The organism is Micromonospora sp. CPCC 206061, assembly GCF_036906915.1.
Lineage (GTDB): Bacteria > Actinomycetota > Actinomycetes > Mycobacteriales > Micromonosporaceae > Phytohabitans.
The window spans coordinates 1-52,061 of the sequence record NZ_JBAKHX010000059.1; the positions used below are offsets into that span (position 1 = coordinate 1).

General features: G+C 70.6%; 43 protein-coding genes. 16 read left to right on the forward strand and 27 right to left on the reverse strand.

From position 1 onward, the window contains the following. Window positions 1–77 precede the first annotated feature (77 nt). Together V6V89_RS29500 and V6V89_RS29505 are read right to left on the reverse strand one after the other, a co-directional pair. Window positions 78–899, reverse strand: a complete 822-nt coding sequence (locus V6V89_RS29500; protein ID WP_334622750.1) for a hypothetical protein — start codon at window positions 897–899, stop codon at window positions 78–80. Window positions 900–911: 12 nt separating this feature from the next. Further along, the gene (locus tag V6V89_RS29505) at window positions 912–2,351 is read right to left on the reverse strand and encodes an aldehyde dehydrogenase family protein (RefSeq protein ID WP_334622751.1); all 1,440 of its coding nucleotides are present in this window, start codon (window positions 2,349–2,351) and stop codon (window positions 912–914) included. 113 nt (window positions 2,352–2,464) lie between these two features. Between V6V89_RS29505 and V6V89_RS29510 the strand changes: the two genes are divergently transcribed. Together V6V89_RS29510 and gabT are read left to right on the forward strand one after the other, a co-directional pair. Then, the gene (locus V6V89_RS29510; RefSeq protein WP_334622752.1) at window positions 2,465–3,898 is read left to right on the forward strand and encodes a gamma-aminobutyraldehyde dehydrogenase; all 1,434 of its coding nucleotides are present in this window, start codon (window positions 2,465–2,467) and stop codon (window positions 3,896–3,898) included. A gap of 2 nt (window positions 3,899–3,900) precedes the next feature. Then, window positions 3,901–5,178, forward strand: a complete 1,278-nt coding sequence (gene gabT / locus V6V89_RS29515; protein ID WP_334622753.1) for a 4-aminobutyrate--2-oxoglutarate transaminase — start codon at window positions 3,901–3,903, stop codon at window positions 5,176–5,178. Here gabT and V6V89_RS29520 read toward each other — a convergent pair. Genes V6V89_RS29520 through V6V89_RS29535 form a run of 4 tightly spaced genes read right to left on the reverse strand, consistent with a single transcriptional unit; the run spans window position 5,175 to window position 9,711 of the window. Continuing rightward, a complete protein-coding gene (locus V6V89_RS29520) occupies window positions 5,175–5,546 on the reverse strand; it encodes a DUF742 domain-containing protein (RefSeq protein WP_334622754.1) in 372 nt (123 codons plus the stop codon). The two genes, gabT and V6V89_RS29520, sit on opposite strands and share 4 nt — an antisense overlap. Further along, window positions 5,543–5,953, reverse strand: coding sequence for a roadblock/LC7 domain-containing protein (locus V6V89_RS29525; RefSeq protein ID WP_334622755.1), 411 nt, complete (start codon window positions 5,951–5,953; stop codon window positions 5,543–5,545). Before V6V89_RS29525 ends, V6V89_RS29520 begins: the two co-directional genes overlap by 4 nt. 27 nt (window positions 5,954–5,980) lie before the next feature. After that, window positions 5,981–8,431, reverse strand: a complete 2,451-nt coding sequence (locus tag V6V89_RS29530; RefSeq protein ID WP_334622756.1) for a helix-turn-helix transcriptional regulator — start codon at window positions 8,429–8,431, stop codon at window positions 5,981–5,983. Next, window positions 8,428–9,711 (reverse strand): Hsp70 family protein, encoded by a 1,284-nt coding sequence (locus V6V89_RS29535; RefSeq protein WP_334622757.1) that lies wholly within the window; start codon window positions 9,709–9,711, stop codon window positions 8,428–8,430. Before V6V89_RS29535 ends, V6V89_RS29530 begins: the two co-directional genes overlap by 4 nt. A 189-nt stretch (window positions 9,712–9,900) precedes the next feature. Here V6V89_RS29535 and V6V89_RS29540 point away from each other — a divergent pair, with 189 nt between their 5' ends. From V6V89_RS29540 to V6V89_RS29550, 3 genes are all read left to right on the forward strand, one after another. Then, window positions 9,901–10,743, forward strand: a complete 843-nt coding sequence (locus V6V89_RS29540; protein WP_334622759.1) for an IniB N-terminal domain-containing protein — start codon at window positions 9,901–9,903, stop codon at window positions 10,741–10,743. A 99-nt stretch (window positions 10,744–10,842) separates the two neighbouring features. Beyond that, window positions 10,843–12,642 (forward strand): dynamin family protein, encoded by a 1,800-nt coding sequence (locus tag V6V89_RS29545; protein WP_334622760.1) that lies wholly within the window; start codon window positions 10,843–10,845, stop codon window positions 12,640–12,642. Beyond that, on the forward strand, window positions 12,639–14,060 hold the full coding sequence (locus tag V6V89_RS29550) for a hypothetical protein (protein ID WP_334622761.1): 1,422 nt from the start codon (window positions 12,639–12,641) through the stop codon (window positions 14,058–14,060). Before V6V89_RS29545 ends, V6V89_RS29550 begins: the two co-directional genes overlap by 4 nt. Here the strand turns inward: V6V89_RS29550 and V6V89_RS29555 are convergent. The 10 genes from V6V89_RS29555 to V6V89_RS29600 form a co-directional block, all read right to left on the reverse strand. Further along, the gene (locus V6V89_RS29555; RefSeq protein ID WP_334622762.1) at window positions 14,045–18,949 is read right to left on the reverse strand and encodes a DNA repair ATPase; all 4,905 of its coding nucleotides are present in this window, start codon (window positions 18,947–18,949) and stop codon (window positions 14,045–14,047) included. The two genes, V6V89_RS29550 and V6V89_RS29555, sit on opposite strands and share 16 nt — an antisense overlap. Continuing rightward, window positions 18,946–21,081 carry a flotillin family protein gene (locus tag V6V89_RS29560; RefSeq protein WP_334622763.1) on the reverse strand — a complete coding sequence of 712 codons (2,136 nt, stop codon included), beginning with the start codon at window positions 21,079–21,081 and terminating at the stop codon, window positions 18,946–18,948. Before V6V89_RS29560 ends, V6V89_RS29555 begins: the two co-directional genes overlap by 4 nt. Before the next feature lie 13 nt (window positions 21,082–21,094). Continuing rightward, complete coding sequence (locus tag V6V89_RS29565) at window positions 21,095–21,694, reverse strand: hypothetical protein (RefSeq protein WP_334622764.1); 600 nt, start codon at window positions 21,692–21,694, stop codon at window positions 21,095–21,097. A gap of 114 nt (window positions 21,695–21,808) precedes the next feature. Beyond that, window positions 21,809–22,762, reverse strand: coding sequence for an endonuclease domain-containing protein (locus V6V89_RS29570; protein ID WP_334622765.1), 954 nt, complete (start codon window positions 22,760–22,762; stop codon window positions 21,809–21,811). Window positions 22,763–22,802: 40 nt separating this feature from the next. After that, window positions 22,803–23,804, reverse strand: a complete 1,002-nt coding sequence (gene speB, locus V6V89_RS29575) for an agmatinase (RefSeq protein WP_334622766.1) — start codon at window positions 23,802–23,804, stop codon at window positions 22,803–22,805. Next, window positions 23,801–25,003, reverse strand: coding sequence for a saccharopine dehydrogenase family protein (locus tag V6V89_RS29580; RefSeq protein WP_334622767.1), 1,203 nt, complete (start codon window positions 25,001–25,003; stop codon window positions 23,801–23,803). The genes speB and V6V89_RS29580 overlap by 4 nt, the downstream gene beginning before the upstream one ends. Continuing rightward, entirely contained in the window at window positions 25,003–25,800 is a 798-nt protein-coding gene (locus V6V89_RS29585) for an ABC transporter permease (RefSeq protein ID WP_334622768.1), read from the reverse strand. Before V6V89_RS29585 ends, V6V89_RS29580 begins: the two co-directional genes overlap by 1 nt. Continuing rightward, window positions 25,800–26,702: an ABC transporter permease gene (locus V6V89_RS29590; RefSeq protein ID WP_334622769.1), complete on the reverse strand. Its 903-nt coding sequence runs from the start codon at window positions 26,700–26,702 to the stop codon at window positions 25,800–25,802. The genes V6V89_RS29585 and V6V89_RS29590 overlap by 1 nt, the downstream gene beginning before the upstream one ends. After that, window positions 26,699–27,820, reverse strand: a complete 1,122-nt coding sequence (locus V6V89_RS29595) for an ABC transporter ATP-binding protein (RefSeq protein WP_334622770.1) — start codon at window positions 27,818–27,820, stop codon at window positions 26,699–26,701. The genes V6V89_RS29590 and V6V89_RS29595 overlap by 4 nt, the downstream gene beginning before the upstream one ends. A gap of 2 nt (window positions 27,821–27,822) precedes the next feature. After that, the gene (locus tag V6V89_RS29600; RefSeq protein WP_334622771.1) at window positions 27,823–29,040 is read right to left on the reverse strand and encodes a polyamine ABC transporter substrate-binding protein; all 1,218 of its coding nucleotides are present in this window, start codon (window positions 29,038–29,040) and stop codon (window positions 27,823–27,825) included. 134 nt (window positions 29,041–29,174) lie between these two features. Here V6V89_RS29600 and V6V89_RS29605 point away from each other — a divergent pair, with 134 nt between their 5' ends. The 3 genes from V6V89_RS29605 to V6V89_RS29615 all read left to right on the forward strand — a co-directional run bounded on the left by V6V89_RS29605 (window position 29,175) and on the right by V6V89_RS29615 (window position 32,346). Next, a complete protein-coding gene (locus V6V89_RS29605; RefSeq protein ID WP_334622772.1) occupies window positions 29,175–29,642 on the forward strand; it encodes an Lrp/AsnC family transcriptional regulator in 468 nt (155 codons plus the stop codon). Window positions 29,643–29,722: 80 nt separating this feature from the next. Continuing rightward, the gene (locus tag V6V89_RS29610; protein WP_334622773.1) at window positions 29,723–31,069 is read left to right on the forward strand and encodes an aspartate aminotransferase family protein; all 1,347 of its coding nucleotides are present in this window, start codon (window positions 29,723–29,725) and stop codon (window positions 31,067–31,069) included. Between the two features lie 8 nt (window positions 31,070–31,077). Continuing rightward, the gene (locus V6V89_RS29615) at window positions 31,078–32,346 is read left to right on the forward strand and encodes an NAD(P)/FAD-dependent oxidoreductase (protein WP_334622791.1); all 1,269 of its coding nucleotides are present in this window, start codon (window positions 31,078–31,080) and stop codon (window positions 32,344–32,346) included. Between the two features lie 11 nt (window positions 32,347–32,357). Here V6V89_RS29615 and V6V89_RS29620 read toward each other — a convergent pair whose 3' ends face one another. Continuing rightward, the gene (locus V6V89_RS29620; RefSeq protein ID WP_334622774.1) at window positions 32,358–32,726 is read right to left on the reverse strand and encodes a DUF3499 domain-containing protein; all 369 of its coding nucleotides are present in this window, start codon (window positions 32,724–32,726) and stop codon (window positions 32,358–32,360) included. Window positions 32,727–32,827: 101 nt separating this feature from the next. On the opposite strand from V6V89_RS29620, the gene V6V89_RS29625 reads away from it, so the two are divergent. Beyond that, a complete protein-coding gene (locus V6V89_RS29625; protein ID WP_334622775.1) occupies window positions 32,828–33,277 on the forward strand; it encodes a metallopeptidase family protein in 450 nt (149 codons plus the stop codon). Window positions 33,278–33,367: 90 nt separating this feature from the next. Here the strand turns inward: V6V89_RS29625 and V6V89_RS29630 are convergent, their stop codons facing one another. The 3 genes from V6V89_RS29630 to V6V89_RS29640 form a co-directional block, all read right to left on the reverse strand. Next, window positions 33,368–33,625, reverse strand: a complete 258-nt coding sequence (locus tag V6V89_RS29630; RefSeq protein ID WP_265248766.1) for a WhiB family transcriptional regulator — start codon at window positions 33,623–33,625, stop codon at window positions 33,368–33,370. 249 nt (window positions 33,626–33,874) lie between these two features. Beyond that, entirely contained in the window at window positions 33,875–36,352 is a 2,478-nt protein-coding gene (locus V6V89_RS29635) for a bifunctional FO biosynthesis protein CofGH (RefSeq protein ID WP_334622776.1), read from the reverse strand. 66 nt (window positions 36,353–36,418) lie between these two features. After that, a complete protein-coding gene (locus V6V89_RS29640; RefSeq protein WP_334622777.1) occupies window positions 36,419–37,309 on the reverse strand; it encodes a hypothetical protein in 891 nt (296 codons plus the stop codon). Between the two features lie 105 nt (window positions 37,310–37,414). Here V6V89_RS29640 and cofD point away from each other — a divergent pair, with 105 nt between their 5' ends. Together cofD and V6V89_RS29650 are read left to right on the forward strand one after the other, a co-directional pair. Then, window positions 37,415–38,362 (forward strand): 2-phospho-L-lactate transferase, encoded by a 948-nt coding sequence (gene cofD / locus V6V89_RS29645; RefSeq protein WP_334622778.1) that lies wholly within the window; start codon window positions 37,415–37,417, stop codon window positions 38,360–38,362. After that, complete coding sequence (locus V6V89_RS29650; protein ID WP_334622779.1) at window positions 38,359–39,351, forward strand: coenzyme F420-0:L-glutamate ligase; 993 nt, start codon at window positions 38,359–38,361, stop codon at window positions 39,349–39,351. Before cofD ends, V6V89_RS29650 begins: the two co-directional genes overlap by 4 nt. Here the strand turns inward: V6V89_RS29650 and V6V89_RS29655 are convergent. The 4 genes from V6V89_RS29655 to V6V89_RS29670 form a co-directional block, all read right to left on the reverse strand. Continuing rightward, window positions 39,338–40,285, reverse strand: coding sequence for an ArsR/SmtB family transcription factor (locus V6V89_RS29655; protein WP_334622780.1), 948 nt, complete (start codon window positions 40,283–40,285; stop codon window positions 39,338–39,340). The genes V6V89_RS29650 and V6V89_RS29655 overlap by 14 nt on opposite strands. 346 nt (window positions 40,286–40,631) lie before the next feature. Continuing rightward, window positions 40,632–41,636, reverse strand: coding sequence for a hypothetical protein (locus V6V89_RS29660; protein WP_334622792.1), 1,005 nt, complete (start codon window positions 41,634–41,636; stop codon window positions 40,632–40,634). Between the two features lie 56 nt (window positions 41,637–41,692). Continuing rightward, window positions 41,693–42,781: a mannose-1-phosphate guanylyltransferase gene (locus V6V89_RS29665; RefSeq protein WP_334622781.1), complete on the reverse strand. Its 1,089-nt coding sequence runs from the start codon at window positions 42,779–42,781 to the stop codon at window positions 41,693–41,695. Window positions 42,782–42,830: 49 nt separating this feature from the next. Then, window positions 42,831–43,976: a glycosyltransferase family 4 protein gene (locus V6V89_RS29670; protein ID WP_334622782.1), complete on the reverse strand. Its 1,146-nt coding sequence runs from the start codon at window positions 43,974–43,976 to the stop codon at window positions 42,831–42,833. 134 nt (window positions 43,977–44,110) lie between these two features. Between V6V89_RS29670 and V6V89_RS29675 the strand changes: the two genes are divergently transcribed. Next, complete coding sequence (locus V6V89_RS29675) at window positions 44,111–44,749, forward strand: TIGR03089 family protein (protein WP_334622783.1); 639 nt, start codon at window positions 44,111–44,113, stop codon at window positions 44,747–44,749. On the opposite strand, the gene V6V89_RS29680 is transcribed toward V6V89_RS29675, so the two are convergent. Together V6V89_RS29680 and V6V89_RS29685 are read right to left on the reverse strand one after the other, a co-directional pair. Then, the gene (locus V6V89_RS29680; RefSeq protein ID WP_334622784.1) at window positions 44,730–45,086 is read right to left on the reverse strand and encodes a hypothetical protein; all 357 of its coding nucleotides are present in this window, start codon (window positions 45,084–45,086) and stop codon (window positions 44,730–44,732) included. The two genes, V6V89_RS29675 and V6V89_RS29680, sit on opposite strands and share 20 nt — an antisense overlap. 46 nt (window positions 45,087–45,132) lie before the next feature. Beyond that, complete coding sequence (locus V6V89_RS29685; RefSeq protein ID WP_334622785.1) at window positions 45,133–47,061, reverse strand: acetoacetate--CoA ligase; 1,929 nt, start codon at window positions 47,059–47,061, stop codon at window positions 45,133–45,135. A 53-nt stretch (window positions 47,062–47,114) separates the two neighbouring features. Between V6V89_RS29685 and V6V89_RS29690 the strand changes: the two genes are divergently transcribed. Both V6V89_RS29690 and V6V89_RS29695 read left to right on the forward strand, forming a co-directional pair. Then, window positions 47,115–47,720 (forward strand): hypothetical protein, encoded by a 606-nt coding sequence (locus tag V6V89_RS29690; protein WP_334622786.1) that lies wholly within the window; start codon window positions 47,115–47,117, stop codon window positions 47,718–47,720. Window positions 47,721–47,782: 62 nt separating this feature from the next. Beyond that, entirely contained in the window at window positions 47,783–48,742 is a 960-nt protein-coding gene (locus V6V89_RS29695) for a hypothetical protein (protein ID WP_334622787.1), read from the forward strand. Window positions 48,743–48,748: 6 nt separating this feature from the next. Here V6V89_RS29695 and V6V89_RS29700 read toward each other — a convergent pair whose 3' ends face one another. Further along, the gene (locus V6V89_RS29700; RefSeq protein WP_334622788.1) at window positions 48,749–49,909 is read right to left on the reverse strand and encodes an acyl-CoA dehydrogenase family protein; all 1,161 of its coding nucleotides are present in this window, start codon (window positions 49,907–49,909) and stop codon (window positions 48,749–48,751) included. A 225-nt stretch (window positions 49,910–50,134) separates the two neighbouring features. Here V6V89_RS29700 and V6V89_RS29705 point away from each other — a divergent pair, with 225 nt between their 5' ends. Next, complete coding sequence (locus V6V89_RS29705; RefSeq protein WP_334622789.1) at window positions 50,135–51,580, forward strand: UDP-glucose dehydrogenase family protein; 1,446 nt, start codon at window positions 50,135–50,137, stop codon at window positions 51,578–51,580. 76 nt (window positions 51,581–51,656) lie between these two features. Then, window positions 51,657–52,061: hypothetical protein (locus V6V89_RS29710; RefSeq protein ID WP_334622790.1), on the forward strand; the 405-nt coding region annotated here is incomplete at its 3' end.

The following is a 52,061-nucleotide window of genomic DNA, read 5'->3' on the forward strand; positions in this document are numbered from 1 at the left end:
GGCGGGCCGGGCGGGCCGGGCGGGGCCGGCGGGCCGGGCGGGCCGGGCGGGGCCGGCGGGCGAGGGAGGGGCGAGGGCTAGGCCGATGATGGGCGGGAGCGGCGGAGGACCGCTACTAGTAAGGCGCTGCCTACACCGACCATGGCCAGACCCGCCAGCATGAACGCCGTACCGATGCCGGCCGAGCCGTCATCGCCCGAGCCGGCCGCCGGTGCTGGCGCCGGCGCTGTCGTGGGGTCCGTGCTGGGCACCTCGGTCGGTGAGGCCGACGGTGACTGCGTGGTCGGCGACGGTGACGGCGACGGCGACTTGGACGGCGATCGGGACGGCGATGGTGACGGGGAAGGTGTGGTGCCCGTCACGCGCAGCGCTCCGGTCGACTGCCCAATGGCCAGACCGGCCGCGCTCGTCGCGGTACCTGTCACGTTGGCCGTACCGCCCGCCACGCCAGCCCGGAAAGCGACCCGGTAGCGGACCGTGACGTTCTCGTCGCGACACAGGGTGGGGTCGTCGGGCGAGGTGCGCGCGGTGGTGACCAGGCCACCGCTGCCAGAGCCGGACACCGACCGCCACGCTCCAGCGCTGAAGACCTCGACGGCCACCTGGTCGGCGGTCAGGCCGGGCAGGCTGATGGCGAGGGCGGTACGCACGATCAGGCAGCCCCGGCTGCGCTTGACCACCGCGACGCTCACCGCCCCCGGCGACCCGCCGGCCCGTACGCTCGCCGGCAGCCGCATCGTGACGCTGTCGTCCTTGGCCGGCGCCGCGAGGACTGAACCCGGCGCCGCTAGGACTGAACCCGGCGCCGCGAGGACTGAACCCGGCGCCGCGAGGGCCACGCCCGGCGCCCCCACCAGGGCGGCAACGAGTACCGCGGGAGCGAGTCGCAGGAACCTCATTACTCCCACACGCTACAAGTCCAGGCCGGTCAAGACCATGACTCGCGGCTCCGTGTAGTCGTCCATCGCGCTGCGTAGCCCTTCGCGACCGACCCCGCTCCCCTTCACGCCGCCGTAGGGCATCTGGTCGGCCCGGTACGACGGCACGTCCCCGATGATCACGCCGCCGACCTGCAGTGTGCGGTGCGCGGTGAACGCCGTCTGGAGGTTTCGGGTGAAGACGCCGGCCTGCAGCCCGTACGCCGAGTCGTTGATTGCCGCGAACCCAGCCGCGTCGTCGCTGACCCGCTGGACCACCAGCACCGGCCCGAACACCTCCTCGGCAAGCACCTTCGCGCCGGCCGGTACGCCGGTCAGCACGGTCGGCGGGTAGGTGGCGCCCTCGCGCCGGCCGCCCGTCACGATGGTGGCGCCGCCCGCCACCGCCTCGTCGACCCAGCTCTCCACCCGCCGCGCGGCGTCTTCGCTGATCAGCGGCCCGACGTCGACGCCCTCGTCGGCAGGGTCGCCCGTCTTGAGCCCTTCGACGGCCGCGATGAGCCGCGGCACGAACGCGTCTTCGAGCCACTCGTGCACGTACACCCGCTGCACCGCGATGCAGCTCTGCCCCGCCTGATAGTTCGAGAACGTGGCGATCCGCTGGGCCGCCCAGTCCAGGTCCTCCAGCGCCGACCAGTCCGAACACAGCAGTGCAGCCGCGTTGCCGCCGAGTTCGAGCGTGACGTGCTTGTGCGGCACCGCCTCGCGGATCGCGAGCCCGACCGGGCCCGACCCGGTGAACGACACCACCGGCAGCCGCGGGTCGGCCACCAGCGCGGGGGCGCGGTCGTTGGGCACCGGCAGTACCGAGAACATCCCCGGGGGCAGATCGGTCTCGGCCAGGATCGAGCCGAGCAGCAGCGCGCTCAGCGGGGTGGCCGGCGCCGGCTTGACCACGATCGGCGCGCCCACGGCGAGCGCCGGCGCGACCTTGTGCGCGACCAGGTTCAGCGGGAAGTTGAACGGGCTGATGCCCAGCACCGGACCGCGCGGAAAGCGCCGCACCACCGCCATCCGCCCGGTCGCCGCCAGATCCGTGTCCAGGCGCTGCAACTCGCCGGAGAAGCGCCGCGCCTCTTCGGCGGCCCAGCGAAACGTCGATACCGCGCGAGCCGCTTCCGCGCGGGCCCATTTGAGCGGTTTGCCATTTTCTGCGGTGATCAACCGTGCGACCTCGTCGGCCCGCTCGGCCAGCGTCCGCGAGACATGGTCGAGCGCCGCCGCCCGCGCGGCGGCGGGCAGAGCCGCCGCTTCGGCGGCCACGGACGACGCGGCAGCGACGGCCCGTTCCACCTGGTCGGGAGTGGCAAATGAGGTACGCCCAACCACCGCTCCATCAAAGGGATGGCGGATGTCCACCACCTGATCGCTCGCGTCCTGCCGACCGGCCACGTAGAACGGCGTTGGCTCCATAGTCGGCAACTGTAAACCACACGAAAACAGTGGCCTAATACCTTGTATGCCTCGGATTTAGTAGCGAAGATGGCGAGTGGGATGCGATTACCGCCGTCAACCGGGAGCCTTCGATGACTGACAAGCCCGTGCTGCGCAACTTCGTCAACGGCGAGTACACCGAGCCCATCGACGGTCAGTACAGCGACCTCGTCGACCCCTGTACCGGAGAGGTCTTCGCGCAGGCCCCGCTGTCGTCGCAGCGCGACATCGACGCGGCCATGGACGCCGCCGCGACCGCGTTCGAGTCGTGGCGCGACTCGACGCCGGCCGAGCGCCAGCGTGCGCTGCTCAAGTTCGCCGACGCGGTGGAGTCCCGGGCAGCCGACCTGGTCGACGCGGAGGTACGCAACACCGGCAAGCCCCGGCAGCTCACCACCGACGAGGAGCTCCCGCCGTCCGTCGACGAGCTGCGCTTCTTCGCCGGGGCCGCCCGCATCCTGGAGGGCCGGTCGGCCGGCGAGTACCTGGCGGGGCACACCTCATACGTCCGGCGCGAGCCGATCGGGGTCTGTGCCCAGGTCACACCGTGGAACTACCCCTTGATGATGGCCATCTGGAAGATCGCTCCCGCGCTCGCGGCCGGCAACACCGTCGTACTCAAGCCGTCCGACACCACACCGGTCTCCACGCTGCTGCTCGCGGAGATCGCCTCGCAGTGCCTACCGCCCGGCGTCTTCAACGTGGTCTGCGGCGACCGCGATACCGGCCGGGCGCTCGTGTCCCACCCGACGCCACAGCTCGTGTCGATCACCGGCTCCACCCGGGCTGGCAAGGAGGTGGCCGCCGCGGCGGCGCCCGATCTGAAGCGCACCCACCTGGAGCTGGGCGGCAAGGCACCCGTTGTGGTGTTCGACGACGCCGACCTGGCCGCCGCCGCGGAGGCGATCGCGGTAGGCGGCTACTTCAACGCCGGCCAGGACTGCACGGCCGCGACCCGGGTGCTCGCCGGCCCGGGCGTGTACGACGACGTGGTGGCCGCCCTGGTCGAGCAGGCGCGTGCGACTAAGACGGGCGCGCCCGACGACGAGGACGTGCTCTACGGCCCGCTCAACAACGCCAACCAGATGACCCGGGTCAGCGGCTTCGTCGACCGGCTGCCCAACCACGCGTCGCTCGGCGCCGGCGGCTCGCGGGTGGGCGAGCGCGGCTTCTTCTACGCCCCTACCGTCGTCTCCGGGGTCCGGCAGCAGGACGAGATCATCCAGGACGAGGTGTTCGGCCCGGTCATCACGGTGCAGCGGTTCACCGACGAGGACGAGGCGGTGCGCTGGGCGAACGGCGTCGAGTACGGCCTCTCCGCCTCGGTCTGGACTTCAGACCACGGTCGCGCGATGCGGATGACCCGGCGGCTCGACTTCGGCTGCGTCTGGGTCAACACGCACATCCCGTTCGTGTCGGAGATGCCACACGGCGGCTTCAAGCACTCCGGCCACGGCAAGGACCTGTCCATGTACAGCCTGGAGGACTACACGCGGGTCAAGCACGTCATGCACAACTGGGGCTGACCGTGGCCTCCTCGGAAGAGCTGCACAAGCGGCGCACCGCGGCGGTTGCCCGGGGCGTCGGCAGCGTCATCGCCTCCTATGTGGACCACGCCGGTGGCGGCACGCTGACCGACGTGGACGGTCGAGAGTGGATCGATTTCGCGTCGGGTATCGCGGTCACGTCGGTCGGCAACGCCGCACCCCGCGTCGTCGAGGCCGTCCAACGACAGGCAGAACGCTTCACCCACACCTGCTTCATGGTCGCCCCATACGAGTCCTACATCGCCGTCTGCGAAACCCTCAACACCCTCACCCCAGGCGACAACGAAAAACGCTCCGCCCTATTCAACTCCGGCGCCGAAGCCGTCGAAAACGCCATCAAAATCGCCCGCCACGCCACCGGCCGACCCGCCATCATCACCTTCGACCACGCCTACCACGGCCGCACCAACCTCACGATGGCGCTCACCGCCAAGAACATGCCCTACAAACACCGCTTCGGCCCATTCGCCGGCGAAATCTACCGAGTACCGGTGTCCTACCCATTCCGCGACGGCGGCCTCGCTGGCGGGCAGGCCGCCGCCCACGCCGTCGACCTGATCGAAAAGCAAGTCGGCGCCGACAACGTCGCCGCCATCATCATCGAACCCATCCAAGGCGAGGGCGGCTTCATCGTCCCCGCCGACGGATTCCTACCCACCCTCGTCACCTGGACGCGCGCCACCGGAGCCACCTTCATCGCCGACGAAATCCAAACCGGCTTCTGCCGGACCGGCACCTGGTTCGCCAGCCAACACGAAGGACTCGTCCCCGACCTCATCACCACCGCCAAAGGCATCGCCGGCGGCCTACCACTCGCCGCCGTCACCGGACGCGCCGACCTCATGGACGCCGTCCACACCGGCGGCCTCGGCGGCACCTACGGCGGCAACCCCATCGCCTGCGCCGCCGCCCTCGCCACCATCCAGACCATGCACGAACTCGACCTGTGCGCCGCCGCCCGCTGGATCGAGGCCACGGTGCTCCGCCGGCTGCACGATCTGGCCGTCCGGCATCCCGAGATCGGCGACGTACGCGGCCGCGGCGCCATGCTCGCCATCGAAATCGTGGCGCCGGGCACGCTCACACCCGACCCGGCCACCACCGCTGCCGTCTCCGCCGCCTGCCATCGTGCCGGCCTGCTGACGCTGACCTGCGGCACGTACGGCAACGTGCTCCGCTTCCTTCCACCGCTCGTCATCGACGAGTCGACCCTCCACCGCGGCCTCGACATCCTCGAAGCCGCCATCACCGGGCGCTAGAGGGCTCTCAGACCCGCCAGGACGGCCTCCAGGAGCTCTTCTGACGGGCCGGTCGACGCCATTGCCGGCTCACGGGTCTCGATCAGGTTCGCGTTGAGCAGGTCACCGAGCAGCACGCGCACCGTGCCGGCCGGCAGGTCGAGGTATGCGGCGATCTCGGCGACCGACAGCGGACACTGGCACATCCGCAGGATCCTCGCCTGCTCGGGCGTCACGTTGGTCGGGATGATTTCGGCACGTGCCACCACGAGCGTGATCAGGTCGAACCGGCCACGCACCGGCTCGGTCCGGCCGCGCGTCATCGCGTACGGCCGCACGACGGGGCCCGCGGCCTCGTCGTACCAGACGTCGGGAGGGAACGGTGTCATGTCACGGTTGCCAACTGGGTGAACGCTGGCAGGTGCCGGTCGGCGCGCCCGGCGAAGAGCGCCATCTCGTACGCGATCACACCCACGTCGGAACCGGCTCCGAAGATCACCGCGAGGATCGCCCCGCCCTTGGCGGCTGTCACGAACAGGAAGCTTCGTCTCATCTCGACGGTCACCTGCCGGACGTTGCCGCTCTCGGAGAACTGGCCCGCCGCCACCGACAGCGCGTAGAGGCCAGCGACCACACTGGAGATCTGGTCCGCCACCGCGTCGGTGGTGCCGCGCGAGGCGGCGAGAAGCAAGCCGTCGGGAGACATCGCAACCGCGTTCTCCGCCGGGGCGACGCGGTCGATGACATCGTCCAGGAGCATGGCGAGGTCGCCGGTCGTGACTGCGGGGTGAGCCACCTTGTCCCCTCTCGTGGTTGTGATCGCCTATTCGCTCGGCCGCCGTGGCCAGGGGGCACGCCGCAGTGGCTCACCGCCGGGACGGTCAGCCGTCATGGCCCGAAGTCGCGCCAGCAGGTCGCTGCGGCTGGTGCATCCCAGCCGTTGACGCATCCGAGCCACATGGTGCTCAACTGTCTTTGCCGAGATGAAGAGCCGGTCACCGATCTGCTTGTATGTCAGACCGGTCAGCACCAGCTCAGCCACCTCCTGCTCGCGCTCGCTGAGCCGGGTCTGCGCCGGCTGCGCCGTTGCGTCCGGCATGTGCTCCGCGGCCGACGAGCGCGTCCCCTGCGGTCTCCCCTGGAACAGCCTCGCACAATCGAGCAGCGTCGTCATCGCCCGGCGGTCAGATGTGCGGATCGCGGCCTGGCCGGCGAGCCGCGCGGCGTCCCAGCACAGGCCGGCGCCGTGCAGCCCTCGGGCGGCCGCCTCGACCTTCGCCGGGTCGACGATCCCGCGCAGCACCTCGATCCAGCTCAGGGCAGCGGCGGCCACCACCGACCCGTACCGGGAGTGGTCGCCGCTGCGCACCAGCGCAGCCACGTGCTCGTCGGCGGCGGCCGGCTCTTCGGCGAGGATCGCCGCGTGCAGGCCGCTCCACCGCAACGGCGTGGTCCAGAGTGGAGGATTGCCGAGCCGCTCCAGGAGCGCGTCGGCGTCGCGTAGGTGGGCGACGAGCCGGGCCTGCTCGCCGAGCCGAGCAGCGGCCACCGCCAGTTCGCCGAGCGGCAGCAGCGTGAAGAGGTCGACCGGGTGCCGCATGACCGCCTCGCGGGCACGGCCCCAGCCCCGGTGCAGCGTCGCGAGGTCGCTGTTGCGCCGCGCGATACCCACCTCCAGAGCCGCGGCGAAGAGCAGGTCACGAGGTTCGAGCCGGGCGGCCCCGAGCGACGCGAGCCGCTCCTGCGCCGCAGCGGTGCGCCCGCGCACCATGAGAGTCCAGGCCTGGAGCAGCCGGTGCCGGCGTGACATCAGCGTGGCGCCCATGTCGACGGCGACCGCGCGGTCGAGCACGGACTCGCCCATGTCAAGCTCGCCGCTGTGCAGCGCCACCAGGGCGGCCAGCGCGGCCGGGCTGTCGGGCAGCAGTACGGCTTGGCCGGCCGGTTCGAGGAGCGCGGCGGCCTGCACCAACGTGGACAGCGCGCCGGTCGCCGAGCCGGTGAGCGACTCACGGACGCCCTCGGCCATCAGCGCGGCGGCGCCCGCGAGCAGGGTCGGCGGGCCATCGGGTGCCACCTGCGTGGCGCGCTCCGGCCGGCCGGTACCAAGGAATCCCACCGTGGCGAAGGCGACCGACGACGGGGTGCCTGACCAACCGTAGAGCTCCGCGCTGCGGCCGAGTTGGCCGCGGTGCGCGAGCGCGGTCGCGGCGACGGCCGCGCCGGCGGCGCGGTCGGGCGAGGACTCCACGGCGACGAGCTGGTCGGCGATGCGCAGGCCGGCGTCCAGATCTCCGGCGAGCGCCGCGGCCAGCGCGCGACGCGCGGCCGTCGGGCGGCCAGCGGCGGACGCGTGCGCGAACAGCTCCGCTGCCAGCGCCGGCTCGTCGGCCAGCGCCTCGTCGGCAGCAGCCTCGAACGCCGCGGCCAGGCCGGCGCCGCCGACGCCCGCCGCGAGCACCGAGCGGGCGAGTGGCAGTACCGTGCCGCCGCGCGCCAGTTGCAGCTCGGCGAGCCGCTGCCACACCGCCGTACGCTGCGCGGCCGGGCTGAGCAGGGCGACCGCGCGACGGGCCACGGGCACCGGCCGGCCGTCCGGCCCGAGCAACCCGGTGGCCCGGGCGGCGTCCAGAAGCTCGTCGACCGTCACCAAGTCGGCGTCGAGCAGCGCGCCCAGCAGGTCGGCGGGCAGCTCCACCCCGGTGGCGGAGGCCAGCAGCAGCCCGCGTACGTCGGCGGGAAGCCCGTCCAGGTCAGCGCGGAACTGCACCAGGGCGGCCGGCGGCACCTCGCCGCCGGGTTGCTCCACGGCGACGGCGAGCCGTTCGACGAAGCGCGGCACCCCGCCGGCCTGCGCGTGGAGGTAGCGGGCGAGTGCGGCGCTGGCGCCCGGGCCGAGGTACTCCGCGGTCTGCCGCTCGCTGAACGGCGCGAGAACGAAGGGCCGGAGCCGCGCCACCAACTGGCCGAGCGCCGCCGGCCGGGGCCACGGGCGGTACGCCAGGACGAGCCCGCCGCGCTGCTCGGCGACCTGTTCGGCCAGCTCGCGCAGCCGCTCCTCGGGCAGCAGGTGGGCGTCGTCGGCGAAGATCACGCCACGGTCGGCGCCACCTCGCTGGACGGCCTCGGCCAGCTCGCGTAGCAGCGTGCTCTTGCCGTAGCCGGCGGGCGCCTGGACGGCAAGCCACAGTGGACCATCTTCGGCGGCGGCGAGCAGGGCGCGCACCCGCTCGTCCGCGACGTACGGCGCCGCGGTCGTCATGCGGGAACTCACGGACGGCCTCCGACCAGGCCGCGGATGCGCTGGCCCGAACGCATGCGCGGCAGCTTCAACGGGGTGGTCTTCAGGGGCGGCCGGGGCGGGGGCGCCGCACCCATCTCACCCTCGTTCACGTACGGGGGCGGCTCGGGGTTCGACATCCGCAGTGCCGGCGGCTCCGCTGTCCACACAGGATCGTGGTACTCCGTGACGGGCGGCGCCAGGAGCTGGGCCGCGGCCAGCGCGGCGCCAGCGGCGGCGGTGCATTGCGGATCGGCGTCGACCGCCACCGGCACCGGCAGCTCGGCGGCGATCATCTCGGCGACCAGCGGCATCCGCGCGGCGCCGCCCGCCAGCGCGACCGCGTCGACCTGCCCTGCGTCGACCCCGACGGTGTGGATCGTGCGCACGAGCGTGTCGACGGTGTGCCGCACCGCGGGCCGGATCGCGCCCTCCAACTCCGCAAGCGTCACCGGCACCCGCAGGTGGCCACGCGGCAGGTGCACCGGGACGTCGGTCTCCGCCTCGACACTTAACCGCTCCTTGGCCCGGGTGCACTCGCGCCGCAGCCCGAAGAGCGCCAGGCGGACCTGCGGCCCGTCGAGCTCGCGCAGTTCCCGGGCGAGCTTGCCCCGTACCAGGGCGGCGAGCGCGTCGTCGACGTCGTCGCCGCCGAACCGCTCGACCGGCGCGGCGCTGCCGAGCAGCCGGAAGCCGACCGGGTCGGCCCAGCTCACCACGGACGTCTCGTACCCGCTGCCCCCGAGCGAATACACCGCCACCGTCCCGCCGGGTACGCCGCGCGCCGCGTGCCGTTCCGCGACCAGCACCGGCTCGGGCAGCAGCGTGACGTTGGCGAGCCCGATGTCCCAGAGGGCGCGGTGCAGCAGCTCACGGCGGTACTTGCCCCAGCTCGCAGGGTGGCTGATCACGACCTGCTCGGCGACCTCGCCCTCGTCGGCCAGCACCCGCTCGACCACCCACATCGCGAGCACGGCGGTGAGGGCCTGCGGGGTGCACGGCTCGTTGCCGACCAGGAGCGGAACGTCGTCGCCGATACGCCGGCTGAAGCCCCGGGCGAGCCGGGTGGCGTCCGGACGGGCCGGCTCTTCGGGACGGGCGGGCTCTCCTACGGTGAGGGTGCCATCACCCCCCATGTGCAGCACGGACGGCACGGAGTTGCCCCAAGCCCCCAGCCGGACCACCTCGGGCTCCCCCCAACCGTTTCCGTGCAGGCGGGAGACAGCGGCGGTCGTACTCGTACCACCGATGTCGATCCCCAGCACGTACGGCATGCGAACACTCCTCCCGAACGGTCCCTGACGTTCGTACCAGAGATGTCCGTGCGACTGGACCACCAATTCTGCCCTGCCAGATCCCCTAATCCCCTAACGGCCGGGTACGGGGATGCCCTAACGGGGCCCGGGCACAACCCGGCACGGTCCCCGATGCCCGGTGCGCCACCGGCCAATAGCTTTCTGCCCATGGATTCGTCTCAAACGCTGCACGACTTCGTGCTGAACCTGCTCACCAACGCGGAGGCGCGCTCGGCCTTCGAACTCGACCCTGAGGGCGTGCTCAACGACGCTGGTCTGGGCGACATCACGGCCGCCGACGTGCAGGACGTGGTGCCGCTGGTGGTCGACTACGCCCCGGTGCAGGGCATCACCCAGCTCGCCCCGGTGCAGGACCTGGGTATCGGCGCCATCGACAGCGACCCCGCGAACGTGATCGGCCAGCTCCAGGCCGTCACCAGCCAGCTGACGGCGGGCGTGCAGTCGACCAGCGCCGACGTCAACGTGGCCGCGATCGGCGCGATCGCGGTCGACTCGACCGGGCTCGGCGCGGTCACCACGAGCGTCCTGCCTGGCCTGGGCCTCTCGGCGAGCACCTCCGGCGCGGCCGTCGACCTGTCCGGCGTGCATGATGTGGCCGACACCCTCGACGCCGACGTGGTCAGCCCCGTAACCGCCGACGCCACCGGCACGGTCGACACGACGCTGGGTACGGCCAACGGCCTGCTGAGCGGCTCGCCGGTCGACGGCGTGCTCGGCACCACCGACGCCACGCTGGGCACCGTCACCGGCACCCTCGACCACGCCACCGGCCTGGTCGACGGGCTCGGCCTCCCGGTCGAGGTGCCGGACGTCTCCTCCGTGACCGGCGACTCTTCGCTGGTGGGCGGCGCCACCGGCACCGTGACCGGCGCACTCGACGGCGTTGGCGTGGGCGGCCTGCTCAGCGGCGACGCCAGCGTGCACGGCTCCGCCGACGCGAGCGCCCACGCCGACACCGGTCTGCTCGGCGCCACCGACATTCTCTTCTGAGGGGATAAAAGCGGGAGAGGCCGAATCGGGTCCGGCCTCTCCCGCCCCTTTCAAACCCACCCTCTTGATAAATGAGGGGAAATCAGCACACTTGGTCCGGTGACTCCGACCTGGCTCAACGTCCTGGACGAGACGGCCCGGGTGTGCGCGGCGCACGGCCGCACCGACCTCATCCAGTGGGTCCAGCAAAAACGCGCCCAACTGGTCGACCCGACCCTCCGGGTGCTGGTGGTCGGCGAGCCCAAGCAGGGCAAGAGTCAACTGGTCAACGCGCTCATCAACGCACCAGTGTGCCCGGTCGGTGACGGCCTCACGACGGCGATCCCCACGGTGGTGCGGCACGCGGAGACGCCGACCGCGATTGTGATCGAGGGCCCCGGACGCGGCCCCACCCCGGTGCCCGTCGACGACATGGCCGCCCGGATCAGCACGGCGGTCAGCCGGCGCACAGATGCGGCGGAGTACGCGGAGATCGGTGTACCGCGTGGGCTGCTCGCGGCGGGTCTGGTGCTCATCGACACGCCCGGCGCCGACGGTGACAACCTGCCCGCGGCGGGCAACTCGGTCGCCGCCCCCGCCCGCGCCGATGTTGTGATCATGGTCACAGACGCCACTCGCGAACTCTCGGTCACCGAGGTCAACCTGCTCCTACACGTGGTGCGGTCGCATCCCAAGGTGGTCGTCGCACTGACCAAGACAGACATCTCGCCGCACTGGCGCCTGGTCGCCGAACGCAACCGCCAGCACCTCGCCAGCGCCGGCATCGCGGCCCCCCTGGTGCCGGTCTCCGCGACGCTGCGCCTGGCGGCGGCGCGCACCAACGACAAAGCCATCAACGCCGAGTCGGGCTTTCCCGACCTGGTGGCACGCCTGAAGCAGTACCTCGCAGGCAAGAACGACGTGCTCGCACCCACGGCCGTCGGCGTGCTCACCGCCACCGTCATCGAGCAGCTCGCCGCGCCGCTGCGCGCGGAACTGTCCGCGAAGGACTCCGAAGAGCCGATGGCCAGGCTGTACGAGGCGCAACGCACCCTCGACGAGCTGCGACGCTGCTCCACCCGGTGGCAGAACACGCTGAACGACGAGATGACCGACCTGATGTCCGACATCGAGTACGACCTGCGCGAGCGGACCCGGCAGATCATGCGCAAGGTCGACGACGCGTTCGACGCGGCCGACCCGCTGCGCACCTGGGAGGACTACCAGGCGTGGCTGGAGACGAGCCTCACCGAGGTCGCCGAGTCGAACTTCGCGTGGCTGCTGTCGCGCTGCGACTGGATCAGCGGCCGGGTGGCCGACCACTTCGTGCGCTACGAGGCCGACATCGTGCCCGAGTGGCGGGTGAACATGCCAGATCTCACCCGGCACATCGGCACGATCGACCAGCCCAACATCGAGCGTTTCACCCCGATGCAGAAGGTTTTCACGGGACTGCGCGGCTCCTACGGCGGACTGCTGATGTTCGGCCTCGCCACCACGATGGCCGGGATGCCACTCATCAATCCCATCTCGCTGGGCGCTGGCGCGCTCTTCGGTGGCAAGACCATCCGCGACGAGGGCAAGTCGCTGCTGCGGCGCCGCCAGGCGCTCGCCAAGAACGCCACCCAGCGGCACATCGACGACTTCTTCCTGCGGCTCAACAAGGAGTGCAAGGACACGGCCCGCTGGGTGCAGCGCATCCTGCGTGATCACTACACGTCGGTGACCGAGCAGCTGCACGACGCGATCGTGCACTCGCTGCGCAACGCCAAGCAGGCAGCAGATGCCGACGCCGCCGAGCGCAACAAGCGGCAGATGGAGATACAGCAGCAGATGCGGCGGCTCGCCACGCTTTACGAGCAGGCGCAGGCGCTGACCGTGCGACCGGAGGGTCCCGCGGTGCTGGAGCCCGTCGGATGAGGGGTGCACCGCTTTCCGAGTCGGTGTGGACCCTGCTCAACGATGCCTTGGAGCTGTACCGGGACAGCTGGCCGGCCACCGATCGGCTGCGGCACCATCTGAACCGCTTCGGCGAGCCGCTACGCATCGCGGTCGCCGGGCCGTGGCAGTCTGGCAAGTCCACATTGGTCAACGCGCTCGTCGGTGACGAGGTCGCACCGATCGAGGCGCCCGGCGGGCAGCCGGTCTTCGCCTGGTACCAGGACGGCCCCGAGCCGCACGCGATGGCGTACCCGGCCGGCGCCGAGCTGCCAGTGACTAGGTCGGCACAGGGTTTGCACCTCGACATCGGACGGTGGGATCCGGCACCGGTCAACGACGTCGTGGTGACGTGGCCGACCCGCACCCTGCGGCACGCCACGGTCATCGACACGCCCCCGGTGCCGTCCGCCTGCGACAAGATCCTCCGAGACGCCGACGCGGTGCTGTACCTGACCAGGGATGGACGCGGCACCGACCTGCACGTCCTGGAGTGGCTACAGGACGGCATGGTGGCCAAGGCAGCTCCCGTCAACGCGCTGCTGGTACTCTCCCGGGCCGACGAGACCGGCGGTGGGCGCATCGACGCCCTGCTCGCCGCCCGCCAGGTGGCCCGGCGGCACCTGCGCGACCCGCGGATCAGTGGGCTGTGCCTGGGCGTGGTGTCGGTGGGCGGCCTGGTCGCGCTCGCCGGCCGGGTGCTGACCGAGACCGACTTCGCGGCGCTCGCCACGCTCGCCGGCGCGCCCCGCACCGAAGTGGACGGCTATCTACTGTCGACCGACCGCTTCACGGGCGCCGAATTTCCCGCGCCCGTCGGCGTCGAGGCCCGGCGCGCGCTGCTCGACCGGCTGGGCATCTTCGGGGTACGGCTGGCGACGACGCTCATCCGCACCGGCAGCGACACCCGCGCCAAGCTCGCCGCCGAGCTGGTGCGCCGCAGCGGGCTGGCCGAGCTGCGCGAAGCGGTCAGCCGGTGCTTCGTCGACCGGCGAGACGCGCTGCGGGCCCGGTCGGCGCTCGCCGCCCTCGAATCCGTACTGCTCACCGAGCCCCGGCCGGGCTCCGACGTGCTGCTCGCCGAGCTGGAGCGCGTACTGGCCGGCGCGCACGACTTCCGCGAACTGCGCCTGTTGGCGTCGTTGCAGGGGCAACGGGTCGCGTTCGAAAAGGACCTGACCGCGGAGGCCCGGCGGCTGATCGGCGAAAACGGCACCGGGCTCGCCGCCCGGCTCGGCGTCGACCAGCGCGCCACCGCGTCCGAGCTGTGGCGGCTCAGCTCAGCGGCGCTCGGCCGTTGGCAGGAGCACAGCGAAGATCCCCTGTTCGACGCCGACCAGCGCCGAGCCGCCGAGGTGGTCGTCCGGACCTGCGAAGGGCTCCTCTACTCGCTCTCCTGAAGGGCCGCGGCCTTGTTGATGGCGGTTTCTACGCCCGCCACGCGGTCGGCCAGCAGGCCCATCGCGCCGACCGCCCTCGTCATCGGGTCGTCTTCCGCGCCGCCCAGCGCCCGCTGCTTCAGGTACCCGGCCTTCACCTCGGCCCACCGCTGCGCCTGCTCGGGCGTCATCCGGCCGCGCAGCTCGGCGAGCTTGAGCAGGTTGGCCTCGGCGCCGGTGGTCAGCGTCTGCGCTTCGCCCACGTAATGATCGTCGATGACGGCTTCCAGCTCGTCGTCGTTCATGACCGGCACGATCCGCTCGGCGAGCTTGTTCATGTTTCGGTACGAACCCTGAAGCTGGAACGGCGGCTCGGTGCGGGACGCGTCGGCCTGCGCCGCCGAGGCTATGTACGCCTGGTTGTTGGCCAGCACGACGCGCTGCACCCGCAGCAGCTTGCGCAGCACCGAGAGGATCTGGTCCAGCTCAACCGCCGAGTAGGGGTGGCGCAGCTGGTCGGGGCGCACCGACTCGTCGCCCTTCGCGAGCCGCACCAGCAGCTCGACGTCACTGCGCTCGCGAGTGGACAGTTGCGAGAGGACGGTGTTCGACGTGAGCGAGTTTTCGATGCAGCTCAGGGCGAAAGCCTCCTCCTTGCCCGACAGCACGTCGCCGAGGTTCCACACGTCGGCACGGTTGGCGAGCATGTCCGGCACCCGGAAGCGTTGCCCCGACTCGGTGTACGGGTTACCCGCCATGCATACCGCGAACCGCTTGCCGCGCAGGTCGTACGTGCGGGTGCGACCCCGCCACACGCCCTCCATCCGGCGCTGCCCGTCGCAGAGCGATATGAACTTCTGCAACAGCTCCGGCGAGGTGTGCTGGATGTCGTCGAGGTAGAGCAGCACGTTGTTGCCCGTCTCCAGGGCGAACGTGATCTTTTCTACCTCCTGCCGCGCCGTCGCGTTCGGTGCCTCCGCCGGGTCGACCGAGGTCACGCTGTGACCGAGCGACGGCCCGTTCACCTTGACGAACATCAGGCCCAGCCGGCTCGCCACGTACTCCATGAGCGTGGTCTTGCCGTAGCCGGGCGGGGAGATGAGCAGCAGCAGGCCCATCTGGTCGGTACGCTTGGCGTCGCCTACCGCGCCGAGCTGCCGGGCCAGGTTGGTGCCGATCAGCGGCAGGTACACCTCGTCGAGCAGCCTGTTGCGCACGAACGCGCTCATCACCTTCGGCTGGTGCTCCTCCAGCCGCAGCCGGGTGCGCTCGGCGGCGATCAGCTCATTGCGCTGGCGCTGGTATGCCCGGAAGGCGGGCACTCGCTGGGCACGGTACCGCCGGGTGCGGGCCAGCACCTCGTCGAGGCGCAGCTCGATGCGGCGGTCCACCACGCGGGTGTGGGTGCCGAGCAGGCCCTCCACAGTGGCCGACAGCTCAGCCGACGAGTCGTACCGGGGCACGTCCTTGTCGCACAGCTCCACGGCGACCGCCTCTGGCAGCTCGTGGTCGGTCAGGTCGCCTGCCGTGTCGACAAAGGAGCGCAACCACGCGGTGACGAGCTGCCGCCGGGCCGCCACGTCGTCGCCCAGCGCGCGCAGGTCCTGCTCGAACTCGCTGTCCGACGGGCCGCCAAGCGCCCGGTGGAACCGGTCCAGCAGGGTCCGGGCGCCGGCGCTGGTGACGAAGCCGAACGGTGCGGTGGACAGCTCCTCGAAGAGGTACTCCCCCGCGAGACCGCCGTCCGGCTCGTCGGGCAGGTACTCGCGGATCGCGGTGGACAGCTCGTCGCACAGCTCGCCGATCGCGTCGACGCGGCCGAACGCCTTGCGGGCACGGGCAAGCGAGGTCGCCCGCGTCGACCAGGCGGCCCGCGCCTCGTCCGTGGTGCCGTACGCCCAGAAGAGCTGCGCGGCGGCTCGCGCATCCGGCGGGTACCGCAGCAGGCCAGCGCCCGCGTGCAGGCGCAGCAGCGCGGCCAGGATCGCGGCGGCGTCCTGGTCGTGCACGCCGCGCTCGTACCCCTCGTCGTAGCGGGACTCGGCGACCCGGCGCACCAGGTCGCGCAGGCCGCTCTCGGTGACGGCCGCCTCGTGCAACGGATCCAAAGAGGACGCGTCCATCAGGATCGATGCCGCCAGGTACTCCGCCCGGTACACCTCAGGCGTCTCGGAGACCAGCAGCTGCTCCCAGAAGGGGCGGGTGGCCGCGAAGCTCTCATCCTCCACAGGAGACCGGTAGTCGGTGCCGGTGACGGCGAACGCCATCTTTCCGGCGTGCGGCACCAGCGTGAGGTCGATCGCCTGGGTGTTGACGGCGAAGCGGTGCCGGCCGAGCTGGATGGTCTCGCCGCCGTCCTGGTACAGGTCGAGCCGGTCGCGCAGGCTCCTGCCGGCCTCCTGGCGGGCGGCCTTGATGCGCCCCTCCAGCTCCTCGCTGCGCACCTGGTCACCCAGCGCGCGCAGGTCGCCGGCCACGCCGCGCAGCTTGGTGACCATGGGGTCGGAAGCGAAGTACGTGTTTACCTCGTCGATCGACTTGAGCGTCGCAACCCGGCGGGCGACGCTCGTGAGGATGCGTTCGGCCGAGTCGACCAGCCGGTCGGAGCGGCGCGCCCGCTCGTCGAGCAGCGCCTGCTTACGCGACGAGAACGCCTCGTACACGTCGGTGCGCTTCGCCGAGAGCTCGGTCAGGAAGTCGTCGAACTCGCTGAACCGTGACTCCAGGTTTTCCAGCTGCAGCAGCAGCCGACCGAGCTGCTCGTCGCATCGCTCGGGGCTGTCCGCGACGGCGAGCGCGCCGGTGACCGCCTGCCCAAGGAGTGCGAACTCGGCCGCGAACTCGGCCCGCCCCTCGGTGGCGAGCAGCGCCTTGCGGCGGCCGTCCAATGTGGCCCGCGCGCGGTTGATGCCGGCGAGCACCTCGCCGATCCGTTCCAGTATCCCGGTGCGCACGGTCGCGTCGGCGATGTCGAGGGTGCCGACCACCTCGGTGAGCACCTGGAGGCCGTTGGACTGTGTGGACAGCCGGGTGGCGACCGGCTCGGCCGCCGCCACGGTGGCGATGGCTTCCGCGTCGGTCACCAGCCGCTCGATGTCCGCGTGATAGCCGCTGAACGCGTCTTCCTGCTGGAGGAACCGCACCGCGCGCTCCGCCGCGGAAGCCAGCTCCTCCTTCAGTACCCGGTCTTGCTCGTCGATCCGGCCGGTATCCACATAGCGCAGTTCGCGGAGCGTGACCAGGCGTCCCTGCGCGGCGCGCAGCTCGGCGAGCTGCCCGACCCACGCGTCGGTGCTCAGCGGCGTCTCGCCGCGTGCCCGCCGAACCAGCGCGGTGATCTGGCCAGTGGCCTCTTCCAGCGCCGCGGCGGCCTGGTCGGTGAGCGCCTGTACGTTCTCGAACTCGTCCAGTACCTGCTCGGCGGTCGCGCGCACCTCGGCGAGTGGCGCGCGCAGGTCGCCCAGCTCGCGCTCGCCCAGCCAGTGGTAGTGGTCGAAGATGCGGGCGCAGGCGGAGATCAGCCCTTCGAAGACGGCCGTGGACGGGCTCATCTCGTCGACCATGCGCGACACCGACAGGCAGTCCGAGATCCCGCGTACCAGGTCGGCGTTGCCGACGCGCTCCAGCGGCCCGGTGCCGACCGGCTGCTTCGCGGCGTAGGTGTCCGACAGGTAAGGCGTCTGCCACACCTGCATCGGGTGCACCCGGGTCGGCTCGTCTGACGTGGCCCGGAAGACCACCAGCGTGCCGTCGTCGAAAAGCGAGTAGCCGTGGCACGGTACCGGGGCTGCGACCTCTTTGCGGATCACGTTGTACGGCAACAGCAAGGAGCGGCCCTCGGCGCGGGCGTGGAAGACGTACAGCACGTCTTCGCCGTTGGTCGACCGGATGACCCGCTCGAACTCCAGGCTCGTCACGTCGGTGTCGAACGTGCGGCTGGCCCCGGTCGCCAGATAGTAGCCGCCCGGGAAGATGAGGCCATGGTCTTCCGGCAGCCGCTGGCACGCCTGCCCGATGCCGTCGAGCCGCACCACACCCTTGGTCCTGGTGTTGAACACCAGGTGCCGCCAGGCGGTCTCCTTGTACGGCCGGATGCGCAGCAGGATCAGCGACCCGACCCGGGCGTACTGGATGTCGGCGTCGGCGAGGCTCTGCAATGGCTCTTCGACCGGCTCGCTGTAGATGCCCTCGCCGGTCTCGGTGTTGTTTTCGACCTTGACGGTCAGCGTGCCGCCGACCGTCTCGACGAAGACGTCGCCGTCGATGGAGATGTGCGGGTGCCGGCCGGTCACGTGCTGATCGCGGGTGGTTTCAACCCACTCGAAGTCGTGCGATGCCGGAAAGACGTGGTCGCGCTCGCCGCGGTTGTCCATGTAGGACATCGAGCCGTCGGGGTCGATCCGCCACCGCAGCACCCGGATGTCCTCCGGCCGCGGGCCGGTCTGGAAGATGGCCAGCAGCCGCCCCTCCATCCGGCGTATCTGCATGAGCCGGGTCTCCCGGTAGTACCGGTACAGCTCGCCAAAGTCCCGAAGGAACTGCGGGTCGCGCAGGAAGGCCCCGTCGCCGGGCGCGTCGAACCGGAACGCCTCGCCGTCGCGACTGAACGCGTGCAGCGAGAACACGTCGTCGACTGTGGTCTCCGGCTTGAGTCCAATGAAGACGTTGTAGCCGAAGAGCATCAGCCCATCGATCGACACGATGTCGCGCGGCACGCAGTTGTGCTCGGTGCGGATGCGCTCGGTGCCGATGAGGCGCAGCTCCGCGGCGCCGAAGACCTTGAGGCGCTCGGCGTTGAGCGCCTCCGCCCTCCGGGCCAGCTCGGCCGCGCGCTCGCCGAGCCGGCCGCGCAGCACCTCGTAGGTGCCGGCGTCCAGATCGGCGCGCGCCTCCTGCGTAGCCGCGGTCACTTCGAGTTGAGCTCAGCGATCGGCGCGTCGGCGAGGCCGAGGCGCTTTGCCGTGCTGAGCAGTTCCTTCAGCTTGTCGGCGTCGGCACCACCGGACTTCATCTGCTGCGCCAGGAACGCGGACAGTGTGAGGTTCTGCACGTCGGCGGTGCTGAGCGAGCCGAGCACCTTGGCGAGGTCCTGGGTGAAGTTGGCCGAGCCGTCCAGGTAGGGCCGGGCCAGGCTCTGCGTGACGTCGGAGTGCTGCACGAAGCCGTCGACGCTCTTGCCGGCGGTGATCGAGCCCATCAGCCGGTCGAAGAACACCGAGTCGCCGCCGACGATGTCGATGTTCGCCCGCTCCAGGCCCTTGCCGACGATGGTTGCCTGCGCCTCGGCCACCTGCCGCTGCACGTCGATGCTGGCGAGCCGGATCTCCTTCTCCGCCTCCAGCCGCAGACGGTACTCCTCGTGCTGGCGCGTCGCCTCGTCGAGCGCGGCCATCGCAGCGGCCTTGTCCGTGAGGCCCTCGGCCTCGCCCTTGAGCTTCTCGCGTACCGCGTCGGCCACCGCTAGCGCCTTCTCCCGCTCGACTGCGGCCTCGGCGAGGCCGAGCTTCTCCGTGCCCGTGGCCACCGCGAGCGCCTTCTCCCGCTCGACCGCGGCCTCGGCGAGGCCGACCTTCTCGGCGCCCTCGGCCGCCGCCAGGGCCTTCTCCCGCTCGACTGCGGCGTGCGCGCGGCCCACCTTCTCGATGGCCACGGCGTCCCGCTCGCGCACCTGTACCTCGGCCAGGCCCTCGGCGGCCGCCTCGGCCTGCACGCCTTCGGCGAGCCGGATCTTCGCGCGAGTCTCCAACTCGGCGGCCTGCTGCCGCGCTTCGGCCAGCACCAGCGACTCGCGGGCCTTGTGCTTCGCGGCCTGCTCGGCGGCCTCGGCGGCCTTGATGTCCTTGACCAGGGCCTCCTGCGCCTCGGCCTCGGCGTGGATCACGGTCGCCTGGCGCGCCCGCTCGGCCTCCTCGACGACCCGCAGGCGCTTGATGTTCTCTTCCTGCTCAGCGACGGTCTTCTCGACCGCGATGCGCTCACGGATCACCTCGGCGATGGCCCGCTTCTCGGCCTCGACCTCCTTGTCCTTGGAGATCGTGGTGAGCTCGGTCTCGCGCTGGCGGGCGATGACCTCCAGCATGCGGTCCTTTTCGATCTTTTCGGTCTCGATCGCGATGACCCGCTCGCGGTTCTTGGCGGCGACCGCGATCTCGCGCGCCTTGTTCTCCTGCTGGATGCCCAACTGCTCCTCGGTGCGCAGGTGCGCGCCCTCGGCCCGCTGCCGCTCCTGCGCGTGGGCCATGGTGATCTCGGCCTCTTCGCGCGCCCGCAGCGTCTCGATCTCCCGCCGCTGCTTGATCTCCGCCTCGGCCTGCTGCCGCTCCAGCTCCAGGATGGTCTGGCGCGCGTCGACGTTCTGGCGGGTGATCTCCTTCTGTTCCTTCTTCTGGAACTCGTTGGTCTTGACGTGCTCGATCGCGGTCAGCTCGGTGATCTTCCGGATGCCCTGCGCGTCAAGGATGTTGGCCGGGTCCAGTTTGGACATCGGCGTCTGCTCCAGGAAGTCGATCGCCGCGTCCTCCAGGCTGTACCCGTTGAGGTCGGTGCCGATCACCGCGATGATCTGGTCGCGGAACTCGTCGCGCTTGGTGTACAGATCGACGAAGTCGAGTTGCTTGCCCACCGTCTTCAGCGCCTCGGAGAACTTCGCGTTGAAGAGTTCCTGCAACGTCTCCTGGTCGCTGGCCCGGAGCGTGCCGATGGCCTGCGCCACCTTGATGACGTCTTCGGTCGTCTTGTTGACCCGTACGAAGAACGAGATGCGAATGTCCGCGCGGATGTTGTCGCGGCAGATGAGCCCTTCGTTGCCCGTCCGCTCGATCTCGATCGTCTTGACCGAGATGTCCATGATCTCGGCCTTGTGCAGCACGGGCATGACGACGGCGCCGGTGAACGTGACGTCGACCTTCCGCACCTTAGAGACGATCAGTGCCTTGCCCTGCTCGACCTTCCGGAAGAGCCGGCCCACCATGAAGAGAAGGCCGACGAAGACGAGCAGCAGCACAGCGATGAGCACGCCTAGCCCGGTGGTGATGACATCCATCAGATGTTTCCTTCTAACTGTGAGGGGCGACGGGCGTGACCCAGAAGAACTCGCCGTCGACGTCATAGTCGTAGATGAGGGCCTGGCTGCCCGCGCGCAGCGGGTCTTCGCCCGCCTGCCGGACCTGCACGATGGCGGAGGAGCCGTCGGCGGCGGTCACTTCCGCCTGGCCGAAGCTGGCGCTGACCCGCCCGGTGCGGATCACGCAGAGCCCGCCGACGAAGTCGTTGCGAGACGCCTCCGGGCCGGCGCGAAAGACCTTGCGCAACGGCACCATCAACAGGCGGGTGCACAGCCACGCGAGGAGAACAGCGATAACGAGCGCCACGGCAGCGAGCACCGGGCCACTGAATAGGACGCCGCCGACAAGGCTGGCAAACCAGGCGACCGCGATCAGAATGGAACCCACCACGGCGACGGGCGCGCCGCCGAGACCTAGGCCGCCGAGGAAATCACCGAAGCCGTCCGCGTCTTCGACATCGGTGGTACCGGTCAAAACCAGCACCCAGTACGCAACGACGATCAGGAGGAGAAAGCTGAAAAGGACGGTCGGAAATTCGAGCGTCGCCTCGACAAAGCCGCCCATCGCCTCGCGCCGCCCCCCGTTCGTCATCCAGCGGTACCCAGGATGATGACACGCCGAGTCAACCTGCAAGAAGTCGGCGCTCAGGTCGCGCGCACCGCCGAGATCTTGAATAGTTGTTGTAGCTCCAGCAGCAACAACTATTCAAGATCTCGGGCGCCAGCCCGATGCCTCCAGCGCCGCGCGAATCTGGCGCGCCACCTCCGCCGGACGGGTGCGGAGGTCGAAAGCGGCGAACCGCAGAATACGGTCACCGGCGATCCAGACCTCGTTCTGCCGTCGCATATCCGCGGCCCACTGCCCCGCGTCCATATGGTGAGCGCCATCGATCTCGATGTGGACGCGCCACTCGCGCCAGTACCCGTCGAGGTACCGCACCCGGCCGCTGGCGTCGGTTCGGCGCTCTTGAAGGTCTGGCACGGGCAACCCGTGTCGCCGGCACAGCCGGACAAGGTTGATCTCCGAAAGGGCCTCGGCGCCACCTTCAAGATCGGCTATGGTCGCCACCATCAGAGCATGGCGACGCGCCTTGGGCATCGTCTTCACGACGTCGCCTAACTCCGCTGGCGTGACGCGGCGCTGCTGGTAGGCAGCGGCGAGCACCGACTGCGCGTCAGCGTCGGAGTGCATCCACTGCGCGGCGTCCACGACCGACCGCGCCATCGAGGTGCGGTCTGGGCGGGCGCGCTGCCGGTGCGACTCCGGAAGTGTCTGCGTGCGGCGGACGCGGACGGCTGCCATGTCGATCGGGAGGCGGCGCAACAGGTCGGCGGCGTATCGCCCATAGGGGATAAGCACGTCGACCGGCTCGTATCGCCATTTGCCGCGCAAGCCGCCCGCTCGTGCCGCCGCTAGACCGGCGAGGAGCGCACCTTCGCCTGCCGCCAGCACAGCCACCCACCACTGCTGTTCGCGGCTGACCGGTCCGTTCCCCGCAATCAGTAAGCCGCGGCAGACGCGGCGCCAGCGGCCGGTCTTGAGCAGGTGACGGACTCGGCCCGCGCCCAGCTCGGCCACCGCCTGCGGCCACGTGATTACGCCGGACTGCTGGAACAGTAGCCATTCCAGGGCGCTGGCGTCGTCCTTCGGTAGTCCCACACCGCAATCTCACTCGGCTGGGAGGGCCGCAGCTGCCCCGTCAGCGGCCGTCGAGCAAGGGTTGGCGGGGGTCCCAGGGGATGCCGGTGCGGCGGCGGGCTATCGCGGAGAGGGCTTCGAGCACGACGCGGTTGCCGAGGTACGCGGTCACGTCGGCCTGGTCGTACGGCGGGGCGACCTCGACGACGTCCACGCCCACCACGGGCAGTTCGTAGCAGCACCGGCGGACCGCGTCGAGCAGTTGCCGGCCCGTTAACCCGCCGGGTTCTGGCGTGCCGGTGCCGGGCGCCATGCCGGGGTCGACCACGTCGATGTCGACGGACAGGAAGACGCCGTCGCAGTCGTCGACCGCGATCGCGTACGCCTCGGTCAGGCACTCGTCGAGGCCGCGCGCCACGATCTCGGTCATCTCGTACGAGCGCATCCGCTGCTCGGCCATCCAGGACAGCGTCTCCGGCCCGGGCCAGTACCCGCGAAGGCCGATCTGGAGGAAGCGGTCGCCGCGTACGGCGCCGGACTCGATGAGACGGCGCATCGGCTGGCCGTGGCCGTACAGTGAGCCGAACGCGGAGTGCCCGGTATCGGCGTGCGCGTCGAAGTGCACCATCGACACCCGGCCGAACCCGAGGTGCCTCGCGACTCCGGTCGCGTCCGGCAACGCGATGGAGTGGTCGCCGCCGAGGATGATGGGTATCGCGCCGCTGGTGGCTACCGCCGCGACGGCCTCCTCCAGCGCGCCGAGCGAGCGCTCGATGTCGCCGCTGAACATCTCCACGTCGCCGGCGTCGTACACGCGCAGGTCGCGCAGCGCGTCGACGCGCAGTGCGAGAGACGGTCGGGAGCCGTCGTGGGGCAGGTAGCACGCCTTCCGGATCGCCGACGGCCCGAAGCGGGTGCCGGGGCGGTGCGAGGTGCCGCCGTCGAAGGGCGCGCCAACGATGACGACGTCGGCGCCGGCGTACGACGCGGTGTCGGTCAGGTCGCAGCGGTCGACGCCCAGAAACGTCAGGTCCGGCCCGTACATGGCTCCGTATCGGCTCATCGCTCCTGCATACCCCACGGCGAGCCGTAGTCGCCGAGAAGATCCAGAAATGGTCGCGGCGGGAACGCCTCCGGACCGAGCACACCGGCACCGGACCAGGTGCCCGACGCGAGCAGTTCGAGGGCGACCACGGGGTTGATGGCGGTCTGCCATACGACCGCCTGGTGCCCGTACTCCGCCATCGACCACTGGTTGTCGACCACGTGGTACAGGTACACCTCGCGTGGGGTGCCGGCGGGTGACGTGCCGCGCACCCAGGTGCCGGCACAGGTCTTGCCGCGCATGCGGTCGCCGAGCGTCGCCGGGTCGGGCAGGCAGGCGGCCACCACGTCGCGCGGCGCGACCGACACGCCACCCACGCGCACCGGGTCGGTGCCGTCGAGGCCGAGCTTGTGCAGCGTACGCAGGACGTCGATGAACTCGGCGCCGAGGCCGTACTTGAACGTGACCCGGCCGGCCTTGACCCAGCGTGGGATCAGCAGCACCTCTTCGTGCTCGACGTTGACGCACTCGACCGGCCCGATGCCCTCGGGAAAGTCGAACAGCTCGGGCTCGGAGAACGGCTCGGTGGTGTGCCAGCCGCGCACCGCGTCCCAGATCACCGGCGGGTTCAGGCACTCCTCGATGGTGGTCCAGATGGAGAACGACGGTGCGAAGTCGTAGCCCTCCACGACGAGGTTGGCCCCGTCGCGCACTCCGATCTCGTCGATGGTGGCGAAGAGCTCGTCGGCGGCGTACCGGGCGAAGACGTCGGACAGGCCCGGTTCGACGCCGATGCCGACGAGCGCGAGCCGACCGGCGGCCTCCCACGCCTCCGACTGGGCGAACTGCGCGTCGCCCAGTTTCACACCGCATTCCTCGTACGGGCGGTCGGGGTGCGGGCGGGACAGTGACATCGCCATGTCGAGGTAGTGCGCGCCCGCCTGGAACGCGCCTTCGAAGATGGGCATGACGAACCGCGGGTCGACCGCGTTGAGCACGTGCGTGATCCGGTGCTCCCGGCAGAGCGCCTCCACCGCATCCGCCGACGAGGCATCCACATGAGCGGGGATGAACCGGTCGTCCACTGTGGAAGCGGCGCGGCCGGCGCGGGCCGGATCGTAGTCGGCCACGACGACCGAGTCGTAGAACGACCGCCTGGCGGCGATCGAGACCACGGCCGAACCGACCCCGCCGGCGCCGAGCACGAGGACCCGCATCAGGCGTACACCGCCCGGCGCCGCCGAACCATCGTGCCGAGCACCAGCAGCAGCGATACCAGGAACATGGCGGTGCCGATCACGTTGACCTGCGGCGGGATGCCGCGCTGGGAAGCACCCCACACGTACATGGGGAACGTGACCGTGGTGCCCGAGTTGAAGTTCGTGATGATGAAGTCGTCGAAGGACAGTGAGAACGCCAGCAGCGCGCCGGCCACGATGCCAGGAAACACCAGCGGCAGCGTGATGCGGCGGAACGCCTGCCACTCGTTGGCGTAGAGGTCCATCGCCGCCTCCTCCAGCCGCGTGTCCAAGCCGGACAGCCGCGCCTTCACGGTCACCACGACGAAAGACACGCAGAACATGACGTGGGCGATGACGACGGTCCAGAACCCCAGCGGCGCGCCCCCGGCCACGAAGAGGGCGAGCAGCGACGAACCCATCACCACCTCGGGCGTGGCCATCGGCAGGAAGATGAGCAGGTTGGTGGCGCCCCGGCCGCGGAAGCGGTGCCGCACCATCGCGAACGCCATCAGCGTGCCCAGTACGGTCGCCGCGACGGTGGCGACGAATCCGATCTGGACGCTGCGCACGACCGCGTCACACATGTCGCCAGGGCCGCACGGGCTCGTCCAGTTGTCCAGAGTGAACTCGTTGAAGTCGTACGAGAGGCGGCTCGACGGCCGGTTGAACGAGAGGCCGACCACCACCGCGATCGGCAGGAAGAGGTATCCGAGCACGAGCAGCCCGATGGCGAGAATCCAGTGGTCGGCGACCCAACGCCCCAGACGGTGCATCAGACCACCTCGTCCGTGCCGGCTCGCTTGATGTACACGAACACTATCGCCAGGATCGCTGCCATCAGGATGAACGACAGCGCGGCCGCCTGTGGATAGTCGAGGCGCACGAGGAACGCCGAGTCGATGACGTTGCCGATCATGTACTCGTTGGGCGTGCCGAGCAGTTCGGCGTTGATGTAGTCGCCGGCCGCTGGGATGAACGTCAGGAGCGTGCCGGCGACCAGGCCGGGCATCGACAACGGCAGGGTCACCTTGGCGAAGGCGCGGGCGGGGCTCGCGTACAGGTCGTTCGCCGCCTCCAGCAGCCGGCCGTCGAGCCGGTCCAGATTGGCGTACAGCGGAAGCACCATGAACGGCAGGAAGTTGTACGTGAGGCCGAGCACCACCGCGATCGGAGTGGCCAGCAACCGGCCATTCGCGTCGAGCAGGTGCAGGTCGCGTAGGACACCTACCACCGCGCCGTTGTCCGACAGGATCGTCTTCCACGCGAGCGTGCGCACCAGAAAGCTGGTGAAGAACGGCGCGATGACGCACACCAGCATGAGGTTCTTCCAGCGGCCCGCCTTCTGCGCGATCGCGTACGCCAGCGGGTAGCCGAGCAGCAGGCACAGCACGGTGGCGATGCCGGCGTACACGAGCGAGCGCGCGAAGTGCGGCCAGTACTGGCTGAGCGCGTCGGTGTAGTTGCCGAACGCCCACGTCATCGCGTAGCCCTGTTCGAGGGAGCCGCTCGGGTCGTAGAGGCTGGTGGCGCCGAGCTGGAAGATGGGCACCGCAAAGAAGAGCGTCAGCCACAGCCCGCCCGGCAACAGCAACAGGTACGGCAGCCACTTGCCACTCCGCCGGCGCGGCGGCGGTGCCGGTGTGTCAGAGGCCGGCAGGTGCGCGATGACGCTCATGGAACGGATTCCAGTAGCGGTTGGGTCGCGTCGCCAGCGCCCGGCTCGCGGCGCAGGAGGAACGCGTGCCGGGGGTGCCAGTACGCGGCCACGTCGGCGCCCACCGGGACCTGCTCGGCCACCCCGCTGTTCGGCGCGAACACGGAAAGCTCGGTGCCCCAGGCGGTGCGAACGAGGTACTGCGTGCTGACGCCCACATAGGACGAGTCGGTGACGACGCCGGTGACGTACTGGTGGCCAGCTGGTACCTCGTCCACCATCGCCGCCAGGCGGAGCTTCTCTGGGCGTACTCCTAAATAGACGGAGCCCGCGTCGGCCCGGCAGCGGCCGGCGGGCAGCGAGAAGCGACCGCCGTACGCCGTCACTTCCACGTCGTCGCCGGCCTTGCCGGCGACGTCCCCCGCGAGCAGGTTGGACTGGCCCAGGAAGTTGGCGACGAACGGGCTGGCCGGGTACTCGTACAGTTCGGCCGGTGCGCCGAGCTGCTCGATCTGGCCGGCGTTCATCACCGCGACCGTGTCGGCCATCGTCATGGCCTCCTCCTGGTCGTGGGTGACGTGCACGAACGTGAGCCCCACCTCGGTCTGGATGCGCTTCAGCTCTATCTGCATCTGCCGTCGGAGCTTGAGGTCGAGCGCGCCGAGCGGCTCGTCGAGCAGCAGCACCTGCGGCTCGTTGATGAGCGCGCGGGCAAGCGCGACCCGCTGTTGCTGGCCGCCGGAGAGCTGGGTGGGGCGGCGCTTGCCGTACCCGTCGAGCTGCACCAGGGAGAGCATGCGCGCGACCCGCTCCGGCACGTCGCGCACGCCGCGCCGCCGCAGGCCGAACGCGACGTTTTCGAAGATGTCGAGGTGTGGGAAGAGCGCGTAGCTCTGGAAGACGGTGTTGACCGGCCGCTTGTACGGCCGCAGGCGGCTGATGTCTTCGCCGTCGAGCAGCACCTGGCCGCTCGTCGGCTCCTCCAGCCCGGCCACCATCCGCAGCGTCGTGGTCTTGCCGCAGCCGGACGCGCCGAGCAGGGCGAAGAACGAGCCCTGCGGCACGGTGAGGCTGAGGTCGTCTACCGCCGTGAAGATCCCGAACCGCTTGGTCAGGCTGACCAACCGAAGATCGCCCATGCCTACGCCCCGATGGCTTGCTGGAACTTCTGCGAGTATGTCCGTTCCTGGGCCTCGTCGAGGGCCATGAAGACCTTGGTTCGGCCGAGCGTCGCGTCGTCCGGGAAGATCAGCGGGTTCGCGGCCAGCTCGGGGTCGATCTTGGTGATCGCTTCCTGGGCGCCCTGGACCGGGCAGATGTAGTTCACGTAGGCGGCCAGCTCGGCCGCCACCGCCGGCTCGTAGTAGTGGTTCATGAGCTTCTCGGCGTTGGCCTTGTGGGTGGCCTTGTTGGGCACCAGCATGTTGTCGGACCAGAGCATGACTCCAGAGTCCGGCGCGACGAACTGGATCTTTTCGTTCTCCGCGGTCAGCTGGAGCACGTCGCCGGACCAGGCGATGCACGCCGCGATGTCACCTTTGGCCAGGTCGGGGGCGTAGTCGTTGCCCGTGAACCGGCGGATTTGCCCAGACGCCACCGCGCGCTTGAGCTTCTCCAGTGCGTCGTCGAACTGGGCCTCGGTGAAGTTGCCGGGATCGTGCCCGTTCGACAGCAGCAGCAGGCCCATCGTGTCGCGCATCTCGGTCAGGCAGGTCACCTTGCCCTTGAGGTCGGCGCGGGTGAGCAGCTCGTCGACGGTGCGCACCTCGCCGGTCACGGCGCCGTTGTACGCGATGCCACTCAGCCCGGACTGCCACGGCACGGCGTGGTCGTCGCTGGAGTCGATCGGCCGGCCGCGCAGCGACTGGAGCAGGTTGGCCTGGACGTTCGGGATGGCGGCCTTGTCGAGTTTCTGGATCCAGCCGAGCCGGATCACGCGCCCCGCCATCCAGTCGGTCAGCACGAAGATGTCGCGGCCCGTCGACTGGCAGTTGGCGAGCTGGTTGCGCACCTTGCCGAAGAACTCGTCGTTGTCGTTGACGTCCTCGGTGTAGGTGACCTGGATGCCGGTGTTGCTCTGGAATGCTTCGAGAGTGGGCCGCTTGGACTCGTCGTTTTCGTCGACGTCCAGGTACTGCGGCCAGTTGGAGAACGCGAGCTTCTTCTCCGTGCTGGAGAGGTCGTCGCTGACGCAGCTAGCCTCGTTCTGTTTGGTGCCCTCGGTGCCGCAGGCGGCCAGCGTGCCGCCCGCGGCGACCACCAGGGCGCTTCGCATCAGGGTGCGCCGCTTGACGGTGGCCAGCGCGGTCAGCAGGGAGGCGGCTTCCGGTGACGGAGAGCGATGGTGGGGGTAGCGCATCGACGACTCCCAGGGTTGCGCGGTGAGACGACCGATCCTGACATGGTGATCCTAGTCTCACAAGGGATTCCGTCGCAGATCTATGATTTTGCAACGAAATACGTTAGAAACATCGACCCCCGGAAAGGTACGGCATGGTTCGTGAGGGAGCCAGCCACGTGCTGCTCGACGACATCGCCAAGCAGATCATCGAGCAGCTTCAGGAGGATGGGCGGCGCCCGTACGCCACGATCGGCAAGGCGGTCGGGCTCTCCGAGGCGGCGGTCCGGCAGCGGGTACAGCGGCTGCTCGACGCCGGCGTCATGCAGATCGTGGCGGTCACCGACCCGCTCCAGCTCGGCTTTCCCCGGCAGGCCATGATCGGCCTGCGCACCACGGGTGACCTGGAGACGATCGCCGACCGGCTGGCGGAGATCGATGAGGTCGACTACGTGGTGATCACCGCCGGCTCGTTCGACCTGCTCACCGAGGTGGTCTGCCGCAACGACGACCACCTGCTGGAGATCATCAGCCGGCTCCGCGAGGTGGAGGGCGTGGTCGCGACGGAGGCGTTCGTGTACCTGAAGCTACGCAAACAGACATATTCCTGGGGAACCGCCTGACTACGGATTTCGTTGCTACTCCCCTCTTTGGCAACGGGATCACTTGCCTATCCGCGCAGCCGTATGCGGTAATCGTTGACATGGGGAACGCCACTGATCACCTCTGGATGCACTTCACCCGGATGGCGAGCTACCGCGACGAGGAAGTACCCACGATCGTGCGCGGCGAAGGCGCCTACATCTGGGACGCCCAGGGTCGCCGGTACCTCGACGGGCTCGCCGGACTCTTCGTGGTCAACGCCGGCCACGGGCGCACCGAGCTCGCCGAGGCAGCCGCCAAACAGGCCGCCGAGCTGGCGTTCTTTCCCCTCTGGTCGTACGCGCACCCGGCCGCGATCGAGCTGGCCGAACGGATCTCAGCACTGACTCCGGGCGACCTCAACCGGGTTTTCTTCACCACGGGCGGCTCCGAAGCCGTCGAGGCGGCCTGGAAGCTGGCTCGCGCCTACTACAAGCGGATCGGCAAGCCCACCAAGCACAAGGTGGTCAGCCGGTTCATCGCGTACCACGGGACGTCGATGGGCGCGCTGTCGATCACCGGGTTGCCGAGCATCAAGAGCGACTTCGAGCCACTGGTGCCGGGTGGCATCAAGGTGCCGAACACGAACTTCTACCGCGCCCCGGAGCACGGCGACGACCTTGAGGCGTTCGGCCGCTGGGCGGCCGACGAGATCGCCCGCGCCATCGAACGCGAGGGCCCAGACACGGTCGCGGCGATCTTTCTGGAACCGGTCCAGAACTCCGGCGGCTGCTTCCCGCCGCCACCCGGGTACTTCCAGCGGGTCCGCGAAATCTGCGACGAGTACGACGTGCTGCTCGTCTCCGACGAGGTGATCTGCTCGTGGGGGCGGCTCGGCACGTACTTCGGCGCCGAACGGTACGGGTACCAGCCGGACATCATCACCACCGCCAAGGCGCTCACGTCCGGGTACTCCCCGCTCGGCGCGATGATCGCCTCCGACCGGCTGATCGAGCCGTTCCTGGCCGAGCAGGGCATGTTCGCGCACGGCGTGACGTTCGGCGGGCACCCGGTCTCGTGCGCCGTCGCGCTGACGAACCTCGACATCTTCGCCCGCGAAGACCTCGTCGGCCACGTCCGCGCCAACGAAGACGCGTTCCGGTCCACGTTGGAGCGCTTGGGAGACCTGCCGATCGTCGGGGACATCCGCGGCGACGGGTACTTCTACGGGATCGAGCTGGTGAAGGACAAGGCGACCCGGGAGACGTTCGACGACGCCGAGTCCGAGCGGCTGCTGCGCGGCTTCCTTTCCACCGCGCTCTTCCAGGCCGGCCTGTACTGCCGGGCCGACGACCGGGGTGACCCCGTGGTGCAGCTCGCGCCGCCGCTCATCGCCGAGCAGCCACAGTTCGACGAGATGGAGCAGATCCTGCGTGCGGTGCTGACCGAGGCGTGGCAACGGTTGTGAACCTCTGGATGTCCACAGTGGGCTCTTTGCAGCCGCGACCGCCACTGCCAGGGCCGATCGTCGCCGACGTCGCGATCGTCGGTGCCGGATACACGGGACTGTGGACGGCGTACTACCTGGCGCGGGCCGAGCCGTCGCTGCGGATCGCCGTGGTGGAGAAGGAGATCGCCGGGTTCGGGGCGTCCGGGCGCAACGGCGGCTGGTGCTCCGCGCTCTTCCCCACACCCGCGCCCCTGCTTGCCCGCAGGCACGGCAAGGCCGGCGTCGTGGCGATTAGGCGCGCGATGGAAGCCACAGTGGACGAGGTCGGGCGGGTGGCAGCCGCCGAGGGCATCGACTGCGACTGGGCGAAAGGCGGCACGGTCACACTGGCCCGGACACCGGCACAGCTCCGTCGTGCCGAAGCCGCCGTTCGGGAGACGGAGGACCTTGTGCTCCTCAGCGCCGACGAGGCCCGCAAGCGGTGCGGCGCCACACGGGTGCTCGGCGGCACGTACACGCCCAACTGCGCGGCCATCCACCCGGCTCGGCTGGTGCGCGGCCTCGCGCGGGCGGTGGAGGCCCGGGGCGTCACGATCTACGAGGGCACGCCGGCGCTGCGGCTGCGCAAGGGCGCCGTCGACACACCTGCCGGCGCGGTACGGGCACCCGTCGTCATACGGGCCACCGAGGCGTACACGTCGGGGCTGCCGGGCCTGCGGCGGGCTATCGCGCCGATCTACTCGCTGATCGTGGCGACACCGCCGCTGCCGGACGCGTTCTGGGTGGACGCCGGGCTGGCCGAGCGGGAGACGTTCTCCGACTTCCGGCGGCTGATCATCTACGGCCAGCGCACGGCCGACAACCGGCTGGTCTTCGGCGGGCGCGGGGCGCCGTACCACTTCGGGTCGCGGACGCGGCCGGAGTACGACAGCGAACCACGCGTGTTCGAGGCGCTGCGCCGGACGCTCGCGGATCTGTTCCCGGCACTCGGGTCGGTGCCCCTGACGCACTCGTGGGGTGGTGCGGTGGGCATCCCCGCGGACTGGTCGGCCTCGGTGGGGCTCGACCGGAGCACCGGGCTGGGCTGGGCCGGCGGGTACGTCGGCGACGGTGTCGGCACCGCGAACCTCGCCGGGCGTACCCTCGCCGACCTGGTCCTTGGCGTGGAGAGCGACCTGACCGCGCTGCCCTGGGTGGGGCACCGGTCGCCGCACTGGGCGCCCGAGCCGCTGCGCTGGGTCGGCGTCAACGCGGTCCGCAAGCTGGTGACCTGGGCGGACGCCGCCCGCCTCTAGCGAGGCAGCCGCTAGTGGGCTGGGGGGATCACGCGGAGGTGGCCCCGGCGGCCCTGCTGGTGTGGGTGCGGGTGGGGGTCGGGAAGATCTTCGTCCTGGCGCTGCACCGGACGGGCTGCCTCGCGCACGGCCTCGGCCAGGGCGACCAGGTCGTCCGTCGTCGGCGGAGGGGGCGCGAACTCGCCGTCGTGCCGCACCAACTCCCACCCGCGGGGGGCGGTCAGGCTGCGGGCATGGGGCTCGCACAGGTCGTACGTGTGCGGCTCGGCAAATGCCGCCAAAGGCCCCACAACAGCCGTGCTGTCGTTGTAGACATAGGTCAACGTGGCGACGGCTTGGCGGGGGCAGCCGTTTCGGGAGCAGCGCCGTGGTGACCTCACGGCGGCACGTTATCTCTCCTACCCGCTTCGGCGCTCAGGATGGCGCTGCGACACGCCGGCCGCGTGAGTTGGTCGGTGCGGAGTGCGACTACATTCTTGACGTGAGCAGTCCCGAACCCCGTCGCCCCGGCGCCGGCCGCCGCACCCATCGTGACCGGCATGGGCGCGGCCTGCGTGGCCGGCTGGTGCCCGCCACGGTGCCGCTGGCCCGCACCAAAGCGGAGATCTTCGACGATCTTGTGCTCGACACGGTCGAGAGCCTGGAGCGGCGGTTCGCCAAGGAGCTGGCTGGTGTCGAGTTCGCGGTCGAAGATGTGCCGCCGGATCTGAACGTCTACGACTCTGACGTGCTCGAAGACGGCGAGGTGCCCCTGGCCCGGCTGCTGCCGGGGCGCCCTGGGCGGCAGGAGGTGCCGCCCCGGATCGTGCTCTACCGCCGCCCGCTGGAATTTCGGGCCATGGACCGTGACGATCTGGCCGATCTAGTGCATGACGTCATCATCGAACAGGTCGCGAACCTGCTCGGTGTGGACCCGGACGAGCTGGCCTGAGCAAACCGAACCAGAATTCGGGTCGTTCGCCGTCGTTGGTCGCCACGGCTCCCTTACCGACACAAAGCACCCACGCCCCCCGCGCGGGTCTCAGGCCACCCGTCGCTTGAGCTTGCGGCGCTCCCGTTCGGAGAGTCCGCCCCAGATGCCAAAGCGCTCGTCGTGCGCTAGCGCGTACTCCAGGCACTCGGCCTTGACCTCGCACCGCGAGCAGATGCGCTTGGCTTCGCGGGTCGATCCGCCCTTCTCCGGGAAGAACGCCTCCGGGTCGGTCTGCGAGCACAGTGCGCGCTCCTGCCATTCCGGCGCGTCCCCGATCAGGTCGGCCGCCTCCAATGGGCCGTCCATCAGCATGCCCCCTTCTAGCGCACCAGCTGCGTCGCCGGCGCAACCCCCCACGCGGAAGGCGTGTCATTTGTCCGAACAGTGTTGGTTTAACCTATACTATTCGAACAACCCCAGTGAAATTACACGCGTGTAATGCGTGCGTCGTCAAGCGGAACCTGATAAATAGGGGCCGCCTTCCGGCGCGCCGCGGAAGACTCGCGGTACGCCTAACCGATTCACCCCCCACCTGGGTAACGCCCCGTAGGCGCGTCACCGGGAGAGGTACGCCGTGGTGCGCTCGCGCGCTGGCCGTCCGGCAGCCGCCGCGATCGCGCGCAACTGCTCGACGGTGCGGGCCGAACCGTTGTCGGAACCGGCCATCCTGGAGATCGTCTCCTCCATCAGCGTGCCGCCCAAATCATTGCAGCCACCCTCGAGCATCGCCACGGTGCCCTCGTCGCCGAGCTTCACCCAGGAGCACTGGATGTTGGCGATCCGGCCGTGCAGGAGGACCCGCGCCATCGCGTGCACGGCACGATTTTCCCGCCACGTCGGGCCCGGACGGGCGATGCCGGCAAGATAGATCGGCGCGTTGGTGTGCACGAACGGCAGTCCCACGAACTCGGTGAAGCCGCCCGTGCGGTCCTGCACGCCGGCCAGTACCCGGAAGTGGCCCAGCCACTGCCGCGGATGGTCGACATGGCCGTACATCATCGTGGAGCTGGACCGGATGCCCAGCTCGTGCGCCGTGGTGACCACCTCGACCCAGGTGGCCGCCGGCAGTTTGCCCTTGGTCAGCACCCAGCGCACATCGTCGTCGAGGATCTCCGCGGCGGTACCCGGGATCGTGTCGAGCCCGGCCTCGCGCAGCATGGTCAGCCAGTCTCGGATCGACATGCCGGCCTTCGACGCGGCGGTCACGATCTCCATCGGCGAGAACGCGTGCACGTGCATCTGCGGCACCCGCTCCTTGACCCCGCGCACCAGGTCGGCGTACGCGGTGACCGGCAGCTTCGGGTCGATGCCGCCCTGCATGCACACCTCGGTGGCGCCCGCCCGCCAGGCCTCCTCGGCCCGATCGGCCACCTGCTCGACCGAGAGGCGATAGGCGTCGGCGTCGCGCTCGCGCTGGGCGAACGCGCAGAACCGGCAACCGACGTAGCAGACGTTGGAGAAGTTGATGTTCCGGTTCACCACGTACGTGACGTCGTCGCCCACGGCCGCCTTGCGCAGCTCGTCGGCGATCCGGCACAGCTCGTCGAGGGCGATGCCGTCGGCGTTGAACAGCGCCACAGCCGAATCCTCGTGCTCCGGCAGCAGCAGCGCCGCCGGGTCGGTGGCCGCGAGCTTGAGCCCGGCGAGCACATCGGAATCCGTGTGCGCCGCGACCGGCGTCGCCACGTGGTCGGCCACCGCGGCCCAGTCGCCGTACACGTTGTCGAAGTCGCCGCGGCGATCGCCGGTCCGGCCGGTGGTGTCGATCGTCTCGTGCAGATCGGTGCGACCGGTGGGCACCGAGTCGTCCGGCTCCTGCCAGGGACGGCCCACCAGCGGCGCGTCTGGATTGGCCAGGCCATCGGGCAGGGCCAGCGCCGAGACGTGCGGCATGATCCGAGGGTCGAGCCACGGGTCGCCGCGCTGGGCGTACTCGGGATAGATGGCCAGGCGCTCGCGCAGTGCGAATCCCGCGGCGGCCGACCGCTCCCTCAGCTCGTCGATCTGCGGCCATGGCCGCTCCGGGCTCACGTGGTCTGGAGTGACCGGCGAGACGCCGCCCCAGTCGTCGATGCCCGCGCGCAGCAGGAGGTCGTATTCGCCGGCGATGAGGTTGGGCGGCGCCTGGATGCGCGCGCGAGGGCCGAGCAGGATGCGCGCGACGGCGACCGTCGCGGCGAGGTCGGTGAGCTCCGCGTCGGGCATGCCGCGCATGGCGGTATCCGGCTTGGCGCGGAAGTTCTGGATGATGGATTCCTGGATGTTCCCGTACTCGCGGGCGACGCGGCGGATCGCGAAGAGCGAGTCGGCGCGCTCGGGGAGCGTCTCGCCGATGCCGATCAGGATGCCCGTGGTGAACGGCACGCCGACCCGACCGGCGTCTTCGAGCACCCGGAGCCGCACGGCTGGTTCCTTGTCGGGCGAGCCGTAGTGCGGGCCGCCCTGCTCGCTCCACAGGCGAGTCGCGGTGGTCTCCAGCATCATGCCCATGCTGGCGGCGACCGGCTTCAGCCGCTGGAGGTCGGCCCAGGAAAGGACGCCGGGGTTGAGGTGCGGGAGAAGGCCGGTCTCTTCGAGTACCGCGATGGCGCATGCCCGCACATAGTCCAGTGCGGACTCGTAGCCGCGCTCGTCGAGCCACTGGCGGGCGGCGGGCCACCGCTCCTCGGGCCGGTCGCCGAGCGTGAAAAGCGCTTCCTTACAGCCGTGGGCGGCGCCGGCGCGGGCGATGTCGAGCACTTCGTCCCGCTCCAGGAAGGCCGCCGGGAGCCGGTGCGGCACGGTCGCGAACGTGCAGTAGTGGCACCGGTCGCGGCAGAGCCGGGTGAGCGGGATGAAGACATTCTTGGAGAACGTGATGACGCCCGGCCGGCCGGCGTCACGCAGTCCCGCGTCGCGGATCGCGCCGGCGATGGTGAGCAGTTCGTCGAGGGCCTCGCCGCGAGCGGCCAGCAGGGTGGCGGCCTCGTCGACGTCTAGCGCCTTGCCGTCGGCGGCCCGGCGCAACGCCCGCCGCAAGCTGTGATCCACCACCCGAGTCAGCCTAGCCCTCACCGTGCCTCAGGCCGCCGAGACGGCCTGAGGCACCGGTCACAGCGACTAGCGCTGCTGGTAGATCTGGGTTGGCGGCTCGTCGTCGCCCTGGCCGTGTGCCGAGGGCGGCGGGGCGTAGCCGGCGGACGGCTGCTGGCTCGCCGGGTTGATGAGCTGCGTGTGGCCCTCTTCCGGCTGGCCGGGCGCCGGCGGGGCGGGCGTGGGCGGAGGCGGGCTCGGTGCCGCCGGCGGCGCCGAGGTCGGGTACGCCTGCGGGGCCGGCTGCTGCGCGGCTGGCTGCTGTGGGTACGGCTGCTGTGGGTACGGCTGTTGGGAGTACGGCTGCTGCTGGTACTGCGCGGTGTGCTGGGCGTATTGCGGGTAGCCCGGCTGGCCGTACGGCGGCGGCTGCGCGTAGCCCGGCTGCTGGGGGTAACCGTACTGGCCCGGCTGCGGCGTGGGCTTCGGGATGAAATAGAGGCCGCGGCCGACCCGCACCAGCGCGTACGCGGCGACCCCGAGCACCGCCACCCAGGCCAACCGGGTCAGGAACGTCTCGAAGCCGGCCCGAGCGCCGATGTCGGTGATGATGACCACCACGCCGACCAGCAGACCGAAGATCACACCGAAGAACGCCGCCACGGCGTACTCGATCAGCGCCACCAGCGTGATCAGCTTGGCCCGCGCGACCGGCGGGTGGATGTGGTTGGCGAGCAGCACCGCGAGCAGCGGCAGGCCGATCGTCGTCAGGTTGATGAACCCGCCGAAGCTTCTGGACGACCGGCTCGTGAAGTCGTTGTCGTCGAAATCGACCGGGATCATGAGGTCGAGCAGCGCGACGAAAAGAAATACCGCCGTGGCGCCCAGGAGCACCAGGGCGGCAAGCTCGCGCAAGGGCTTTGTCAACTTGCTGGCCGGCGTCCCGTCGGTCGGCGCGGCCGCTGGTTCCGTGGTCAAGACTCCCCCAGGGGGCGGGTGGCGGACATATCGGTATGCGTCCGTGAGCCTAGCCTCCCGGGGGTAGCGGTGTGTGACACCAGGGGCTTGAGCGAGGATGTCGGCATGCGGATCGTGGTACTGGCCGGCGGCATCGGCGGCGCCCGCTTCCTTGCCGGCGTGCGCGCGTACGCCCGGCAACACGGCGCCGAAGTCACCGCCATAGTCAACGTCGGCGACGACGTCATCATGCACGGGCTCCGGATCTGCCCCGACCTGGACAGCGTCATGTACACGCTGGGCGGCGGCGCCGATCCCGAGCGTGGCTGGGGCCGGGTCGGCGAGACCTGGACCGTCAAGGAAGAGCTGGCCGCCTATCAGGCCGAGCCCACCTGGTTCGGCCTCGGCGACAAGGACATCGCCACGCACCTCGTGCGCACTACCATGCTCAACGCGGGCTACCCGCTGTCCGCGGTCACAGAGGCGCTGTGCGCGCGCTGGCAGCCCGGCGTCCGCATGCTGCCGGCGACCGACGACCGCTTGGAGACGCACGCGGTGGTCACCCTGGACGGCACGCAGCGCGCCGTGCATTTCCAGGAGTGGTGGGTACGCCATCGCGGCGCCATCCCCACCGAAAGGTTCGTCTTCGTCGGGGCCGAGTCCGCCAAACCCGCGGCCGGAGTGCTCGACGCGCTGTCGGCGGCCGACCTGGTGCTGGTCGCGCCGAGCAACCCCGTAGTCAGCATCGCGCCGATCCTCGCGGTGGCCGCCCTGCGCGAGGCGGTCACCACGGGAGGCGCGCCCGTCATCGGGGTCTCGCCCATCATCGGCGGCGCGCCGGTGCGCGGCATGGCCGACAAGTGCCTCGCCGTGGTGGGCGTGGAGTGCAGCGCCGCCGGCGTCGGTGGGCTGTACGGCGCACGGTCGAAGGGCGGCCTACTCGACGGCTGGCTGGTCGACTCGACCGACTCCGAGGCCGAGGTGCCCGACGTGCGGGTCCGGGCGATTCCACTCTGGATGAGCTCGCCGGAGGACACCGCCGAGATGGTGCGCGCGGCGGTGGAACTCGCATGAGGCTGGAAGTACTGCCGGTCACCGGGATCGGCGACGTCTCCCCCGGTGCCGACCTGGCCGCGCTGATAGGCGAGGCGGCACCGTGGCTGCGCGACGGCGACGTACTCGTCGTCACCAGCAAGATTGTGTCCAAAGCGGAGGGGCAGCTGGTCGACGTCCCGGTCGACGGGCCTTCACGGGCGGCGGCTCGCGATGAGATCCTCGCCGCCGAGACCGCCCGCACCGTGGCCCAGCGCGGCCAGACCCGCATCGTGCAGACCCACCACGGCTTCGTTATGGCGTCCGCCGGCATCGACGCGTCCAACGTGGACCGTTCTCAGGTCGTCCTGCTCCCCAAGGACCCGGACGCGTCGGCGCGGTCACTGCGGGCGGCGCTGCGCGAGCGGTACGGGATCGACGTCGCCGTCATCGTGTCCGACACGATGGGGCGGCCGTGGCGCAACGGGCTCACCGACGTGGCGCTGGGCGCCGCCGGCATCGACCCGATCCGCGACCACCGGGGCGAGACCGACCCGTACGGCAACGAGCTGCACATCACGCAGATGGCGGTGGTCGACGAGCTGGCGGCGGCGGGCGAACTGGTCAAGGGCAAGGTTGGCCAGGTGCCGGTGGCGGTCGTGCGGGGCTACCTGGATCTCCCCGGTGGCGACGGGCCCGGCGCGGTGGCGCTCGTGCGGGACGCGGCGGCGGACCTGTTTTCTCTCGGCACCGCCGAGGCGCGGGCCGCGGGGCTGCGCGAAGCCGCGACCCTGGCACCGGGCGACTCCGACGGTGATCCGGAGGCGGTCGCGCGGGCCATCGCGACGGTCGCGGGCGTGGTCGCGCCCGGCACGATCTTCACGCACGTGCCCGGCGAAGGCGTCCACGCGACGCCGCCCGGCACCGAGGCGCCCGCCCTGATCCGTTTCGGTGAGGACATCCAGCGACTCCGCGCCGCGCTGGCGGCGGAGGCGGCGCCCACCTCGATCATTGTGCCTAGGACGGGTTGAGCAACGCTCGCCCCAGCGGGGTCACCATGTGGCGAACCGTGTTGCGGTCGCGTTGGCTCAGAAGCAGGCCGGCGTTGCGCAGTACCGTCGTGTGCTGGCTGGCAGCCGCGGGCGAGATGCCGAGCCGGCGCGCCACCTCACTGGTCAAGGCGCCGTCGCCGACCACCTCGAGCACCTGAGCCCGGGTGCGGCCGACCAGGGCGGCCAGCGCACCACCCGAGGCCCGGCTGGCCAATCCACCCAGCCGGTCGACGGGGTAGACCAGTACTGGCGGGAGGGTCGGGTCGACGAGGGTGATCGCGGCGCCACAGCAGAAGAATGACGGCACCAGGAGCAGCCCGCGCCCGTCGAGACGCAGCTCGCGGCTGGTCGGGTAGTTGGACACCTCCAGCACGCCGCCACCCCACTGGATACCCGGGTGGAGCCCGGTGAGGAGCCCTTCGGCGCCGGAGTCGAGCATCGTGCGAGCCCGGCGCGCCCGGTCGGCTTCGACTGCGGTCCGGATCTGTGGCAGGTACGGCGTGATGGCGATCTCCTGGTACCGCTTCATCGCGTCGGTGAGCTGCACGACAGCCGGCACCTCGCCCCGCGCCAGTCCGGACGGCGGGCTGTCGATCAGGCTGAGCTCGTGGTGGATTCGCCGCTTCGGGGTGGAGCGGATCGCGTCCAGGCCGGCGTCGAGACCGTGTATGCCGTCGTGCGGGGTCAAGAAGTCGGGAAAGTATCCGTTCGACGGATTGATCGCGTAGAAGCTGCGCATCTCGGCGTGGCCGCGGAGCCCTTCGCGCACCCCGCCCCGCCAGCCGGCCAGCACCGGGTCGAGCGAGGGGCGCCGGAGCAGATGCAGGCTCAGCACCAGCTCCCACAGCGGATCGGCGCCCGGGGCAACACGCGTCCGGGCGACGTCGTCGCGGGAGAACACGATGCGAAGCAAGCTGCCACTGTACCCACCGTAAATGACCTGCATGTTTCAGCCACGAGTGAAAGTTCTCGACGGTAGGCGGCACCGACCGGCATGCTCATCTTGGCCCGGGTTGGCCGGTCACCACGAGGGTCCGCGGCCCCCGTTCATCCGCGGAGGTGCCGCCGCCCGGGCCTTGCTGATGCCCTCGCTCCGCTCGGGTCGCTCGCGCGCTCGGAAGCCGCCCTGTAGACCACAGTCGCTCTGGTCGCTTCGCTCCCGACGCTTTGTGCGGTCTGCGGGCGGCGCGCGCTCACTGTGTCTGATGCCCTCGCTCCGCTCGGGTCGCTCGGGTCGCTCGGGTCGCTCGGAAGCGCGCTCACTGGGTCCAGAGAGCGACCCGATGATCTTCGTCGGTGACGTAGAAGCCCTCGGCCAGCCCCTCCACGTTGTGAAACGGCGCCAGGTCGGCGACCAGCTTGGCCGGAACGCGAGTGGCATCGGGCGGATCGAAGCGGATGTGCCGGCTGGTCACGTCGCCGCCGGACGGGTGGTCGTCGAGCAGCACCGAGCCCTTGCCGAGCGCGTCGATCGACCCGATCACGGCGTCGTACGCGCCATCAGGGCCTGTCGTGAGGGCACGGAAACCGGTCAACTGGCCGGGCGGCGTGACACCCGTGACGGCGTACGCGCGCACCACCTCAGGCCAGGTGCGAGCGTCGGCGTCGAACATGCCCTCGACACCCGCGATCTCCACGAAGATCGGCTCACCCGCCGCCGTCACCGGAAACCGCAGGCCCAGCAGCAGCGTTCCGGTCGGGGTGAACACCGCACCTTCGACGTTGAGCGGCAGGTCGCCCGGCGCGAGGCGGGTGACCCACCGCTTCTCCCCCGCGGTGCCGCGGTTGATGGTCTCGACGATGAAGCGGGCCTGCACCCGCTCACCCGGCGGCAGCGGCTCGATGTCGGCCGCCACCAGCGCGTCGTTGATCGCCCGGTGCAGGCGGAACTGGTTTCGCACGATCTCCAGCCGAGCCGCGCCGGGATGGCCGGCGTCGGCCTCGCGGAAGCGCGCGAAGAAGGCCCGCTTCGGCCGCAACGGGCCGCCCTTCGACCCGAAGTGCGAGCCCATCACGTACACCCAGCCGTCCCGCCGGGCCAGCGCCTCGCCGTCTTCGGTGCGGCCGGTCTCCGGACCAGCGTCGAACGCCGCATGGTGCGCGGTCCACTGGCCGTCGTTCTTCTGCACGAGCAGTGCCAGGCACTGCTCGACCGCCCCCTCGTCGAGGACCGTCCAGAAGGCCCGGCGTGCGCCGTGCGCGGCCAGCACTTCGGGCGCCCGTACCGGAAGGAGGTCGCTCGCCTCGTTGCACCCGACCGCCAGCTCAGTGCTCTCGAGTTCGCTCGCTCGGGCGGCGCCAAGGGCGACGTCTTCCTCGCTCACCGGAATTCGTCAGCCAATCGGGAAACCACCTGTTTGATGTCCTGGGCACGGTCACGCGGGCAGACCAGCACAGCGTCCGGGGTGTCGACCACGACCACGTCGTGCAGGCCGAGCGTGGCGATGAGCCGCCCGGACTGCGGCACCACCACGAGTCCCGTCGAGTCGTGCAGCAGCACGCCTGGCTTGTTCTCCGCGGGCCCGGCGCCGACCACCACGTTGCCGTCCGGGTCGGCCGGCAGCACCTCGCCGAGCGTGTGAAAGTCACCGACGTCGTTCCAGCCGAAGTCGCCCGGGACCGTGCCCACCAGCCCGGCGGCGGCCGCGCCCTCCATCACCGCGTAGTCGACCGAGATCTTCGGCAGCGTCGGCCAGACCTCGCCGAGCACGTCGCCCCGCGCCGGACTGTCCCACGCCGCGGCGATCCGGATGAGCCCGGCGTGCAGCTCGGGCTGCTGCCGCGCCAGCTCGGCGAGGAACACGTCGACCCGCCACACGAACATGCTGGCGTTCCAGTAATACCGCCCGGAGTCGACATAGGACACCGCGACGTCGTACGCGGGCTTTTCCTTGAACTCCTCGACCATGCGCATCGGGCCGCCGTCGATGGTGCCGCCGCACTGGAGGTACCCGTATCCGGTCTCCGGGCTGGTCGGCGTGATGCCCACGGTCATCAGCAGGCCGCGCTCGGCGCCGGCGACCGCCCGTCGCACCGCGTCGACGTATCGGTCCGGGTCGCCGATCAAGTGGTCGGCGGCGAACGAGCCCATCACCGCGCGTGGCTCACGCCGCGCGATCACGGCCGCGGCCAGCGCGATTGCCGCGCACGAGTCGCGGGGCGACGGCTCGACCAGGATGTTGTCTTCGGGTACCTGGGCCAACTGCCGCGCCACGGCAGCGGCGTGTGACGCTCCGGTGACCACGAGTGTCCGCTCCGGGGTGGTGAGCGACGCGAGCCGTGCCACCGTCGCCTGCAGCAGCGACGCCGAGGAGCCGGTGAGCGGATGCAGAAACTTGGGGTGACCGGAGCGGGACAGCGGCCACAGCCGAGTGCCACTGCCACCCGCCGGGATGACGGCGAAGAGCATCAGCCCATCATGCCCTCCCCGCCGTGAGCGGCGTGTGAGGGTCAGGGCCTCAGGCGGAGGCGCGGCGCCAGGCCGCGACGTGCACCTCGGCGCTCGACTCCCAGGTGAACTCCTTGGCCCGGTCGAACCCGGCCTTGGCGAGCGCGAGCCGGCGCGCCTCGTCGTCGAGCAGTGCGCCCAGGTCGGTCGCGATCTGCGCGGGGTCTTCGCTGGTGTACGCCACCGCGTCGCCGCCCACCTCGGGCAGTGACAGCCGTGGCGTGGTCAGCACCGGCGCGGCGCAGGCCATCGCCTCGAGGATCGGCAGGCCGAAGCCCTCACCGTACGACGGGTAGGCGGCCACCATGGCACCGCCGAGGAAGCCGGGCAGGTCGGCGTAGCGCAGGTAGCCGGGGCGGAGCAGCCGCAGGTGCGCGGGCACCTCGGCCACCGCGCGGTCGATGTCGTCGTCGTGCCCCTGCCCGCCCGCGATGACGAGTGCGGGCGGCTCGGAGCGGTCACGCACCGCCTGCGCCCAGCCGCGGATCAGGTTGGGCACGTTCTTGCGCGGCTCCTTGGCGCCCAGGAACGCGACGTATTCGCTGCCGCCCAGCCCCAGCCGAGCCCGGACGCGGGCCTTCTCCTCGTCGGTCGGCGGGTGGAACGCCGCGTGGTCGACGCCGTGATATGCCACGTCGATGCGGGTCGGGTCGGCGTCGAGAAGCCGGATCAGCTCGTCGCGGGTGGCCTTGCTGGGCACGATCACCCGGTCGGCGCGGCGCAGCGCGGTCTTGATGGCGCTGCGGAAGAACGTGCGGCGTGACTTGTCGTAGTGCTCCGGCTCCGTGAAGAAGGTCGCGTCGTGCACGGTGACCGTCACCGGACACCCGGCCCGCAACGGGCAGGTATAGAAGGGCGAGTGCAGCACCTGCGCGCCGGTCTGCTGGGCAAGCAGCGGCAGGCCGGTCTGCTCCCAGGCGAGCCGCGCCGGACGGTGTGTCACCGCCGCGGGCGCCGCGATGACCTCGGCCGCGGGCAGCATCCGCCCATATCGCTCGACGTCGGTGCGCAGAGCCACGACGGCCAGCTCGATGCCGGTGCCGATCAACTTGCCCAGCGAGCCGAGCAGGCCGTCGACGTATCTACCGACGCCACCCCTGTCAGCGGGGACGCTTGTGGCGTCAACGAGCACGCGGGGCGGGCTACCGGCGGTCACTGGATGACTCCTCAGCTGTAAGTCCTCGGTCGTAAGCCTGTGTCTAACAACACTTACGTAGAGCCTACGCCGAACGGATCGGCCATCGTTGTCTACGACGCGACGGTAAGGCGTTTCCTGAGGGGGTATTGAGAATGCTCGTCAAGGACCCGACACGCCCAGTCGTCACGTGGTACGACGACGTGACCGGGGAACGTGTCGAGCTGTCGGGTGCCACACTCGACAACTGGGTCGCGAAGACCGCCAACCTCCTGGTCGACGGGCTCGGGCTCGGCGCGGGCGACCGGGCCGCGGTGCTCCTGCCCCCGCACTGGCAGACCGCCGCCGTGCTGCTCGGCTCCTGGGCGGCGCGACTCAGCGTGGTCACCGACCGGCCGTTCGACGTGCTCTTCGCCGCCGCCGACCGGGTCGACGAGGCCCGTGAGCTGCCGGCCGACGACCGATACGTGCTCGGCCTGGCGCCGCTCGGTATGCCGATGCGCGCGGTGCCGGAGGGTTTCGTGGACTACGTCGCCGACGTACGCGGATACGGCGACCGGTTCTCCCCGTACCCGTCGGAGTGGCCGGGCGACGACCCGCTGCGCCGCGCGGGCGAGCTGGGCATCGCCGAGGGCGACCGGCTCCTGGTCGACGCGGCAGCGCACCCGGATCCGCTGGACTGGCTGTACGCCCCGCTCGCGGTCGGCGCGTCGGTGGTGCTGTGCGGAAACCTCGACCGTGCCAAGCTGGCCGACCGGGAAGCCGCCGAGCAGATCACAGCTCGGCTGGTATGACCTCGCGCAACCTGCCGTCTTCACCGACCACATAGAACGCGGCCCGGTCGCTCAGCCACGGCTTGCCGTCCGCCTCTTGATCGGAGAGCACCGTCTCCTGGATGCCGAGGATCACGTACCGGGAGCCGTCCGGGTTGCCCTCGCGCCACCTCGGCCCGTAGATCGCGTCGATCAGCCGTTCGAGCCGCCCAGCCGCGAGCGCGCCGCCCGCGACCCAGTCCGCTGGCAGCCGGTACCAGAAGGTGCGGGTCACCTTTGCCAGCGGGTTGACGGCGTGGTTGCCGTCGACCCGGACGCCGAGGGTGTCGGTGATGGTCAACCGGAGGTACTCGTACACGACGGTGAGACGCGTCAGCGAGCACTTTCGGATGTCGGCCGACCCGTCACCGCTTCCTGACGAAAGGCTCGAACGCGGTCAGCGACTCGGGGTTCGCGAGGGCACCGGTCGACGCCGCTTCCGGCACAGGCGTACCCGTAAGGATCTTCTTCACCGGTACTTCCAGCTTTTTCGCGCTGAGCGTCCGCGGCACCGCCTTGACCTGGTGGATCTCGTCGGGCACATGCCGCGGCGACAGGGCGGTGCGCAGCTCTCGGGCGATCTTGGTGCGCAGCTCGTCGTCGAGCTCCCGGCCGTCGGCCACTACGACGAAGAGCAGCAGCTCACCGGGGCCGCCCGCCGGGTCCTCCAGGTGTACGACCACCGAGTCGGTGACCTCGTCCAGGCCCTCGACCACCGAGTAGAACTCGGAGGTGCCCAGCCGGACCCCACCGCGGTTGAGGGTGGCGTCGGAGCGACCGGTGATCACGCAGCTGCCCCGCTCGCTGATGGTGATCCAGTCGCCGTGCCGCCACACGCCGGGGTACACGTCGAAGTACGCCTCGCGGTAGCGGCGGCCGTCCGGGTCGTCCCAGAAACCGATGGGCATGCTGGGCATCGGACGGGTGATCACCAGCTCGCCGAGCTGCCCGATGACCGGCTGCCCCTCGGCGTCGAAGGCCTCGACCCGGGCACCCAGGCAGCGGCAGGACAGCTCGCCGGCGTACACGGGCAGCAACGGGACGCCGCCGACAAACCCGGTGCACACGTCGGTGCCGCCGGACAGCGACTGCAGCTGCACCGTCGCGCTGACCGCCTCGTACACCCAGGCGAAGCCCTCCGGCGGCAGCGGCGCGCCCGTCGAGCCCATGCCGCGCAGCCTCGGGTGCGCCTCGGGTGCCACCCCCGCCTTGCGGCAGGCGAGCAGGAACGGCGCGCTCGTGCCGAAGTAGGTGACACCGGCCTCGTCGGCGAGCCGCCACAGCGCGCCCAGGTCGGGGTGGGCCGGGTCGCCGTCGAAGAGCACGATCGCGGCGCCCACGGCCGGGCCGGAGGCGAGGAAGTTCCACATCATCCAGCCGGTGGTGGTGAACCAGAAGAACCGGTCACCCGGGCCAAGGTCGTGGTGCAGCGCGAGCATCTTCAGGTGCTCGACCAGGATGCCGCCGTGCCCGTGCACGATCGGCTTCGGCAGGCCGGTGGTGCCAGAGGAGTAGAGCACGTACAGCGGGTGGTCGAACGGCACCGGCTCGTACGCCATCTCCTCGGTGGTGTCCGGCCACTCCCAGACGCCGCCGGCCAGGTACGGGAGGGTCACGGTGTGCCGCAGCGAGGGCAGGGCGGCCCGGATCGCCTCGACCTCGCCGCTCCGGTCGATCGTCTTGGCGCCGTACCGGTACCCGTCGACGGCCACCAGTACGGTCGGCTCGATCTGCTGCCAGCGGTCGACCACGCTGCGGGTGCCGAACTCGGGCGCGCACGACGAGAACACGGCGCCCAGGCTGGCGGTGGCCAGCATCAGCACGTACGTCTCCGGGATGTTCGGCGCGTACGCGGCCACCCGGTCGCCCCGGCCGACACCCAACTCGCGCAGCGCGGCCCGCGCCCGGCGGACCTGCTCGCGCAGGTCGGCGGCGGTCAGCGTGACCGGCTCACGGGTCTGCGAGTACCCGAGCACGATCGCGTCACCGGCGGCGACGCCCGGCATCCGGAGCACGTGCTCGGCGTAGTTCAGGGTGGCGCCGGTAAACCAGCGGGCGCCCGGCATCACCGGGTCCGCGAGCGTGGCGGTCGGCTGGTCGTACGCGAGCACGTCGAAGTAGTCCCAGATCGACCTCCAGAACGCGGGCAGGTCGTCGACCGACCACTGCCACAGCGCCTGGTAGTCGGGGAACGCCAGGCCACGGTGTTTCCGCAGCCAGCGCAGGTAGTCGCCGATCCGCGCCCGCTCCAGGACGTCTGCCGGCGGTGTCCACAGCACGGTGCCCGCACTCATTCCGCCATCTTGCCCTGGGTGCCGGTCTCCGCCGGAACCGGTACGGTGCGCGCATGCGACATCTATGGAGTCTGTTGGCCGGCGCCGTGGCGGCGCCGCTCACCTGGGTGCTCGTCTCGCTGGGCCAGGGCGGCTCGACGCGTACCATCACGGGCTGGGTCGAGACCCGCACCTTCGCCACCGCCGACCTGATCGAGCCGGCCGCATACCTAGCCGTGGCGGGCGTCCTGCTCGGACTGCTCGGCACCCTGCGGTGGTCACCGCTGGGCCCGGTGGTCGCGGGCGCGCTGCTGATCGCGCCGTACGGCGGCATGTTCGCCGACCCGCTGGCGGTACGCGACGCGGTACCCGGCGGCTGGAAGATCTTCGGCGACCCGATCCCGCTGCGGCTCCCGCTCGACAACGGCACCCTGCTACTGATCGGAGCGCTGCTGCTGATGGCGGCGTTCAGCGCGCAGCGGTGGCGGCGGTGGCCGGCACCGGCGCCGACACCGGCACCGCTCGCCGAAGAGCCGAAGGACGAGCCGGCAGACGCCCCCACCCTCGAATCGCCCCCGGTTGTCGCCGACCCGGTGCCCGCCGGTTCCACGAAGCGGAACGGCGATTCGCCCTGGAACACCCCACCGAGCAGAGCCGGTAGCGAAAACGCCGAGTCGTAGCAGGCCAGAGGAGTGCCAGGCCGAGGTACGGTGCCACTCGCACCCAACATCAAGGAGGGCAGATGCGGCACGTCGGATCACTGCTCCTGGCCCTGGTCCTGGCGCCCCTGGCATGGGTACTGACGGGCATCGGGCTCATGAAGTACAGCGATGTCCGGGTGCAGTTCGAGGCCGGGCTGCGCGTGGAGCTCCTGCTGGGCCTGCTCGCCCTGCTGGCTGCCGGTGCGCTGTACGCGGTCCTCGTGCTCGCGCGGCTGTCGCCGATCGGGCCTACGCTGGCCGGAGCGGGCTATCTGGGTGCGGCTGTATGGTACGGCGTCGCGCCCGCGTCGTTCCTCGACGTGTTCCCGTACGAGGTCGGCGACGTCGACGTCGGGCTGCCGATCCCGGCTGCCGGGTTTTCGGCGGTGCTCGCCGTGCCGCTGCTCGCGACGCTGATGAGCCCGCGGCGCTGGCGACGGCACGACCGGCCGGCCGCGACACCCGCCGGCGCCGTTCCGTACCCGGTGCCGCCCGGCGCCCCGTACGGACCGCCCGGGTCGCCCTATGGTCCTCCGCCCGGCTACCCGGCTCCGCCGCACCCGGGCGCTGGGGTCCCGGTCCCAGCCGGCGGCCTCGGGATGTCGAGCCCGGCGCCCACGATGACCGCGTTCCCGGCGGCCTCGTACCCACCGGCCGGCTCCCCAGCCGCCCCGACGACGGCGTTTTCGCCGGTACCGGAGGCGGCGCCGGTCGCACCGCAGTCGCCGCCTCCGCCGCCGGTTTCCGCGCCACCGAAGCCAGCAGCCGCCGAACCGACCACCACTGTCCTGGCCAGCGAGGCCAGCGCCAACCTCGGTGACGACCCACCGACAACGCGGCTCGACACCGAGGCGACGCAGCTGGTCAAGGGCCCGCCCCCGCCGGAGGCTTACCCTCGCCCGGCCTGGTCGGCACCGACCCCGCCACCGATCACCCCGCCCAAGCCGGCGGGCACCGACGTCGAGGACGACGACCCGGAAGCCACCCAGCGATACGGCTGACGCTCGTCAGCGAAGCACGGATCGGGCCATGACGATGCGCTGGACCTGGTTGGTGCCCTCGTAGATCTGTGTGATCTTGGCGTCCCGCATCATCCGCTCCACCGGGAAGTCGCGGGTGTATCCGTATCCGCCGAGGAGCTGGACCGCGTCGGTGGTGATTTCCATCGCGGCGTCCGAGGCGAAGCACTTCGCCGCCGCGCCGAAGAAGGTCAGGTCGGCATCGCCACGCTCGGACTTGCCGGCGGCGGCGTAGGTGAGCTGCCGGGCGGCCTCCAGCTTCATGGCCATGTCGGCGATCATGAACTGGACGCCCTGGAAGTCGCCCACGGGCTTGCCGAACTGGGTGCGCTCCTGCACGTACTTCGCCGCGAAGTCGAGGGCGCCCTGCGCGATGCCGACCGCCTGGGCGGCGATCGTGACCCGGGTGTGGTCGAGCGTCCGCATCGCGGTCGCGAATCCGGTGCCCGGCTCCCCGATCATCCGGTCGGCGGGGATGCGCACCCCGTCGAGGTACACCTCGCGGGTCGGTGAGCCCTTGATGCCGAGCTTCTTCTCGGGCGCGCCGAAGCTGACGCCCGGGTCGTCCTTGTCGACCACGAACGCCGAGATGCCGCGCGACCGCGCACCGGGCTCCGTGACGGCGAAGACGGTGTAGAACCGCGACTCACCGGCATTGGTGATCCACCGCTTGACGCCGTCGAGCACGTATTGGTCGCCGTCCCGTACCGCTCGGGTCGTCATGGAAGCGGCGTCGCTGCCCGCTTCGGGCTCGGACAGGCAGTACGAGAACATCGCCTCGCCGCGCGCCACCGGCGGCAGGAAGCGGCTCTTGAGCTCCTCGGAGCCGGCCAGGATGAGCGGCATCGTGCCCAGCTTGTTGACTGCGGGGATCAACGACGAGGAGGCGCACGCCCGCGCGACCTCTTCGATCACGATCGCGGTGGCCAGGGCGTCCGCCCCGGCGCCGCCGTACTGCTCGGGGATGTGCGGGGCGTGGAAGTCGGCCGCGCGCAGCGCCTCGTAGGACGCCTTGGGGAACTCGCCCGTTTCATCGGCTTCCGCCGCGTTAGGAGCGACCTTGGCGTCGCACACCGCGCGAACCGCCTCGCGAACCGCCTCGTGCTCCTCGCTGAGGCTGTACGCGTCGAAGGGTTCTTGTGTCGTCATTCCGGCTCCCCTTTGGCGATCTTCCTACGCGGGTGTGAGGATACCGACGAACGTTCAGGTGCTCTTTACCGGCGCGTAGGCTCCTCCACTATCGTCGCTGTGCACCCGGAAAGCCTGAGATACTTGTCGCATAGCTTCCTGTATGCCCAATAGCCGGCGCCAACTCAGGCGTCCCCACCCACACCGCGACGCGAAGCGCCGCCAGTGCGAGCGGAGAACAAAGGCGTGACGATTCCGTACCCGAGCTCACAACCTCTCCCGGCGATCGGTGCGGTCACCCCGCCTTCCGGCGCGGCGCGTCCCCGGCTGGCCTTCCTCGGTACCGGCTACCTCGGCGCGACCTACGCCATCTGCTTCGCGGAACTGGGCTACGAGGTACTGGGCTTCGACGTCGACGAAGCCAAGATCGCAAAGCTCTCCGGCGGGGCCGTGCCGTTCCACGAGCCCGGGCTCGACGAGCTGCTGCGCCGCAACCTGGCCGCCGGGCGCCTGCGCTTCACCACCAGCTACAAGGAGACCGCCGACTTCGCCGACGTGCACTTCATCTGCGTCGGCACCCCGCAGCGGGCCGACAGCATGGGCGCCGACCTGGTGTACGTCGAGGCGGCCGTCACCGGGCTGGCCCAGCACCTGACCCGCAAGGCACTGATCGTGGGCAAGTCGACGGTGCCGGTGGGCACCGCCGAGTGGATCGAGCAGCTCGTCGGCAAGCACGCCCCCGCCGACCTGGGCGTCGAGGTCGCGTGGAGCCCGGAGTTCCTCCAGGAGGGCTTCGCGGTCGAAGACGTGCTCCGCCCCAACCGGATCGTCATCGGCGTCAAGACCGAGTGGGCGAACGCCATGCTCTACGCCGCACACAAGGGCGTCTTCGACCTGGCGGCCACCGAAGACCGCGAGGTGCCCCTCGTGGTCACCGACTTCGCGACCGCCGAGCTGGTGAAGGTGGCGGCCAACGCGTTCCTCGCCACCAAGATCTCGTTCATCAACGCGATGGCCGAGGTTTGCGAGGTCGCCGGCGGCGACGTCACCCAGCTCGCGCGCGCCATCGGATACGACCCCCGGATCGGCAACCGGTTCCTCCAGGCGGGCGTCGGCTTCGGCGGCGGCTGCCTGCCCAAGGACATCCGCGCCTTCCAGGCCCGCGCGCAGGAGCTGGGCGCCGGCGAGGCCCTCCGCTTCCTGCACGAGGTCGACCTCATCAACCTGCGCCGCCGCACCCGGGTCCTCACGCTCGCCGCCGAGCTGCTCGACCGCCGCTCCGGCCCGGCCGGGCCCGACCTGTCCGGCACCCGGATCGCCGTGCTGGGCGCCACGTTCAAGCCCAACTCCGACGACGTACGGGACGCGCCGTCGCTCGCCGTCGCCGGGCTGCTCGCCAAGGCCGGCGCCGACGTCCGCGTGTACGACCCGGAAGGCATGGAGAACGCGCGCATCGCCCAGCCCGACCTCACTTACGAGCCGTCGATGGCTGACGCGCTACGCGGCGCCGACCTCGTGTGCGTGCTCACCGAGTGGGCCGACTTCCGCAACGCCGACCCGAGCGCCCTCGGCGAGCTGGTGGCCGCGCGGCGCGTGATCGACGGCCGGAACTGCCTCGACGCATCACTGTGGACGCACGCCGGCTGGGAGTACCGCGGGATGGGTCGCCCGGAGCGAACCATCAGACACTGATCTGTTCAAGAGCACCCGTCATTAGGCATGCTTTCGGGAGAGTCCACAATGCTGGGCCCTGCCGGAGAGAGGTGCCATGGCGACGTACCCCTGCCCGTCCTGCGGCCGGGAGATCGAGCCGGCGCCGCAGTGTCCCCACTGCGGCGCTGAGCAGGGCCGGTGGGCCGAAGAGCTGACGCGCATCGACCGCTCGATCTCGGAGCTCAAACGCGATGAGGTGCGCATCGCCAAAGAGCTGAAGCTCAACGCCCAAGCCCTCCAGGCCGCGCTCTTCCAGCGCGACATCCTCTCGCACGCCAACCAGCAGCGGGCACAGCAGGCCGCCAAGCCGCGCCGCGTCGTGCGCACCCGGGTCGGCCGCCGGCCACCGACCGCGCCGCCAAACGCGGCGCCTCCCGGACAGCCGCGCGTGCCCCGGCAGCCGCCGACGGCCGCGCCGCCACCGCCGCCACCACCGCCCGGTGCCAAGTCCGAGGCCAAG

What these genes read in the sequence shown, in the direction of transcription:
- V6V89_RS29685 (WP_334622785.1), bottom strand. Translation starts at nt 47,061, where the DNA reads ATGAGTGCGGGCACCGTGCTGTGGACACCGCCGGCAGACGTCCTGGAG.
- V6V89_RS29690 (WP_334622786.1), top strand. Translation starts at nt 47,115, where the DNA reads ATGCGACATCTATGGAGTCTGTTGGCCGGCGCCGTGGCGGCGCCGCTC.
- V6V89_RS29610 (WP_334622773.1), top strand. Translation starts at nt 29,723, where the DNA reads ATGGGGAACGCCACTGATCACCTCTGGATGCACTTCACCCGGATGGCG.
- V6V89_RS29560 (WP_334622763.1), bottom strand. Translation starts at nt 21,081, where the DNA reads ATGGATGTCATCACCACCGGGCTAGGCGTGCTCATCGCTGTGCTGCTG.
- V6V89_RS29565 (WP_334622764.1), bottom strand. Translation starts at nt 21,694, where the DNA reads ATGACGAACGGGGGGCGGCGCGAGGCGATGGGCGGCTTTGTCGAGGCG.
- speB (WP_334622766.1), bottom strand. Translation starts at nt 23,804, where the DNA reads ATGAGCCGATACGGAGCCATGTACGGGCCGGACCTGACGTTTCTGGGC.
- V6V89_RS29510 (WP_334622752.1), top strand. Translation starts at nt 2,465, where the DNA reads ATGACTGACAAGCCCGTGCTGCGCAACTTCGTCAACGGCGAGTACACC.
- V6V89_RS29500 (WP_334622750.1), bottom strand. Translation starts at nt 899, where the DNA reads ATGAGGTTCCTGCGACTCGCTCCCGCGGTACTCGTTGCCGCCCTGGTG.
- V6V89_RS29585 (WP_334622768.1), bottom strand. Translation starts at nt 25,800, where the DNA reads ATGCACCGTCTGGGGCGTTGGGTCGCCGACCACTGGATTCTCGCCATC.
- V6V89_RS29540 (WP_334622759.1), top strand. Translation starts at nt 9,901, where the DNA reads ATGGATTCGTCTCAAACGCTGCACGACTTCGTGCTGAACCTGCTCACC.
- V6V89_RS29595 (WP_334622770.1), bottom strand. Translation starts at nt 27,820, where the DNA reads ATGGGCGATCTTCGGTTGGTCAGCCTGACCAAGCGGTTCGGGATCTTC.
- V6V89_RS29605 (WP_334622772.1), top strand. Translation starts at nt 29,175, where the DNA reads ATGGTTCGTGAGGGAGCCAGCCACGTGCTGCTCGACGACATCGCCAAG.
- V6V89_RS29590 (WP_334622769.1), bottom strand. Translation starts at nt 26,702, where the DNA reads ATGAGCGTCATCGCGCACCTGCCGGCCTCTGACACACCGGCACCGCCG.
- V6V89_RS29675 (WP_334622783.1), top strand. Translation starts at nt 44,111, where the DNA reads ATGCTCGTCAAGGACCCGACACGCCCAGTCGTCACGTGGTACGACGAC.
- V6V89_RS29695 (WP_334622787.1), top strand. Translation starts at nt 47,783, where the DNA reads ATGCGGCACGTCGGATCACTGCTCCTGGCCCTGGTCCTGGCGCCCCTG.
- V6V89_RS29665 (WP_334622781.1), bottom strand. Translation starts at nt 42,781, where the DNA reads ATGCTCTTCGCCGTCATCCCGGCGGGTGGCAGTGGCACTCGGCTGTGG.
- V6V89_RS29535 (WP_334622757.1), bottom strand. Translation starts at nt 9,711, where the DNA reads ATGCCGTACGTGCTGGGGATCGACATCGGTGGTACGAGTACGACCGCC.
- V6V89_RS29580 (WP_334622767.1), bottom strand. Translation starts at nt 25,003, where the DNA reads ATGCGGGTCCTCGTGCTCGGCGCCGGCGGGGTCGGTTCGGCCGTGGTC.
- V6V89_RS29550 (WP_334622761.1), top strand. Translation starts at nt 12,639, where the DNA reads ATGAGGGGTGCACCGCTTTCCGAGTCGGTGTGGACCCTGCTCAACGAT.
- V6V89_RS29505 (WP_334622751.1), bottom strand. Translation starts at nt 2,351, where the DNA reads ATGGAGCCAACGCCGTTCTACGTGGCCGGTCGGCAGGACGCGAGCGAT.
- V6V89_RS29650 (WP_334622779.1), top strand. Translation starts at nt 38,359, where the DNA reads ATGAGGCTGGAAGTACTGCCGGTCACCGGGATCGGCGACGTCTCCCCC.
- V6V89_RS29520 (WP_334622754.1), bottom strand. Translation starts at nt 5,546, where the DNA reads ATGACACCGTTCCCTCCCGACGTCTGGTACGACGAGGCCGCGGGCCCC.
- V6V89_RS29700 (WP_334622788.1), bottom strand. Translation starts at nt 49,909, where the DNA reads ATGACGACACAAGAACCCTTCGACGCGTACAGCCTCAGCGAGGAGCAC.
- cofD (WP_334622778.1), top strand. Translation starts at nt 37,415, where the DNA reads ATGCGGATCGTGGTACTGGCCGGCGGCATCGGCGGCGCCCGCTTCCTT.
- V6V89_RS29630 (WP_265248766.1), bottom strand. Translation starts at nt 33,625, where the DNA reads ATGGACGGCCCATTGGAGGCGGCCGACCTGATCGGGGACGCGCCGGAA.
- V6V89_RS29600 (WP_334622771.1), bottom strand. Translation starts at nt 29,040, where the DNA reads ATGCGCTACCCCCACCATCGCTCTCCGTCACCGGAAGCCGCCTCCCTG.
- V6V89_RS29615 (WP_334622791.1), top strand. Translation starts at nt 31,078, where the DNA reads ATGTCCACAGTGGGCTCTTTGCAGCCGCGACCGCCACTGCCAGGGCCG.